The sequence below is a fragment of the Flavihumibacter fluminis genome (genome assembly GCF_021491375.1).
GTDB lineage: Bacteria > Bacteroidota > Bacteroidia > Chitinophagales > Chitinophagaceae > Flavihumibacter > Flavihumibacter fluminis.
This window is the reverse complement of the sequence record NZ_JAKEVY010000004.1, coordinates 115,343-173,013: the sequence shown is the minus strand read 5'-3', so window position 1 is coordinate 173,013 and position 57,671 is coordinate 115,343. Positions and strand designations below refer to the sequence as shown.

The window sequence follows — 57,671 nt, the reverse complement described above, 5'->3', positions numbered from 1 at the left end:
GGATCGCTGGTTGTATCAGCAAGCTGTTGAATATCTTCATAGGCCTTTAGTATCAGCGAATCCAGGTTCAGCAGCCGGCTGAGATCGTTGATGTCGGCCAGTTCAACTGTGACTTTATTACTGTTTTTTAATTCGATAGTAAAATTCCTGCGAAAGGTAAAATCCGATGGAATTCCAAGTTGGTTCATGCCTGTAGTTTGGGCAATAGAAGGCATACTGCCTGCGGCCAGCAGGACTGCCAGAATACTTTTTTTCATCAGCTTAATTTGAAATGGGAATGGTTATGGTAAATCCTTTTTCCTGTTTGGCAACAGGAACAGTGCTTCTTTTCTTCTGTTTATTGATGCTATAGGGACGATCCGGATCCCTTAATTCGTTGAGATGATAAATTTTTTTTGGTGTTGCAGAAATAATGGGCTGTACACCGGTTTCATCAATAAGTGGTTCCGATGCTGAAGCTATAGCCGGAATACTCACTGTATCGGGTTTTGGGGCCAATACCTGTGTGGGAACCTGATTGTTTTTTTTGTTTTGCTTATGGCTGACAACCGGGGATGGTGTTACGCTTTTTTCTGCCTGACGCACAACTTCCATCTTATTGTTCTCTAATGGAGTAGCGCTGGCGGTTTCGTTTTTAGGAAAACTGCTGGTAGCCCGGGTGTAGGGGAGGCTTTTTACTGGAGCCGGTTGAAAGAACCGGTAAGAAAAATAAAGGAGCAGGAGCGCCGCCGCCCCCCAAAGGGGATACTTTATTGCTGATCTGCGCCAGATTGAAACCGGGGCGCGATTTTGTTCTGCTCTAAGACGCTCCAGTTGCTGCCAGGCGTTCTCCCTGTCGAGAGCGGGATAAGCAGGATGTGTCGTAAGACCATCCAGTTGTTCCCGTAGTTGATTATATGGTTTTGTACCGGACATAATTGATTCCTGCTTTTTGTATGTTCCGTTGAAGTAATTGTCTTGCTTTACTCAATTGTGATTTGGAAGTGCCTACAGAAATCTGCAATAAATCGGCTATTTCCGGGTGATCCAGCCCTTCTATCACGAACAGGTTAAAAACAGTGCGGTAACCTGCCGGTAATAAAAGAATCTGGTCAAGAAGACTTTCCGCATCCAGTTTTTCCAGCACCCCGATTCCGTCTTCCGGAATTTCATGAACCGGTTCGCTGATTAAAACGAGGCAGTTCTTTTTTCTGAGGTGCATCAGGCATTCGTTAATCATGATCCTTCGTGCCCAGTTAATAAATCCGTGATCATGTGCTTCTTTAAAATGGACCAGGTTGCTAAACACTTTAAACATGCCTGAAATCATCAGGTCTTCGGCATCCTCCCTGCTTTTGACATACCGCAGACAGAGGAATAACATCCTGTCCGCAAGCGCTTCAAACAAAGCTTTTTCCGCTGCTCTGTCCCCTTTTTTTACCTGTATCAAGATTGAACCAAAATCCATTTGCCGAGTGTAGGTTAGCAATAGAAATGCAGCCGGACCTCCAAGGGTTGCCCGGCTGCTAAAATAATTTTAATACAGAGATGGATTAATTCCTTTTTTGCAAAGCCTGTGCTATAGCTTCCAATTGCTCATTAAAGGCACTCATTTGCTGAAGGAACAAACCGGTACTGTCCTGCCCGGCCATACCGCCGTAGCGATTGTTCTTCCGAAAGATTGACTGTATCTCTTTCCACCGGGTTTCTTCTTCCTCAGTAAGCATTTCTGCGATTTCTTTCAGTTTTAACAGATTAGCTTCTGCATCTGAGGTAAGCGTCTGCGATTCTCCCTCATAATGCGAACGGATCAGGTCTCTTATTTCCTGCTCGTTCATAAGGGGGACTACCCTTCCTGCCAGCTTGTTCATATTGCGATACGATCCCTGCAGTTTGAATGGAGGTTCTGTGCGGTAGGCATCTTTCATTGCTGCACTTGCAATGTATTGCTGATTGACCTGTATAACGATGTCGCGTATGCGAAGTATATGCTTCAGCACTTTCATTGCATCTTCCAATTCCTGCTGACTGTGATTACCCTCCAATTCAGGTAAGGATTCCGATCCGGTTTCGAGGTATTGGATCAGTTTGTAGAGGTCCGTAAAACTTTTATTAGTGATTTTCTGCAGGTAACTGTTTTCAGCTACGGAGTTTTCGATCAGGCTAAGTTTAAACAGCGCATCAGCATTGCCGATTACATCCCCCAGGTTATAAACATCGGCCCTGTTGGCCAGCATATCCGGTATTTTGAATTGTTCACCGCTTTCTGTATAAGGGTTGCCCGCCATTACTACACAGAATCGTTTGCCACGGAGGTCGTAGGTTTTACTTTCTTCTTCAAAAATGCCATCCATTTTTCGTTGTCCATCGGCCAGTGAAATGAATTTCTGCAGGAATTCCGCACTGCAATGCTGGATATCGTCAATATAAAGCATTACGTTGTCTGCCATTTCAAAGGCCAGGTTGATTTTTTTAAGTTCTTCCCGGGCGCCTGATGTGGTAGCTTCCAATGGATCAATGGAGCTGATCTTGTGTCCAATGGTAGGTCCATTGATTTTCACGAAATGTAGTCCCATCGTTTTTGCGAGGTATTCCATCAACGTGGTTTTACCATACCCCGGAGGTGATACCAGCAAAAGCATGCCCATCCTTGCGGTTCTTTTATCATCCCCAGCAGCCCCGATTTGTTTGGCCAGGTTTGCCCCGATTAAAGGAAAATAAACTTCATTGATCAAGCGGTTACGAATAAACGAACTTAATACTTTAGGTTCCAGCTCGGAAATCTTCAGCTGGTTGCGATAGGTTTTGATCAGCTGTCCTTTTTCCTGGTTGAAAGCAGTGAAAGCGGGTACTACGGTACGGTTGTATTGCTGAAGTTTTTCTATAAAACTGTGAAAATGCAAGGAATATCGTCCATCCCGTATCACAGTATGTGTGCCTTTAAGTGTATCCAGCGCCGTTGTATCGGCACCGGTTTTTTGCTTAAAAGGATGCTGGCTGAATAGCAGCAAAGCAACCGCTTCGGTCAGGTACCAGTTATTTGTTTCACCCGGAATGGTATGAAGATAGGCCTGTAGCCAGCTTTGAATCAATTGGAATCGTTCCAGATTGGTAAATTCCAGGTTTTCGGTTTCCTGGTGAAATGCCTCCAGTCTTTTGTTTTGCTGGAGGTGCTCCTTAAAGGATTTTGTCAGCTGGTAGGCCTGCTGGCTTATGGTGAAATCTTTGTTTACTGAAAACTCCTGGTATAAATAGACTGCCATCTCTGCGGCGGTTTCCGCATTGATTGCCGGTTCAGCCTTCAGAATAGTGCCGACGATTTCTTTCTCAGCAAATTCAAACTGCCTGCTCCGGGGGAAACTTTTTTCAATAGAATAGGTGGCAGTTATCAGTTGCCGGAGTCGTTTCTGTACCGGTTCATCCAGCTCCATCCAGAACAATTGGGCATAGGCTCGCAGCTTCGGTGAATATTGAAGGATGCCCAATTCTTCCTGTAACTTTTTCAGTGCCTGGTAAATTGTTAAGGCATCTGAATTATGGACCCCTTTTATATAACCTGCTGCGAAATCACGTTCCGTTTTTTCATTGATATAAGCAGCAGCATCCCAATCCTGCGCACTTTGTTTACTCGCCAGGAAAGCCTCATAGGCAAGAAACTCGGCGCGATATACTTCCTGATTTTCTGAAACAATCTCTTGGTCCCAGATAGACTGATAGGTATAGAGTTTTTCCTCCCGGATCTCCTTGTAAAAACTGGTTCCAAGTAAATGATAATAGAGTCGTTCATTTCTTCGGACAATATTCAGATCCAGTACCTGCTTGTTTACAATGAACTTGTGATTGCCGAGTGATAATATATTGTTGCCACCCTCAAAGAGTTCAGTTTTATCTCGAAGCTGACGAAGTGCATTTTCCTGGGTCAGCTTGATCAGGTTCAGTAAATTTTCGGCCTTGGCTACATCGCCTAAAGTCTTTAATTCCTCAGCCAGGTTACGGACCTTATCAATCATGAGGTCTGATGCAAAAAATGCATAGATGTTTTCTTTCTTGTCGAGCGATTGAACCTTGTTTTCAATATTCTTCAGGACCCGCAATCCGATTTGTTCCAAGCTGCCGGTTCGTTTATTGATTTGCGTTAGCAGGATTTCCTTTTTGCCGCTGAATGCCTTGCTGATCTCATCTCTTTTATCCGCGATCTTCAGCACGAATTCCTCAAAATCGGCGAATTTGCTTTCCAGTTCTTCAACCTGAATGCTGATTTTCGTAAAGTACTCATCGGTTTTTTCAGGCGTATCGGAGAGGTCCAGAAAATTCACCATGCTTTGTTCCAGCAAGGTGAGCTGTGCATGGAATTCACCCGTAAGTTCCCGGGTCTTGAGGTTGGAAACAGTTCGGGTTAACGCGGCCTTCACTTCATTCAAGGAAGAGAATATAACAGCGATTTTTTCAATAATCCGCGTGGTTTGTGTGCTGTCTTCAATCTTAAGGCTGTTCAGGATATCAATCACCATTTCCAGTTGTTTGGCGATTTCCTGAATGGCTTCTGAAACAGGTTGCGCATCCACTACTTTTTGAATGCGTTCAACTGCCTGCTTCTGTTCAGCTACTTTCCGTTCGTAGGGTATCAGTGCTTCTTCCTTCAGCAGAAACCGTACTGTATCCTCTGAAAGCGACTGGTTATAGGTCTGCAAAACCTCCCTTAATTGCTGTACGCCTTCTGTATCAACATATTTAACGTTAAGCAGATCGATTACGGTGCCCTGCATGCTACGGGTATCCGCCAGTAAACGTACCAGCTGATCCAGTGTTTGAATGGAGGCATTTTTGATATCGATCACCTGTTGCTCCACTTTTTTCTTCATGGAGACTAGCACTTCACGTGCATGCTTACGTTGCGACTGTACTTTTGCAAATTCATCTATAGCCGTATTGGCGATAGACTGGATCTGCGCCAGTGGTTGAGCCAGGTTGCCTGCCACATCCTCTTTGATCCAGAAATAAGCATCCAGGATATCCGATGATTTTTTCAGTATATCTTCATACAGTCCTTCGTAACTGTCTTCCTTTTGAATCAACTGCAATACTTCCTGGCATTCACTCATGGCAGCTACAATGTCCTTATTGCCAATTTTGTAGAGGTAATTATTGATCAGTGATGCATTTTCCTGAAGTGTATTGGTGTAGGGTGTTTGCCAGATCTGTACCTGGTGGTGACGGATTGCTTCATTTTCAGACCTGAAATAAACGAGTGTACCATCATTAAAAATCGTATACCCATTGCATATAATCGGTGTTTCCACCTGCCTGGAAATAATATTATAGGACATCAGTACATAAATGTTGGATGTCCGCTGGTAAAAACAATACAGAAAATCTTCGCCGTTGGGAGATGCCGTACTTTGTATGAATTCAAGATCCGTGATGCCGTTTTCAAATAGTTTGTATTCCCCGCTCTGAAGGTAATATCCATTCGAAAAAATAATGCCCTGGTTCTCGGGCAATACAATACCAGCTTCTACTAAACTGGGTATGGAGGTAACCTCCTTCGTCCTAACATTAAAAATATAGGCCCGGAAATCTTCCTGGTAGGGTTTGATCTTGATGGCGATCAGGTTGCCCAGGTCGGCATAATAATAGAAGGCGTCATCCAGTTGCTGATCCCGGTTGTTGACAGGGTCTGAAAATATTCCCTTCCCGGTATCTGTATTGTTTTCAATCTTGAAAGTGATATCACCATTCAATGCTTCAATAAACACTTTATCCTGAATGGAAATATGCGGATGTATGCCCAGTCTCCGGTTGCTCAGATCAGTCTGGATCCACTGGAAGTCATGTTGTGCTGCTTTTCTGACCTCGTGAATACTCCGGTCGTCCTGGTAGATCAACTGTTCATTTCGGATCAGCCATTTGAATGCTTTTCGGTCATCCGGATTTTTGCTGGTCTGAAATACCATGTAGAGATAATTCTGCTTACGGTTGAATCCTGCAAATATGGAGTCACGATAGTATTTATATAGGTTGGTATAATCAGTTATGAATGCGGAATCTTCCAATATACTCAACGGCTGCGGTTCAAAATGATCGCCGGTGAAAGTATAGATGCTGAATACATCCGATAATTTGATATCCTCTCTTAACCCAAAGTGAACATTATAGGCAAAGAGGGTAGTATTCCCAATGGCTGTAATGCCCCGGGCTACTCCATTGTTCTCGGTACTTATCCGTTGGTTGGCGATCAATTGAAATCCGGAAGAATTGAAAATCTCTTTTCTTGCCTGGTTTAATTGTGCCAGTCTGCCGGACAACTCCAGACGCTGTTCCTGCAAACGGTTCCGGATAATTTCATATGTGCCTGCATCCAGCACATCCTGTCGGTTCGTGTCCATTCCTGCTTTTACCTCCATCAATCAATCATTCACTTTCGGTTAGAGCTTTTTGTTAGAGATGCCCAGGCTGCTCGCCAGGTTCGCCAGGTTTAATAACATTGGCCGATCGGCATCTGAACTCTGTTGCTGCATTTTCAGAATGAGGCTGGATATGGTGAGGTTCTTGATATCATTCGTTGAGATATTGTATTTGTCAGCGAATTCACGTATACGTTCCAGCAAATCACCACTGTTGCTGCCATCGCCGATCAGTGCCTTTTTTATATCCGTAGCGTGTTCGCTTTCATTGATCAGTCGGTCAAATCCTTTGGCATTGGAAATCTGGTTGACAATATTCTGGAAGAACATGGTTTCTCCACCGACAATATCGATTTTCGCGGTACGCAGGGCTTCCGCCAATACATCGGCCTGCGCATCTGCGATATCTTTCTGGATATGAATTTGCGCCAACGCGATGTCTTTTTCTTTCTGTAGCAGCAATTTGAATTCTTCGTGATCCTTACCAACCGCATCCAGTTTTTTCATTGCTTCTGCTTTCTCCTGGATTCCTGCTGCTTCTGCAAGCGCTTTTTCTCTGGTTACTTCCGCCTGAGTTAATCCTTCCTTGCGTTTGGCTTCTGCAATTTTTTCAATCACCGTTGCATCCACCGTGCCCTGGCGTTCTGCCGCTTCAGCTTTGGCAATCATTACTTCTGCTTCTGATAAGCCAAGAGTTGCTTCTTCTCTTGCCTGGGCATCAGCCAAAATTTTCCTGGCTTCTGCCTGTTTAACAGCCGCTTCTTTTTTAGCCTCAGCATCGATGATCAATTGTCTGGCTTTTTCCTCGGCCGCTTTCTTATCTGCTTCGGCGGCTTTTACAGTGAAGATGAGTTTTTCTTCGGCTTCACGACTCGCTTCTGTAATACCTACTGTCTTGGCACGCTCTACTTCGCGGAAGGCTTCCAGATCTTTAATGCCCTGTTGTTCTTCCACTACGCCCTTTTCCAGGCGAACCCGCTCCTTAATTACATCCTGTATATTCTTACGTTCAACTTCCACCGTTTTCTCTTTCTCGATTTGAGCCAGTGTTACGATCTTTTCTCTTTCGGTTGCTTCGAGCGCACGATCTTTTTCTACCCGTTCGGTTTCTACCGCATCGGTTCTCAATTTGTTTTTCTCTGCTATGATAATCTGGCGCAGTTTGTTCTGTTCCTGTATGGCGAGCGACTCTTCCGTTTTGATTTTCACCGATTCCGCTTTCAGTCGCTCTTCTTCCCTAACTTTCATGATCTCCGCATTTTCTCGTGCTTTTATATTATCAATTTCGCGGCGCTGCTTTTCTTCCTTTTCAGCCATTTGGCGTTCCAACTCAAGAATTGCTTCCCGTGCTTCCACGTTTTGTTTCTTAATTACTTTTTCTTCTTCCCGCTTGATGAGGTTTGCTTTGATGTTTTGTTCTGCGGTTAATTCTGTAATCTTTTTAATACCCTGGGAGTCGAGGATATTCTGGGGACTCAAAAAAGAGATTTCTGTTTGTTCCAGGTAATCAATCGCGCAGTCGTCCAGGATATACCCATTCAGATCCGTACCAATGATATTCAGGATTTCCGTTCTGAACTCACGACGTGCTTCATAGAGTTCGATAAAATCGAATTTCTTTCCCACAGTTTTCAGTGCCTCTGAAAATTTGGCTTCAAATAAATTCCGGAGGGTATCCACATCACTGGCTCTTTCTGTGCCAATGATCTGGGCAACATTGAGTACGTCGTCCACATTTTTGTTTACGCGAACAAAGAAGGCCACTTTGATATCAGCCCGTATATTATCCTTACAGATCAGGCCATCATTTTCCATCCGGTCGATCTGCAGTTTTTTAACGGAGATATCCATGATCTCCATTTTATGTAAAATGGGAATCACATACATTCCTTTGTTGAATGCAACTTTGCCACCGCCCACGCCGGTACGCACAATGGCTTTACCCTGCGGTATTTTTTTGTAAAAAGTGGCAAATGCAAATAATACGATGAAAATCAGAAAAACAATACCGCCGATCAGCAGTAGGCTAATGCCGCCAAGTGCTCCCATAGTTGATTAAAGGTTTACAGGTTATATGTTTGGTTGGTAATATACTAGCAGAATCCAGTTTATACAATATTGGACAGATTTATTTCCGGAATAACGAGATAATATTTTTTATCTGCTGATTCATCGGCTATCATGACCTGGGCATCATAGGGTAGGGGTTCACCTGTTTTGCTTTTTACATTGATGCGGATGATATCCGACTGAACTTTGAGTTCTGCAGCGCCAATGGTTTCTCCGGAAATAGTAGAACGCATTATGGCATTTCGTCCGATAAGATCCACAGCTTCTTCGCCATTGTATCCCATAGCAGCGTATACTTTTACCAGCGGTTTGGTTGCATAACGGGTGATGAAATAAGTGACCAGGAAAACCGGTAGCAGGATAAAAACTGATTTCCATCCCCATGCCGCCAGGCCAAGTGTTACGGAAGACACCAGCGTGATAATCCAGGCAATGAACTTAAAAGTAGAATACACTACCATAAATGGCACTTTGCCTATATTGATATATTCCAGGGCTTTGTCGAAAAAGGATTTGTCGCCAGCGGAATCGCTGAGATCCGATTCAGTGTCTGTATCTACATCTGCTCCATGTACATTCAGGTCTGCCTCTGCTCCCCCGTCTCCAAAGAAATCACCGGCAATAAAAGTAAAGAGCCAGTAGATAGCTGTTATGCCGGTTAATACCGTCATTATTGCATTACTCAGAGGATGAAACAGCAGATCAAAAAAATCAGACATAGCTTAAGCAGGGTTTTGGTTTATTCCTAGTTTTTCCTTGATGGCTTGTAAGTCTTTTTCAATGGAAAACGAATCGTCTTTTACCAAGTCGTTCAATTCATCTTTTAAGTTGCTTTTGTTACCGGCAATTTCTCCGTATGCTTTTGCCAGGGCCTCCTGGTCTTCCACTTTATTTTTCATTCGTTCAAGCATAGCAATGGTTCCGTTGGTATCCAGTTGGGCCAGCTGTTTATTTACCTGTTCTGTTGCCTTGCTTACTTTTACTCTTGCCTTTAAGGTCCTCAATTCTTTTTCCCATTTCTCCATATTCTCCTTAAGAATCTCTGTGTTGCGCAACATCTCCCGGGACGACTGCTGCAACGATACTACCTGATTGCCCAGTTCCTCAGATTCTGCCCAAAATTTTCTTCGGAGTGATAAGGCTTCCCTTGCCAACTCTTCTGCTTTACCCATATCTACCTGGCCAACCTGCGCCTTCTGCATGATTAAAATAGCTTTTTCTGCATAATTCAACGATTCTTTCTGACAATGGAGTTGGTCATTTTCAGTTCGGATTGCAAGTGCTTTTACTTTCGCATATGCTTCGGTGGCATCCGCCAGTTCCTTGCGAAGTTCTCTCAATCCCTGTTCTGTCATTTTAACCGGGTCTTCCATTTTTTCAACCGCGGCATGTATTTCAGCCTGTCCGATCCGGAAAAGTCGTTTAAAAATGTTCATGTTTACTGTTTTGAATATGATTAAATCAGTTGTTGCTATCGCTTTGAAAAATCAATGATTTGGTCTGCGTATTCACTGAGGAGGAGTCCCAGTGAATTGATCGCTCCTTCAAACTCATTAAAATTTATATGCTCCAGTTGCATGGTATACCGAAACAGCACTTTATTACCTTCTTCATTAATAACAAATGCACCATGTATGGTATCCCTGTTTTTCTGCAGTAGTTGTTTAAACATATCACATTGATCCTGCTGGAAGGAAAACAGAAACTGTTCCATGATCAGGATCGGAGGTGCAATGCCGATGATCAGGTTGTGAATACCGTCTGCGGGATTATCAATCTTCAGGATGCCCTGTTGCTCGTTTCGATACAGAATCCTGCAGTCCAACTGCCGGGTAAAGGCTTCAATTTGTTCTATATAATGATTTGCCATACTCAGAAGGTTCCTAACAAATCTAATAAAAAAAATGAAAAATGCAAAAAAAATTAGCACATAGATAAAAAGAATATCACTTATCTTTGGATGAATGACGAGGATCGGAGCCAATATTAAAAAGATTCGAACTGCCAAAGGATTAAGCCAGTTGGCTTTTGCTGAATTATTTGAACTCACTCGGGGAAATATCTCTTCCTATGAAGAGAACAGAGCGGAACCCCGGCTTGAAACTGCTCTTCGAATTGCCAATTATTTTTGCATACCGCTGGAGGCATTTATTACCCGAACGCTGACGATCAACGAAATTCTGCAATTCAATGGTGATAAACTGCTGGAAGAGGAACAGCGACTGCTTCAGATGCAACTACGACAGGTTCCTTTTCTTAGTGAAACCATCTTTCTGAAGGCCTCCTACCGCGAAATAAAGTTTACAGACCTGGAAATGTTCCCCAAACTGACCCTTCCGGAGATGAATTATCACTCCCTGCTGGCGGTTTCTTATCAGTCCAATATGGCGCATCATAGTTCTTATTCACTTTATCAACCCAGGGATGTACTGGTTTTTGAGGCTGTTTCAGAAGAAAATATCCATCTGTGTATTGGGAAACAGGGACTTTTCCTTACTGACCTGGAGCTGATCCTGGGCAATTTTGAATGGCAGGATGAACTGCTGTTATTAGTGCTGAATGAGTTAAGGAAATTACCAGTGAAGCCTGGCCCAGAGGCCGGATTTTGGAAGCTGGTGGCCGTTTACCAGCATCTGACATAAAAAAAGCGATCGCTGCTAGAACGATCGCTTTTTTGTGCGGGCGATAGGAGTCGAACCTACATGCCTCGCGGCGCCAGATCCTAAGTCTGGTGCGTCTGCCAGTTTCGCCACGCCCGCATTCTCACGTCTCACGTCTCACGTCTCACGTCTCACGTCTCACGTCTCACGTCTCACGTCTCACGTCTCACTCCCCGAAGGGGCTGCAAATGTAGTGGTTTTCACCAATAAAAGAAAACATCCTTCTTTTCTTTAAATTCGTAGTGTTTATTATATTGATAAGGAGCAAGTAATGTATGGAAACAGTAGCGGTGATACCGAAATATAATCTTACCGAAGAGCAGGAAAAGAAATTGATCTTGAGGGAATACCGGGCTTTGCTCCGATGCCTTAAACCAAAACTCAAACCCGGCGATAAGGAACTGGTGCGTATAGCTTTTGAAATGGCTGCCGATGCACATAAAACCATGCGGCGCAAAAGCGGGGAGCCCTATATTCTGCACCCCCTTGCCGTAGCCAGGATCTGCGTGGAAGAAATAGGACTGGGGGTCCGTTCTACCATCTGTTCCCTGTTGCATGATACGGTTGAAGATACCGATATCACACTTGATGACATTGAACGGCAATTTGGGTCCGAGATCGCCCGCATTGTAGACGGCCTTACCAAAATCGCCAATGTAATCGATGTGAACGCCTCTCAACAGGCAGAAAATTTTAAAAAAATCCTGCTTACCCTTACCGATGATCCACGTGTAATTCTCATCAAACTATCCGATCGCCTGCACAACATGCGCACCCTGGAGAGTATGAAGCGGGAAAAACAACTCAAAATCGCATCGGAAACTGTTTATGTCTATTCTCCGCTTGCACATCGTATGGGGCTCTATACCATCAAAACCGAGATGGAAGACCTTGCGATGAAATATATGGAGCCCGATGTGTACAAAGAAATTGCCCGTAAACTTGCGGAAACCAAAAGAGAACGCACCCGCTATATCAATGAATTCATCCGCCCCCTTCGGGAGAATATTGAAAAGACCGGCTTCAATTTTGAAATTCATGGTCGTCCCAAAAGCATCCATAGCATCTGGAATAAGATGAAGAAAAAAGGGGTCAGCTTTGAGGAAGTATATGATCTCTTTGCGATCCGTGTCATTCTGGATTCACCCACAGAACGTGAAAAAGAAGATTGCTGGAAAGTCTACTCAATGATCACGGATGAATACACTCCTTCTCCCGAACGGCTTCGCGACTGGCTCAGCAATCCTAAAAGCAACGGATATGAAGCCCTTCATACAACAGTAATGGGCCCGCAAGGGAAATGGGTGGAGGTTCAGATCCGTACCAAACGCATGAACGAAATCGCTGAGAAGGGACTTGCCGCGCATTGGAAATACAAGGAAGGGGCGGCAGATGAAAGCCGTTTTGATAAATGGTTTCATCAGATCCGCGAAGTGCTTCAAACACCCGATAATGATTCGGTCGATTTTTTGCAGGATTTCAAAACCAGTTTTCTGGCCGAAGAAATCTATGTGTATACACCCAAAGGCGATGTGAAAATGCTGCCAGTAGGTTCAACAGCACTGGATTTCGCCTTCTCTATACATTCGGCTGTGGGTGCCCGTTGTATCGGTGCCAAAGTAAATCATAAACTGGTTCCGCTCAGTCATAAACTCAGAAGCGGTGATCAGATCGAAATCATTACCTCCAATAAACAGAAGCCATCGGAAGATTGGCTCAATTTTGTAGTAACTGCCAAAGCAAAGACCAAGATCAAGGATGCCCTGAAGGAGGAGAAGAGAAAAATTGCAGAGGATGGTAAATACATTGTGCAACGTAAGCTGGAGGGAATGGGTGCCGGATATTCCACCCACAATACGGAGATACTAGCTGAGTTTTACAAACAACCTTCACTGCTTGATTTTTTCTACCAGGTGGCTACCCGTGGTATTGATCTGAAAGAATTATCAGAATTCAATGTGCTGGGTGATAAACTGGAAGCACCCAAACCTGTAAAGCCGGTAGAAGAAAAAAATGAGCATCCCACCATTAGTGATTTCTCCAAAAAAGATACAGAACTGATCATCTTCGGAGAAAGCAGCGATAAGATTATGTACAACCTGGCGAATTGCTGCAAGCCGATTCCAGGTGATGATGTATTTGGTTTTGTAACCACCGGAAAAGGACTTACTATTCATCGCACCAATTGTCCGAATGCGTCCAAACTGCTTGCGAATTATGGTCACAGGGTAGTGAAAACCAAATGGGCAAAAAATAAGGAGATATCGTTCCTGACCGGACTCAATATTATTGGACTCGATGATGTGGGGGTGGTGAACAAGATCACCAATCTTATTTCAGGTGAAATGAAAATCAATATCAGTGCTCTTTCCATTGAAGCTAAAGAGGGCATCTTCAGGGGTGCTATCAAAGTATTCGTTCATGATAAGGAAGAACTCGATGAGTTGGTCGCCCGTCTCAAAGGGCTCAGTGGTATTCACAGCGTTGATCGGTTCGATGCAGAACTAAGCTGATTTTTTAGTTCACGATAAGATGGTCTCAAATTGTTTGGGGTCTTGATAAGCACAATCTTTTCAAGGCCCTTTTTTCGTGATGAGTGGTAAGGTTTCACTGCAACGCATCCGGTTTTAAATCAGTCAGTGTCCCCGTTATCGTCTTAACAATTTATTAATTGTTGAGGCATTGTAAACACCAAATCAAAATGAATTCATGAGAAGATTTTTCGGGACCTGGCTGCCTGTCCTGCTGGGACTGGTATTGCCACTGCTGGCGGCTGCACAGCAGACTGTGAAAGGCAGGATTACAGATCCTGCAGGAAACCCATTGCAGGGCGCTACCGTCCAGGTGAGAGGCGCACAACAATCCACCCAATCAGATGAAAACGGAAATTTTACCATCTCGGTGCCTGCAGGCTCCAACCGGTTGGAAGTATCCTTTGTTGGATTTCAAACCCAGGTAGTTTCCATCCGTTCAGGAGAACTGCTTATTCAATTGAAAGAGGATGACTCCAATTTGAATGAAGTAGTAGTAACCGGATTGGCATCAACCATCAAGAAATCAAATGCTGCCAACTCGGTGGCCAGAATCAGTGCCAAAGAGTTGACTGGTTCCACTCGTCCGCCTACCCTGGACGGTGCAATCAGTGGAAAGATTCCCGGCGCACAAATCACAGCTAACTCTGGTGCACCCGGAGGTGGCGTGAGTATACGCTTAAGAGGTGTATCTACCGTTGCCGGTTCTTCCCAACCACTATTCGTAATAGATGGTGTTATTGTTAACAACGATCAGTTTGCAACGGGAACGGGTACCCGCGCATTTACCGGTGCCACCAGCCTGGATGCCGGTACACAGGACCAGGCCCCCAACAGGATTGCAGATATCAATCCGGCTGATATTGAAAGTGTGGAAGTACTGAAAGGGCCTTCCGCTTCTGCAATTTATGGTTCAAGAGCGGGTGCAGGAGTGATCGTAATTACCACCAAAAGAGGTAAGACCGGTAAAGCACGTATTACCATTAACCAGGATGCAGGTTTTACCAAAGCCAGTAAATTCCTGGGATCATCCAACTGGTCGAGAGAAAAAATCCAGACCTATGGCGGCGCTTACAATATTTCGGAAGAGGATGCACTTGATCTCTTTGATGCTGCCAATGGCCGTACCTGGGATTATGAAAAAATGATCTGGGGTCATACCGGCAAGATCAACAACACCAGCCTGAATGTGTCGGGTGGAAACGATCGTACCCGTTACTATATCGCAGGGTCTTATCAGCGGGAAACCGGTATTCAGAAGAAAACCGGCTATACCCGGAAATCTTTCCGTATGAACCTGGATCACAAGCTGACTGACCGGATTGATTTTAAAGTGAGCAGTAATTTCATCAACTCCTATGCGAGCAGAAGTTTTACAGGAAATGACAACAACGGCGTTTCATTAACGTACCACCTGCCCTATATTCCGAATTTCCTGGACATCGCTCGTCGCCCGGATGGATCCTATCCTCTGATTCCGGGCCGTGCTCAAAACCCGATGGAAATTGTTGATCGTGCGGAGAATATTGAAAAAACCAATCGTTTTCTCAATTCAGGTGAGATGAATATCAAGCTGCTTTCCAGGGGTAAATCAACCCTAAAGTTAGGCATACGCGGTGGTGTTGACTTCCTGGTATCCGAGCCAACCGTTTATCTGCCGGAAGATCTGCAACTGATGCGGGAAGCAGCACTTAAAGGCGCCATTCGCCTGACTACAAATAAATCCCGCTATACCTACATGCAGGCGGGCCTCAATTTCAACACTACCGTCGGTAATAACCTGGAACTCACCACGGGTCTTGTATTCCTTCGTGATGATCAGCGGACAGATCAATCCTTTATCCAGGGAGAAGGCCTGCTGCCGGCCCAGCGTAACCCCAGTATTGCCCAGCGGGTTACTTCCGGTAATATCATCAACCGTAGTAGTGTGGTAGCTTTTGATGCAAGCCAGGAATTGAACTGGGACGATAAGATCATTGGCCGGGTTGGCGTAAGAGCGGATAAGTCAACTTTGTCCGGACTCAATTTTGACAAATATTATTATTACCCAAGAGCTGCCGTTGCCGTCAATGTGGCGAATTTCGGTTTCTGGAATTCTAACATCATTACCCAGGTGAAACCACGTGCCGCCTATGGTGAAGCATCCGGATTCCCTTCTTTTGACGCAGTGTATTCCAATTTGGTAGGGGTAAACTATGGGGGAGAACTCGGATCCATACCGCCTACCTTACTGGGTCTGAGTGCGCTTGATCCCGAACGGGCACAGGAAATCGAATTTGGTCTGGATCTCGGATTCCTTCAAAACCGTATTACCCTTGAAGCTACCTGGTACAGTAAGAAAGTGAAAGACTTTTTGTATCCCTATACGCTGGCACCTGGTACCGGTGTAACCTCCATCAAACTGTTCCCGGTTGGAGACCTTGTAAACAAGGGTATAGAGATCGGCCTGAATGCACAGATCATCAAACGTGCCAACTTCGACTGGAGCAGTTCCGTGCAGTTCTGGAATAACCGGACAGAAGTAACCCGTCTCGCGATTCCGCCCTCCTATGTAGCTAGTTCCGGCTTCGGTACCTATGGCAGAAAACGAATAGCACTCGGAACTTCGCCCACGGCGTGGTGGGGTTTGGATACAGCCGGAAATACCGTTCGTTACAAAGATTACCAGCCTGATTTCCAGTTGAGCTGGAATAACAATATTCGCTTTGCGAAGAACTTTGATTTCAACATGCTTTGGCATACCAGTCAGGGTGGTTACAATGCTTCCCTCACCCGCTTGTTGAAAGATGAAGGAGGAACCACCAAAGACTGGAGCACGATTGGTAAATCCGGAGATCCGGTGGGCATCGAACGCCAGGGTTCAGAGATCACCAATTTCGTTTTTGACGCGAGTTATATCCGTCTTCGGGAATTAGGTCTCTATTATACTGTTCCAGCGAAGTTCCTGGAGTCCGGTTTTGGAAAAGTGGTGCAAAGTGTACGACTGGGCTTCTCTGCTCAGAACCTGGTAACCATTACCGATTACTACGGATACGACCCGGAAGTTTCCAACTTCAATACGGGTAACGCCGGTGGTGCGCTAACTGGCGGTGTTGACCTGGCCCCCTTCCCGCTTGCCAAGCGCTATTTCTTTCACCTCAATATCGGATTATAAAATTGATAGTAATGATGAAACGAATCTATAAAAGCCAGTTGCTTGTATTGGCCCTTGCAGCGGTACAATTGAGTTCCTGTACCAAAACGGAATATGTTCCCAACCCCAATGCACCTACCCAGGAATCGGTATTGAGAAATGCCACCCGGCAGCAGATCAGCCAGTTGGGCGTGGGTGTCCAGTCGGTTATGCGTGATGGTGTATTCTCTTTTCGGACCTGGTCGGGTTCCATCGGTCGTGAAGTAGTGTACTTTGCTCAGACGGAAAGCCGCTATTACCGCGAGCTGCAAGGGGAAATTCCACTTGATGCTGCCGGTATTATGTATGGCTGGTATTCCAATTTCAACCAGACCCGTCGCCGGGCTGAAATCATGCTGCAGTCTGCTACCAACACCGCTGCTTTATCAGATGCTGAAAAAGCTGCCGCGAAAGGTTTCGGTAAAACTGTTCAGGCCTATGTTATGCTGAACTGTCTGAACATGATGGGTTCCAATGGAATCCGGACCAGCTTTTCGGATCTGAGTACAGAAGGCGATCTGCTGAAGCCGGGTTGTTTTAAGAACTATACTGAATCACTTACTTATCTGAAAGGCCTGGCAGATGAAGGCCTGGCTGCCCTGGAGCAGGCTGGTACTACGGAGTTTCCTTTCCCAATGGTAGATGGCTGGGGTGATCTTGCAACCATTGGCGGATTCAAGCAATTCAATCGTGCTGTAGCAGCCCGCATTGCCTTATATCATCAGGATTGGAATACCCTGGAAACAACCCTCAATCAGTCGTTTCTTGACCTCAACGGAGACCTGAATGTTGGACCCTCTTTCCTTTACTCTACCATACTGGGTGATGAAACCAATCCCATTTGGCGCAGTATTGAAAACAACAGTACACCGATTCTGGTACAGTCTGATTTTGTGCCTGAAGCAGAGGCGGGCGATAAACGGGTCTTCGGAGCCAGCATGGCAGAAGGTGGAACGGCAAGGGTTCGGCAGCGTACCACTGCTACAGCACCCCCGGATTATCCTCTCATGACGCATGAGGTACAGATGTTTGCTACGAATACTTCACCGGTTAAATTTCTTCGCAATGAAGAATTGATCCTGATGTATGCGGAAGCAAAACTGCAAAAAGACGAACTGGCGGCGGCAGTTGCTGCGCTGGATTATATCCGCACCCAAAATGGTTTGGCTGCATTGGCCACTGCCAAACCGGGTATTATCGGAAACAAGAACGCCCTGATAGATGAACTGCTGCACCAACGCCGGTATTCCCTGTTCATGGAAGGGCATCGTTGGTTTGATATGCGGCGCTACAACAAGCTGAATGCCCTGCCGCTTGATAAACCTTCGCATTCGGTATTTGAAAAATTTCACATACCTCGTGCCGAAGCCGATTGGGATAGTGTAAACCCTTGTCAATAAGCGGGTAAGAGTTTTTGGTTGAACTAATAATTTGGTAGTCGGAAGAATCCCGAAAGGTGGATTTCTTCCGACTTTTTTTATTTCCCGAATCAGGTTTTTTATTTGAGTCTGATCCACCTATTTTTGCTGCCTGATTATAAGCAAGCAGTCAAATTATAAAAATGGTAGATGCAATTTTAGGCCTCCAGTGGGGCGATGAAGGGAAGGGCAAAATCGTTGATTATTTCGCTCCTCAATACGATATCATCGCGCGCTTCCAGGGAGGCCCGAACGCCGGACATACACTCTATGTGGAGGGTAAAAAAGTAGTATTACACCAGATCCCTTCCGGTGTGTTTCATGAAAATACCATCAACCTGATTGGCAATGGTGTGGTGCTGGATCCCGTAACGCTGAAAAGAGAATGTGAAACGGTAAAAAGTTTTGGGGTGGATGTGCGTAAGAATATGTTTATCTCTCATCGCACGCACCTCATCCTGCCTACACATCGCGCATTGGATAAGGCTTCTGAATTGCAAAAAGGAAACGATAAGATCGGCTCTACCTTGAAAGGTATTGGTCCTGCCTATATGGATAAAACCGGTAGAAACGGTTTGCGTGTGGGAGATCTGCTCGATAAAAACTTTACCACTTCCTATATTCGGTTACGGCTGAAACACCAGCGTTTGCTGGATAATTTTAATTTCCAGGAAGATATCACTGCATGGGAGGAAGAATTCTTTGAAGCAATTGAATTCCTGCGCAGCCTGAATGTGGTGAATGGAGAATATTTCATCAACGAACAAATGGCAGCCGGTAAAAAAGTACTGGCAGAAGGCGCTCAGGGCAGTATGCTGGATATTGATTTCGGAACCTTCCCCTTTGTTACATCTTCCAACACTACTACCTCCGGTGTATGTAATGGACTGGGTGTGGCCCCGCAGAAAATCCGTGAAGTGATGGGGGTAACAAAAGCCTATTGTACACGTGTAGGCAGCGGACCTTTCCCAACTGAACTGATGGATGAAACTGGCGAAGAATTGCGCAAACTGGGCAACGAATTTGGTGCCACTACCGGACGTCCCCGCCGTTGCGGATGGATTGACCTGGTAGCCCTGAAATATGCCTGCATGATTAATGGTGTTACCAAAGTAATTATGACCAAGGCAGATGTTTTGGACCAATTCAAGGAACTCCAGGTTTGTACGGCTTATGAAGTGGATGGTAAGGAAACGCCCTATATTCCTTTCCAGATGACCCGTCACCAGATCAAACCTGTGCTGAAGTCATTTGCAGGATGGAACCAGGATACCAGTCAGTTGAAAAATCCGGCGGATTTACCTGTATCCATGAAAGAATATGTCTCCTTCATCAATAAGTTTGTAGGTGCAGACGTTAGTCATATTTCTAACGGACCTGGTCGCGATCAGATTGTTACCTTGTAAATCTGATGAGCGCTAAAAATTATTAGTTGAAAATTTGGCTATTTAACAAGAACGCTGAAAATTTACAATGTAATCCCTTTTGTGCTATGGCTGCTAAATCTGATAAGGAAAAAAAGACTACCCCGAAGGCTTCATCCAGTGATGAGCCGGTAAAGAAAACTTCTTCAAAATCCAAGAAAAAAATGGAAGACGAGGAGGATGAGCTGGAAGATGAGGAGGAAACTCCAAAAGCTTCCAAGAAAGCATCCAAATCGGCGAAATCCAAAAAAGACGAGGATGATGAGGAGGAGGAAGAAGATACGGATGATCTGGAGGATGATGATTGGGAAAAAGTAGAAGAAGAGGACGATTGGGATCCTGATTTTGAGGAATTCGATCTGCCTAAATCAAAAACCAAAAAGAGTACCGGAACCAAGAAGCCTGGTAAAGAAGAGGATGATCTGGGTCTTGATGATGACTTTAAAGACCTTGATCTTTTCAATGACTCCGGTTTCGATGATGAAGAGGACGACTTCTAATGTCAACTGAAATATTGCTGCATGGCAGAACATTCAGGGTCTACACCATTGAACAACTGCCAGCACTGAAATTGCAAATGTTGAACTGGGCCAACCCGTTCAACATTTGTTGCTTTATGGACAATCATGGTTACCAGGAAAGCCTGCACAGCTATGAATGCCTGTTAGCAGCTGGTTCATGGAAAAAATTCTCAGAAAAGGCAGGAACCGCGTTGCCTGCTCTCCGTCTATTTTTGAAAGAGAATTCCGACTGGACTTTCGGCCACCTTGGTTTTGGCATGAAAGCGGAAACCATAAAAAGTTCTACACAACTGCCTGATCCAATCGGATTTGCCGATTGCAGTTTTTTTGTTCCGGATACACTTGTTCTGGTAAGAGAAAATAACTTGTTGATCAGTAGTTATTCCATGGAGGCTGAGCTGGTTTACCGGCAGCTCATGGATAGTCCGCGTCAATTGGATACTCAGGGTCCTTCAGCAACTCTTGAGGCCGTTATGAGCGCTGAAGATTACATCCGGAGAGTGGAAGCTTTAAAAGCGCATATCCATCGGGGTGACTGTTATGAAATCAATTTCTGCCAGGAGTTCCGGGCGAAAAATGCAATCATCGATCCCATTGCTGTTTTTAATAAACTGGTTTCAATTTCACCCAATCCCTATTCTGTTTTCTACAGGTGGGAAAACCGCTATCTGATGTGTGCAAGCCCGGAACGATTCTTTAAAATGGAAGGAGGAAAAATCTGGTCGCAACCCATCAAAGGAACAGCTCCCCGCTATGCTGATCCGGAAAGAGATGCGCGTTCCGCTGAAGAACTTGTAGCCAGTGAAAAAGAACGTTCGGAAAATGTGATGGTGGTTGACCTGGTGAGAAATGATCTGTCCATGATCTGTAAACCAGGAACGGTCGAGGTGGATGAACTTTTTGGAATTTACAGTTTTCCCCAGGTGCATCAAATGATCTCTACCATATCCGGCCAATTGCAGGAGGGTATTGACCTGGTGGACGTGTTGCAGGCAATCTTTCCAATGGGATCCATGACAGGAGCACCCAAAAAGCGAGTCCTTGAATTAATTGAGGAATATGAGCTGGTTCAACGGGGCATATTTTCCGGCGCAGTAGGTTATTGTACGCCGGATGGTAGAGCTGATTTTAATGTGGTTATCCGGAGCCTCATGTATAATCAGGAGGACCGGTATTTATCCTGCCAGGTTGGCTCCGGCATTACCTGGTACGCGGATGCAGCCAGGGAATACGAGGAATGCCTGCTTAAAGTGGCAGCCATCCGTAAAGCATTAGAGCCAATAAGATAATCCGACTTCTGATTTATTTGCCGGGACTGCTCATGACAGCGGTGGAGGAAAGTAGCAACTGGACAGATTCCTGAAGTATGGAATATTTGTGGGCATTGAATAACTCCATTTTATCAGCCGGTAATTTCATTTCATATGCATTGCCTGATGTTGACATAACACGATCAAAGTCGGGATTGTAACGATTGAAATCGGTTATGTCCATCAAAATATGCTTGGCAATAACTACAGATTGATATTTTCCGGCAACTGATTGGGAACGTGCAGAAGCTTCCTCTTCCTGTGTGAGTTTCCTGATGTAAGCGTACAACCCATCACCATAATGGTCGCGGGTTTCTGCTTTTGTTAATGTTGTTAGTCCGCCTTGTCCTTCAAACACATAGTGAGTGCCAATAAATTTCTTTACGTGTTTTCTGGTTTCGGCAGGCAGGTGGTACTGAAGATCCCAGAAATTACGGCTGCCACTGCGGGCAATAGCTTTCTGTACATTGCCCGGACCTGCATTATAGGCAGCAATCACCAACAGCCAGTCGCCATATATTTTATAAAGATCTTTAAGGTATTTGGCTGCAGCGTGTGTGCTTTTTACATAGTTGGTGCGCTCATCAACTGATTTATTCACTTTCAGTCCCAATCGGATGGCTGTACCCCGCATGAACTGCCAGGGACCAACCGCCCCCGCATGGGATACGGCGTTTGATTTCAATTTGGATTCAATTACAGCCAGGTACTTCAATTCCCTTGGTAAGCCATATTGTACCATGATGCCATCAATCATATTGAAATAGGGTAGTGCCCATTCTTTCATGGCATGCAAGGATTTGCCATAGGACTGAACATAATCCTGTACAAAACTCACTGCTCTTGGATTCAGTTTGGGAGAACCGATAATAGTGCCGGTTTCTTCGAAAAGATTTCTGATAGTGGAGGGGGTTTCCATCTCGACCGCCGTTGATGCTACAGCCGGTTGAGCGGATTTATCTATAAGGGTGGTATCTGCATTGTTTTTTTCAGGTACGATCGGTTGATCCGCATTTTGGGCGAATCCACTAGTTTGGGTACCGAAGAACAGGCATCCCGCCAACAGAAATTGTTTCATGTTCCAGACTTTGGTTAACAACTAAAACAGTTTCTCACAGAGATTTTTGGCGCATTTTCAAGGGATGGACAGATACAATTGCTACACCAGTGACGCTGAAACCTGGAGCAAAGATAGCTCCTCGAATCGGTTTGTCATAACCTGGAGGCTAAATGGCATGCCATTACTGTGCCAAAAAATTGGGAGGGAGATAGCTGGAAGGCCTGTCAGATTGGCAAAAACGGTGTAAATATCACCGAGGTACATGGCGATCGGATCGTCTTTTTTCTCGCCGAAACGGAAGGCCGGAGTTGGCGCTGTTGGACCTAAGATTGCATCAAAGTCTTTGAATATCAATTGTGTTTGGTCGAATAAGCGGCGTCTTACCTGTTGGGCTTTGGTAAAGTAAGCATCGTAGTATCCGGCACTCAGTACAAAGCTGCCAAGCAGGATGCGGCGCCTTACTTCGGGACCAAATCCTTCGGATCGGTTTTGTGCATAAAAATCTGCTAAATCCTCCACCGGCTGCTTGTTGCGGTGGCCATACCGAACACCGTCAAAGCGGGAGAGGTTGGAAGAAGCTTCTGCGGTGGTGAGGATATAATAGGTAGGAACAATATAATCCAGTAGTGGGAATTCGACAGCCTCTACCTGGTGACCTGCTGTTTTCAGTGCTTCGAATTTATTGACCAGGGCAGCTTTGATTTCCGGATCCAGAGATGGATGTTCTACTGCATCCCGGAAATAAGCGAATTTGTATGGCTTTTCTGGTGCCTTAAGTTCTTTTGAATAGGCTGGAACCGGAACAGGAGAGCTGGTGCTATCAAATGCATCGGCACCGGCAATGGTTTCAAGTACAAGCGCTGCATCTTCGATGTTTTTCGAAAAAATGCCTACCTGGTCGAATGATGAAGCATAGGCAATCAGGCCATAACGGCTGATCCGGCCATAGCTGGGTTTTAAGCCATAGACACCGGTAAAGTCAGCGGGTTGGCGAACAGAACCTCCTGTATCGGAACCCAGGCTAACCATACAGAGTCCGGCTTGCACAGCAACGGCAGATCCTCCAGAGGAGCCTCCGGGAACCCGGTCATTATCCAGTGCATTAAGCGTTGGACCGAATGCGGAATTCTCATTGGATGATCCCATGGCAAATTCATCGCAATTCAATCGGCCAATGATGATAGCACCTGCCTCCATGAGGCGCTCAATGCAGGTTGCGGAATAGGGGGCTTTAAAACATTCCAGCATTCGGGATGCGGCTGAAACTACATGGCCTTCATAACATAAAACATCTTTTATGCCCACCACAACGCCAAAAAGAGGGGGAAAGGGTTGTTCGATGGGTTTGTTCCGGTCGAGTTGTGCTGCCCGTTCCAGTGCCTCCGCTTCGAATACTTCTATGTAGGCATTCAGATGCTGTTGCTGGCGGATTTGCTGCAAATAAAACTCCACTACTGATAAACAGGTAGTGGAGCCATCGTTTAATTCCTTATGATATTGAGCTATCGATTCAAATACAAACAATGCCACGCTAATTTCTTTGGTTCAACGCTTGCGTAACGGGAATCCAACGCTTATTGCTGGGGAGAAGTAGTTTTATCTTTCTCTTTAATGCCCTGTTCAATTTCTTCCTTCACATTGTTCTTTGCATCGTTGAACTCACGGATACCACGGCCCAGCCCACGCATCAGTTCCGGAATCTTTCTTCCACCAAATAACAGCAATACCACCAGGATGATCAGGATCCACTCACTGCCCCCTGGCATCGAAATCATTAATAATTGATTAGCTACTAACATGCTAAGATTGATTTTGTAGTATGTAAAGATACGGTTTTATACCAGCATTAGATTTGAACATAAAAAAAACCGCCAAAAGGCGGTTTACTATGTTTAAAGCGTATTGCTTATTTAGCAACTGCCATTTTCTTTTCCTTGATACGAGCACTCTTACCACTACGCTCACGCAGAAAATAAAGTTTTGCTCTGCGTACTTTACCTACTTTGTGAACAGCGATAGAATCGATGTTCGGGCTGAACAGGGGGAAAGTTCTTTCAACTCCCACGCCGTCAGAAATCTTACGAACAGTAAAGGTTTGGGTAGTACCCTGGCCCTGACGTTTGATCACATCCCCTTTAAAGCTCTGGATACGCTCCTTATTACCTTCTACAATTTTATAGTTTACAGTCACGTTATCGCCCGCTTTGAATTTAGGAAATTCTCTTTTGGGGGTTAATTGCTCGTGAACAAATGCTACTGCGTTCATGACGTTCTTTTTTTAATCGGACGGCAAAGGTAAGAGAAAGATTGTGAATATTCAAAAGTAAAATAAAAAAATGCTACCTCGCTACATTCACCGCTCTCTTCTCCCGGATTACTGTTACCCGTATCTGACCCGGGAAGGTCATTTCGGTCTGGATTTTCTGGGCAATTTCAAAGCTGAGGCGGTCACTATCGGCATCGGTTACCTTATCGGCTTCCACAATTACCCGTAACTCACGACCCGCCTGGATCGCATAGGCTTTTTCAACACCCTGATAAGCCATCGCCATATTTTCAAGATCCTTGATCCGCTGCAGGTATTGCTGCATGATTTCCCTTCTGGCTCCGGGACGAGCGCCGCTGATGGCGTCACAAGCCTGTACAATGGGAGAAATCACGTATTGCATTTCCATTTCATCGTGGTGGGCTCCGATGGCATTTACAACCGCCGGGTTCTCACCGTATTTTTCAGCCAGTTTAGCTCCCAGCAGGGCGTGGCTCAGTTCAGATTCCTCATCCGGAACTTTACCTATATCGTGCAGAAGTCCGGCTCTTTTTGCCAGTTTAGGATTCATGCCCAGTTCGGAAGCCATGATCGCACAAAGATTTGCCACTTCGCGGCTGTGCATCAGCAGGTTCTGGCCATAAGAAGAACGGAAGCGCATTTTACCTACAATCCGAACCAGTTCTTTGTGCAGGCCGTGGATTCCAAGTTCAATTACGGTACGGTCGCCGATTTCCATTACCTGCTCCTCAATCTGACGGCGGGTTTTTTCCACCACCTCTTCAATACGGGCCGGGTGAATCCGTCCATCTGTTACCAGTCGCTGTAAACTCAGGCGGGCAATTTCCCTGCGCAGTGGGTCAAAGGAAGACAGGATGATGGCTTCCGGGGTGTCATCCACAATCAGGTCTACACCGGTTGCGGCTTCCAGGGCGCGGATATTACGGCCTTCGCGACCGATAATCTGTCCTTTGATCTCATCACTCTCCAGGTTGAAAACCGTGATGGAGTTTTCAATTGCCTGCTCAGCGGCGGTCCGCTGGATTGTCTGGATAATGATCTTACGGGCTTCCTTATTGGCTTTTTGCTTCGCGTCGTCGATGATTTCCTGCTGCACCGCAATAGCTTGTGTTTGGGCTTCCTTCTTAAGGCTTTCTACCAACTGCGCTTTTGCTTCATCTGCTGTGAGTCCGGCAATTTTTTCCAGTCTGCGAATGTGTTCTTCCTGATGCTTTTCCAGTTCGGTGCGCTTGATGTTTACCAGCTCAATCTGGCGGTTAAGATTTTCTTTAATCGCTTCATTTTCCTTAATCTGCTTGTCCAGGTTGGACTCCTTCTGGTTGATGCTTACCTCTTTCTGCTTGGCCCTGTTTTCAAGATCGCTGAGTTTGCGATTCCGATCCAATACTTCTTTGTCGTGTTCTGCTTTTAGTTGAACGAATTTTTCCTTGGCCTCCAGTATTTTTTCCTTTTTCAGGGTCTCGGCCTGTAATTGTGCATCTTTTACAAGTTTCTGTGCCTGGTTTTCTGCATCGAGGATTTTTTGCTGAGTATTTGCTTTAAAAATAAATTTTCCTGCCACTATGCCCACTACTAGTGCAAGTATGGCAACAATCAATAGTATGATGGTTTCGTTCATTGATGGATTGTTTTAATCTTTTTTCAATCGTGTCTTTCGGTCGTCTATCGCTCATAACTGGTTGAATAAGACGCTAATTCGCGAAAATACGAATTCAAAGCATAAAAGGTTGCAGCTTTTCCGATCTGGCCGTAAATTGGATGAAAGAATCCATGATGAAGCGCTTTAAAATGGCACTGGGACTCGTGTTTTGCTGTTCCGCACTCTGGGCCCAGGATCAATCCTTCAATCTCCAGGGGAGTTTCTCCCGAATTCAAAACATACCCCAAAAGCTGTACTTGCAATATGCGTTGGGCGACAAATGGATCAAAGACAGCTGTGAGGTAACCAATGGGAATTATTTTTTTTCCGGGAAACTGAAGGAGCCCACCCTGGCCAGTTTATCTGGTTCATCGCAGGTAATCGGTCTGTTTTTGGAACCAGGTACCATTCGGATTTTACATGCCGATACCATCACGAATCTGAGGGTCTATGGATCCCTGGCACAGCTTGATTACATGGAATTGGAAAAAGCGGCAGCCCCGTACAGGTATCGGCTGGATACCCTGTATGAGCAATTCAGCAAACTGAGGGGGAAACGTGATACTGCCGGAATAGCCCGGATCGAGGCGGAGATCACGGCAGTTGCGAATGAACACCGCGAGCAAGTGTACGGAAAATTTGCCGCGAACAACCCGAATTCCCCGGTGGCACTTTATGCCTTAACTGAATTTGCCGGCATTGAAACGGATCCTGAGAAAGTGGAGCCCCTCTTTTTAAAACTGGCTCCTTCGATTCGTAACTACCCATCTGCTCAGGCACTTCGACAAAAAATAGATTTCGCCAGGGCTACCTCCATCGGTAGAATAGCTCCTGAGTTTACGCTTCCCGATACAATTGGACAACCGGTTTCTCTTTCCTCCCTTCGGGGCAGGTACTTATTGCTCGATTTCTGGGCATCCTGGTGTGGTCCCTGCCGGTATGAAAATCCTAACCTGGTGGCTGCCTATTCCAAATTCAAGGAAAAAGGATTTGATATCCTTGGGATTTCACTTGATCAGCCCAATGGCAGGGCCGCCTGGTTAAAAGCTATTCGGGATGATAAACTGGCCTGGCGCCAGGTTTCGGATCTGAAGTACTGGAATAATGAAGCGGCACTTCTTTATGGGATCAATGCCATCCCGCAGAATTTTCTGCTCGATCCGGAGGGCAGGATCATTGCCCGGAATCTGCGGGGAAAGGAGCTGCTTGAAAAGCTGGGCGAACTCCTTCCGGAATAAAAAAGAAACTCCATTAAGAAAAAGGCTTATCCCTGCTTGATTTTATCCAGAAACTGTTCCATTTGCTCCAGCTTTTCCTCAATAGCGCGGGTATCCAGCTGTGATCGGGTGGAAGAACTTTGCTCAGTGGCATACCATACCAATACCATCGCTATATAGTCCTGCATGTCTTTGGCTGAAAACTGGGTTTTGAACTCCAGTATCTTCTCATTGATGAGCTTTACCGTTGCCCGGACCGCCTCCTCATCCTGCATCCGGATCTTAATCCGGTAGGTGCGGTCACCAATTACAATATTGGCGGGAATCAACTGGTCTGCCATGGCTTATTCATTTAAAAGAGCAATACATTGCTCAATTTCTTTAAGGTATTGATTGATTCTTTTCTCCAACGCTTGTCGATCTGCATCACTCATCGAAGCCGGCCGGGTAGCACGAACTACTTCCAATTGACGTTCCAGTTCTTCAATTCTGGCCTGCTGCAAACGATCTTTTTCCTGCAGGAGTTGAAAGGTCTGTTGCAGCCGATCCTGTTCCTTTTTCGCCTGGGAATACTGCTTTTGCAGCTCTGCCAGTTTATCCTGGATCCGGTTGATATGGTCTAGTAGTGCCTGCATCAGGATTTCCGGATTTCTGCCCCGGTTTCTTTTTCCAGCGATTGAATCAGTTTCTGCATAAGAGCATCAATCTCTTTATCCGTCATGGTTTTTTCCTCATCAAGGAAAGAAAAGTTAATGGCCACTGATTTTTTATCAGCACCCAGTTTGTCGCTTTCAAACAGGTCAAACAACCGGTAACCGGCAAGTTTCGGAAGATTTGTTTTCCGAATGGCTGCTTCAATGGTGCCATAGGCCACGGATCGATTTACCAGCATGGCCAGGTCTCTTTCTACCGCAATTTGGCGGGGCAGTTCCCGGAATACCAGTTTTTTGGAACCAGCGAGCGTCACTACCGTGGCCCAATCAAGATCAACCATAAATACCGGCAGTTTAATGTCAAACTGAATCATTTTGGCTTTGGAAATCTGACCAATTGTACCAATCTTTTCTTTGCCTGCATATACCTCAAATCCGGGCTGTAATCCGGGAAGATTTGTTTCCTGTAATTTGAGTGCATTTAAACCGAGCGATGCAGATAAACGGGCCAGTACTCCTTTCAACGCAAATAAATCCGCTGGTTGTGCTTCAGTTCGCCAGGATCCTTCTGAATATAAACCGCTCAGGTAGATACAGCAATGCATTTGTTCCCTGTAATTGCCAATTCCTGTTGTTGAATAAGTTTTCCCGAATTCAAACAAACGCAACTGGTCATTCTTTCGGTTATGGTTGTACGAAATCACTTCCATTGCTGTTTCCATCATGGAGGGGCGCAGTATATTCAATTCGGCAGAAAGGTTGTTCAGCATTTTGACTGTTCCAGCCAACTGCTCTTCTGTGTAGTAAGCACTGTTAGTGATGGAGTTGGTCAGGATTTCCCTGAAGCCGGAACCTGCCAGGTACTGGGCAATCTTTTCTTTCAGCTTACCATCAACATCATTTTCAACAGAGGGAGTGATCGTGATAGCTTGTGGAATTTCCACGTTATCCAGGCCATCGATTCGTAAAATTTCTTCCACGATATCCGCCGGCAGGGAGATATCCGGTTTATGATAGGGTACTGCCAGTCTTAGTTCATCGATGCTGTCTTTTATTACTTCGAAGCCAAGCGCTTCGAGAATTTTTTTGATAGTATCGGGGTGATAGCTTTTACCGCTGAGTTTTTTCAGGTAGTGGTATTTGATGGCTACCTGTTTTTTTTCTTCCTGGTTCGGGTATACATCCACGATATCGGATGAAATAGTGCCACCTGCCAGTTCTTTAATTAAAAGGGCCGCTCTTTTCAGGGCATAGAGAGTTTGCGAAACATCCACCCCTTTCTCAAAACGGGTAGCAGCATCCGTGCGCAGGCCATGCCGGAAGGAGGTTTTGCGAATTCGGCTGGGATGGAACCAGGCGGATTCAAGGAATACATTTTGGGTTTCGTTGGTAACACCACTTCCCAGACCGCCAAAAACTCCGGCAATACACACCGGGTTGACTGCATCGCAAATCATAATATCTGTTGCATCCAGTTTGCGTTCCTTACCGTCCAGGGTTACAAATGGGGTGTCCTGTTTTACCTGCTGTACGATAATTTTGCCGCCCTGTAAGGCTGAAGCATCAAACGCATGAAGAGGCTGACCGGTTTCATGCAACACGAAATTGGTGATGTCCACTATATTATTGATAGGACGTAATCCGATTGATAAAAGCCGGTTTTTCAGCCACTCAGGTGATTCAGCAACCGTGATACCGGTAATACTTACCCCCGAATAGCGCTGACATCCTTCAGTATCGAGCAATTCTACCTGGATAGGAAGCGATTGGTCCTGGGCTTTAAAACTGTTGACAGAAACCGGACGAAGCTGCAATTCTTTTTTATCGTGATGGGTCAGGTAGGCGCAAACATCCCTGGCTACACCCATATGACTCATGGCATCCATCCGGTTGGGGGTAAGACCTATCTCGTAAATAATATCGGTATAAACCGGGAAATGCTGGCTGGCGGGAGTGCCTGCTTTCAGGTTGTCTGGTAGAACCAGGATGCCGCCATGATCCGGCCCCAATCCAATCTCGTCTTCCGCACAAATCATTCCCTGGCTTTCTTCTCCCCGAATTTTTGCCAGTTTCATTGTAAGGGGATCACCATTAAAAGGATAAATGGTGGTACCCACAGGTGCCACCACAACGGTTTGTCCAACCGCTACGTTGGGAGCTCCACAAACGATGGAAAGTGGATTTTCGGCGCCGATTTCCACTTTGGTCAGAGATAGTTTATCTGCATTGGGGTGACGTTCACAGGCCACCACTTTTCCTATTACAAGTCCCTTTAAACCTCCCCTGATAGATTCATAGGGAGACATACTTTCTACTTCGAGTCCTATTGAAGTAAGAATGCGCGACAACCGTTCGGGGTCAACCGAAACGGGTAGATATTCACTCAGCCAGTTATACGAAATCGTCATGTAGGTAATTATCAATTAAGAACGCAAATATAACAGATTGTGCAGGCATCCTTCAGCACTTCTTCAGCATGTTCCACTGGTCGCCAACTGAAGTTTGGCGGATGCGTGAAACAGTAGTGAAACCGATGCTTTTTGAAAAAAAAGGTGATTTTACTGTTTTTTTCAAATGCGTGAAACAGTTGCCTGCATTGTATTTGAGTTGTTTTATCAAAATGCTGGTTTTGCCACAATGCTCTTCCTGCTTGATTTTTGCGCGATTTCATGAACTTCAAAACCGGTCAAAATCGCCGCAAACGCCATCCTGGTAATTCTAGTATCTGGCCAACGATCCGACCCAAAATCTTTGTTCACAACCGGTGTGAATAAAGAGTGCTATATCAAGGAAAACTTTTTTAAATTGTGTATATACCACCTTTGGGCGTGGATAACCGTCTGATAGCTGTGGATAAACCCCTGCATTACTTTAGCAAAACTAAACGGTTTAAAAAATTTTTTCGAAGTTGGGAGGGGGTCTATATTCGCCGTCCTGATTATGGGTGTTAACACCTGATTCACGATTTCATAATGTTCTGGTAACGTTGCAAAGTTCAAATGGATATCACTAATCTAAATAAGGACCGAAAAAACAGGCGCAAGGGTACCCTTGACCTGAGCACCATGGTGTATGGAAAAGTACCTCCCCAGGCCAAAGATCTTGAGGAAGCCGTACTGGGTGCCATTATGCTGGAGAAAACTGCTTTTGATACCGTTGTGGAAATTCTAAAGCCCGAATGTTTTTATGTGGATTCGCATCAGCGCATTTTTCGGGCCATGCAGGCATTGTCCCAAAAGAGTCAGCCCATCGATATTCTCACAGTGGTGGAAGAGCTCCGTAAGCGGGAGGAACTGGAAATGGTAGGGGGGCCTTATTATGTCACCAAACTCACCAATACTGTTGTTTCTTCTGCCAATATAGATGCTCACTCCCGGATCATTCTTCAGAAATTTATTCAGCGTGAACTCATTCGGATCAGCGGTGAAGTAATTGCGGATGCTTATGAAGATTCTACGGATGTATTCGATCTGCTGGATGCGGCGGAGAGCAAACTCTTCGATATAACCAATAATCACCTTCGGAAAGATTATAATTCCATTGATTCTGTACTTGTTCAGGCGGTTCAGCGAATTGAAGACCTGCGCAATCAGACAGAAGATATTTCAGGTGTCCCTTCTGGTTTCCCCAGCATTGACAAAGTTACTTTTGGCTGGCAGAAAACGGATTTGATCATCCTGGCTGCACGTCCCGCTGTGGGTAAAACTGCATTCGCGCTGAATCTTGCCCGTAATGCAGCCTTGAATCCTACCCGTCCAACTGCGGTGGCGGTATTCAGCCTTGAGATGAGTGCGGGCCAGTTGGTACAACGTATCCTTTCCGCAGAGTCTGAAATCTGGCTGGAGAAAATCAGTCGGGGTAAACTGGAAGAGTATGAAATGAAACAACTCTATGCCAAGGGTATTCAGCGGTTATCAGAGGCCAAAATCTTTATAGATGATACTGCTGCGCTGAATATTTTTGAATTGCGCGCCAAATGCCGCCGTCTGAAGAACAAACACGATCTCGGACTGATTATCATCGACTACCTGCAGTTAATGAGTGGTGCCGGTGGTAATACCAACCGGGAACAAGAGATCTCCCAGATTTCCCGCTCGCTCAAGCAACTGGCGAAAGAACTGGAAGTTCCCATTATTGCTCTTTCCCAGTTGAGCCGTGCGGTGGAAACCCGTAAGGAAGGCAATAAGATGCCGCAGTTGAGTGATCTCCGGGAATCGGGTGCCATCGAACAGGATGCGGATATGGTAATGTTTATTTATCGTCCTGAATATTATGATCTCAATGCGAATGAAAACGGCGAAAGTGTGAAGGGAGAAACCCATGTGCGGATCGCGAAACACCGGAATGGTTCGCTGGAAACGATCAAACTGCGCGCCATGCTGCATATCCAGAAATTTGTGGATGAGGGCATTGAAGGTGGAGATGGCGCTCCTGCTGGTCAGTTACCGAGCGGTTGGAAACCCATTGGTTCTGCCGGTGGAGGTGGTGCGATGGGGCCGGGCCCGGATATGGGAAGCGGCTATCGCCAGATCGGCAGCCGTATGAACGATGTTCCCTTTGATGATGATGAAACACCGTTCTAATGGCGCTTCCCTTTTTTTATCTCAGCACGTATGAAGGGGCTACACAGTTTCAACTGGATGAAGGCAATTCACGGCATGCGATTGCTGTTTTGCGTATGAAGGAAGGCGAAGAACTGCTGCTGACCAACGGGAAAGGATTGATCTTACGGTGCCGTATAACCGAAGCGCATAAAAAAAGAGCGGGTGTTGAGGTACTTCATACTGATCAGGAGACTGATCTGCGTCCCAATGTAACCATTGCAATTTCTCCCGTAAAAAATAATACACGTTTTGAATGGTTCCTGGAGAAAGTAACGGAGATCGGTATTCAAAGAATAATTCCGGTGATTGCACATCGAACCGAAAAACAGCAATTCCGCCGGGAGCGAATGCAGCAAATCCTGATTAGTGCCATGCTGCAGAGCCAACAGGCATGGATACCCGAACTCACCCAGCCGCTACGATATAATGACTTGTTACAACTGGATGGATGCAAACGTAAATGGATTGCGCATTGTCTGGAAACAGAACGAATATCGCTGCGGTCAGCTGCAGTACCCGGAGATAGCCAGCTCCTGTTGATTGGTCCGGAAGGAGATTTTACTCCGGAAGAAATTGAACTGGCAATTCAATCCGGTTTCGTGCCAGTAACATTGGGTAACACCCGGCTCCGAACGGAAACCGCCGGTGTGGTGGGCGCCACCCTGCTTTGTATTTCCTAGTATTACCTCGCCATATCGGAATAATCATCAGCAGTGCCTTTGTCAGCTGGTAATTTGGGTTCCCGAAGGGAAACCGGCGCCAATTTTGTCTTTTTCCTCATCGCCATGTTCAGCATTTCAACTCCCACAGAGAATGCCATTCCGAAATAGATGTAGTTTTTAAGGTGTAGTTCATGGGCAGCTTCACTATCCCATCCCTCGATAACAAGACTAAGGCCGATCATCACCAGGAAGGACAAGGCCAGCATTTTTAAGGTTGGGTGCTTGTGTATGAAACCGGAAATATTGGGGCTAAACCGGAACATCACAAACATGGCGATAATCACCGCCGCAATCATAATTTCTATGTGTTTGGCAGTGCCTCCGGCAGTTAGGATACTGTCAAAAGAAAACACTGCATCGAGTATAACAATTTGTACCATTGCCTGCGCAAACCCAAGTCCGGCTTTTTTTTCAGCTTTCTCTGTGGGATCATCTCCTTCCAGTTTGTGGTGAATTTCCTTTACGGATTTATAGATCAGGAACAGACCACCAAACAGCATTACCAGGCTGGCCAGGTCAAATCCTTTGCTGCCGATTGAAAACAGGTTTTTGCCTTTCTGCCCCAATAACCAGGTTAAACCAAACAACAGGGCACTGCGCATGATGATACCAATGATCATCCAGTACCTTCTCGCTTTTTTCTGGTCTTTTTCCTCGGGCAGGCGGTTCATGATGATACTTACAAAGATCACATTGTCGATTCCGAGTACTACTTCCAAAACAACCAGTATGATAAAACTGATGATGCTTTCGGTGGTTAACAGGTGTTCCATATCGGGGTTAAATACGTATTTAAATTGTTTTACAGATCTGCTTTGCAATAGTTGGGCCTGCATAGATAAATCCAGTCCATACCTGCACCAGGCAGGCACCAGCATTGATTTTCTCCTGTGCATCTGATCCCGTAAAAATGCCACCACTGGCAATTACGGGAATTTCATTCTCAGACTGCTGGCAAATATAACGTACCAATTCAGTGGCCCGCTCTTTTAGGGGGGCACCGCTCAATCCACCCGCGCCGATGTTTTCCAGTTCCTTCAGGTTGGTTTGCAAACCCTCCCTGGATATGGTCGTGTTGCTCACTACTAAACCATCCAACTGGATTTCCCTGGCCAGCTCCACCACATCATCCACCTGCTCGCGCGTTAAATCAGGAGCAATTTTCAGGAAAATGGGTTTGGGGTGGGGCTGTTGTGCATTGATGGTTTGGAGGTGAGATAAAATTTTATGCAAAGCGTCTTTTTCCTGCAGCGCTCTCAATCCAGGGGTGTTGGGAGAACTTACATTCACCACAAAATAATCAACCACATCAAATAATTCCCGGAAACAGATTTCATAATCTTTCCAGGCATCTTCATTCGGGGTGACTTTATTTTTCCCAATATTACCACCCACAATCAGCCGGGGTGATCCTTCTTTAATAAAGGACTGAGCCAATTTCCAGTTCTTCAATCGCTCTGCTACTACTTTTACGCCGTCGTTATTAAATCCCATCCGGTTGATCAGGGCCTTGTCTTTAGGCAGGCGAAAGAGTCGGGGTTTGGGATTTCCTTCCTGTGGTTGCGGGGTAACTGTTCCGATCTCCACAAAACCGAAACCAAGTAATTCCAATTCTCTCAGGTATCTGGCATTTTTATCAAAGCCTGCTGCGAGTCCTACTCCATTTTTGAATTCCAGCCCGAATGCTTTAACCGGTTTGGCCTGCTTAAAAGTAAAGTTCCGCTGTACCAGGCTGCGGACAAACGGTATCCCACAGAAAAATTGCAGGCTGTTCATCGAGAAATAGTGTGCTGTTTCAGCAGGTAACCAGAAAAGCAGGGTGCGTATAAAAGAATACATAAATCAAAAAAAAACCATTGCCGGGGGATTGCAAAAAAATCTTTTCCATCTACGCGGATTCTCCTAAATTTGGTGTAGAAGGTTGTCTATGCAACCAATTTGAAGTTAGAAGTATGAATTCTGAAGTATGAATTGATACTCCTTTCTAATTTACCATTCCTAATTCATGATTCCATGCAAGACGCTTACATCGTAGCTGGCTTTCGAACTGCAGTGACAAAATCCAAACGGGGAGGCTTTCGGTTTTACAGGCCGGATGACCTGGCGGTTGATCTGATCAAGGGGTTGATGGCCAGTGTACCGCAACTGGACCCCAAACGGGTAGATGATCTGATTGTAGGAAATGCAGTACCGGAAGCTGAACAGGGTTTACAAGTGGGCAGAATGATTTCGGTTCGAGCCCTGGGTATTGAAGTGCCGGGTATGACCGTCAACCGCTATTGCGCAAGTGGATTGGAAACCATCGCTATTGCAACGGCAAAGATCCGGTCGGGACAAGCTTCCTGCATTATTGCGGGAGGTACAGAGAGTATGAGTATGGTTCCCACAGCAGGTTGGAAAACAGTTCCTGCGTATAGTGTGGCAACTGAAAATCCTGATTATTACCTGAGTATGGGCTTAACGGCGGAGGCAGTGGCCAAAGAATTTTCCGTGAGCCGCGAAGCGCAGGATGAATTCTCCTATAACAGTCACCGCAAAGCCATTCATGCAATTGAAAACGGCTTTTTCAAACCAGGTATTCTACCCATGAAAGTGGAACAGGTTTACCTGGATGCCAAAGGTAAAAAACAGAAAAAGGAATACGTGGTGGATACGGATGAAGGTCCGCGTGCAGATACCAGCCTGGAAGCACTTGCCAAATTGAAACCTGCTTTCGCTGCAGGTGGAGTTGTTACAGCGGGCAATTCGTCCCAAACCAGCGACGGTGCAGCATTTGTGGTAGTGATGAGTGAATCCATGGTGAAAGAACTGGGGCTGCAGCCATTGGCCAGACTGGTAAGTTGCGCAAGCGCCGGTGTTCATCCCCGCATTATGGGAATCGGTCCGGTTGCTGCTATTCCCAAAGCGGTTCAGCAGGCAGGCTTGTCGCTTTCTCAGGTAGACCTCGTCGAATTAAACGAAGCATTCGCCAGTCAGGCGCTGGCAGTCATCCGAGAAGCCGGTCTGGATCCGGAGAAGGTCAATATCAATGGGGGAGCTATCGCCCTTGGGCATCCATTAGGTTGTACGGGTGCTAAATTAAGTATTCAATTAATTCATGATATGAAGCGACTCAATAAAAAATACGGAATGGTAACGGCCTGTGTAGGTGGAGGGCAGGGAATTGCCGGGATCATTGAAAATTTATAAACAGGTTAGGCTGTTCAGGTAGCTTTTTATTGAAAACGTCGGATTCTATCCGGCGTTTTCGTTTTAAGTAAGGGTAAAATATAGTTTCTTTGTAATAGATGAATTATCTGTAAACCAATATTTATTAAACATATTACCAAGCATGACCAGGGTTTTTATTGTAGATGATCATGAGATGTATCTGGAGGGACTTTCCCTGTTACTGGCAAAACAACCGACCCTACAGGTAGTAGGAACCTGTCAGCTTGCTAACCAGTTGCTGCAGCAGCTTCCGAATTTATCAACAGAGGATATCCTGTTACTGGATGTGAACCTGCCGGATATGGAAGAAGATGTACTGTTGCGTGAGATCAGGAAGATTCGACCCGAGCAGAAAATTTTGTACCTGACACTGATGCGGGGTACGCGGTATGTTCACCGTTTATCCAAATTCCATATCCAGGGTTATATACTGAAAAATGCTTCAATTGAAGAGTTGTTGCTGGCATTGAAAACCGTACAGGAAGGCGGAACTTATTTTAGTAAGGAAGTAGATATTTTGGGTGGAGAAAATTTTCGCAATACCCTGACCATAGAGGATCGTAAAGTGGATGAAATATTATCCAGGCGGGAAATTGAAGTGCTGCGACTGGTATGCAGGGAATTCAGCAACGCTGAAATTGCCCAGCAACTTTTTTTGAGCGTCAGTACCATTGAAACCCATCGTAAAAATCTGATTTCCAAACTGGGGGTGCAGAATACGGTGGGACTTGTAAAATTCGCACTGAGGAATAATCTCATTGATTGATTAGCTACCGGCTCATATTAGCAATTCTGTTATCCGTCTATAGTGGTCTATTACAGGCGCAGCAGCCTGATACCAATGCCATCAAAAATTTGTACGATCTATCGCTTGATTTTGCTGAGGACAGGGTGGCAGAACTCCGGGAGAATGCAGACAAAATCGAAGCTCAATCAGCGAAGGCGGAATTCACTAAAGGACAATTGCTCGCCAAACGACTGAGAGGTCTTGCGGAAGAATATTCCGGGAATTACGAAGCGGCTATTTCACTTTACCTTCAAACATTGAATGATGCAAGGACCGGCAAATGGATTGAATATGAAATTGCTGCATTGAGTGACCTGGCCATTGCCTACAGTGAAGTTAAACAATATGAAAAGGCTAAGGATGTATACAAGCAATCCCTCCAATTGTCGTTGGACAGGGGCGAAGTATCCAGTATTATATCCGGATTAGGTAACCTGGGCGCGATTTACAACCAGTTGGATAAGCCTGATAGTGCCCAACTCTTTCTGGAGGAAGGGCTTCGACTTTCAATGCAATATAACACGAGTCAATCACTGTCCAGTATCTACAATAACCTGGGTAATGTTTTTTTTAAAAAGAAGGATTACCAAAAAGCGCTGAATTATTTCTTAACCAATAAAGCGCTGCACCAGGGAGAAGGGCAGGAGACACTCCTGTGGACGGATTATCTGAACCTGGGAGATGTTTACATTGAGCTTGGACGAATAGATTCTGCCCGATTTTATTGTGAGGAAGCTCTTCGGATAGCAAAGCTGCTGAATTCCAGAAGTAAGGAGGCCAATTCCTATGCACTGCTGGCCAAATTGAACGAGCGACTGGGGCGCTTCCGTGAGGCCTATAACTTCCAACAAAAGTGGTACCAGCTGGATACAGCCATGGTAAACCAGGAAACTGCCGCTTCCATTGCAGAAATGCAGGAACGATTCAATGCCCGCGACCGCGAAAAACAAAACCAGCTTTTGCAGGCTGCAATTGAAAAAGAAAAATTGCAGAACCGAAATCTTCGATCACTCAGCCTTGCCGCATTTTTGATCCTGGTATTGAGTGTCGTTCTGCTCATTGTATACCGTAAATCAAACCGGCAACTGGTAAAAGTTAATACTATCATTAATCGGCAGAAAGAAGCTTTGTCTGAATTGAACCAGGAGAAAAACAACCTGATGAGCATCGTATCGCATGATCTCAGTACACCTTTCTCCAGCATTCATTTGTGGAGCCGGTTGCTGGAAACGGATGAGCACATGAATGAGGAGCAGAAGAAAGCCACACAGAATATCCGGAAAGCAGCAGAAAATGGCGAACAGCTTATTCGGCAGATACTGGAAGTGGAGAGAGCTGGCACTATTCAGGAAAAGCTGGAACTGGAGGAAATTAATCTTACTGCATTTCTTAATCATGTTGTGGACCAGTTTCAACCAATAGCAAATGAGAAGAAGATCCGGCTATTTGGCCCCTCCAGCGAATCCGATGTATTCCTGCTAACGGATCAGCAGCTTCTGCAGCGCATTTTGGAGAATTTGCTCTCAAATGCCATTAAATTCAGCGAACCGGGTCAGCCTGTTAGGGTTTCTGTTGAAACCGGCCCAGCCTTTACTGATATTATAGTGGAAGATCAAGGACCTGGCATCAGTAAGGAGGAGCAGCAGCAGCTGTTTACCCGATATGGTCGCCTTTCTCCGAAACCCACAGCCGGTGAAGCTTCTACCGGCCTTGGTTTGTCCATTGTAAAGCGATTGGCCAATGAACTCAGTGCCACCCTCCAATATATTGGAGAACCGGGTGCAGGAAGCCGGTTTTTGGTCCGGTTTAAAAAATAAAAAAGAAACATTGTTGCAAATTTTCAGAATTCCCTAGTTTTGTTCTCATAACAGAACAAGGTGTTTGCAATTAGAAGAATTTTAGGAATCCTGATATTGGCGGTGGTTGTCAACAGCAGCCAGGCACAATGTATTTTGCGTTTCAGCGGTGTTGTCACTGATTCGGATACCCGCGAACGCTTATCGGGAGCAACTGTACGTATCAAGGATATCCGGCTCGAGGTGAAAACGGATGAGCAGGGACGGTTTCTGTTTGAAGGCCTTTGTCCGGGCAGTTATAATATACTTATTACTCATATTGGATGTCAGCCGGTGGAATCACATATCCACCTGAAAGATGACCTGTCACAGGATTTCGTATTACCGCATACGCACAGTGAACTGGAAGAAGTAGTGGTTGTTGGAGCTACCCACAAACACGGTACGGCAATAGCTGAAGAACTTAAGGGGAGACAACTGGCTGCAACCAGAGGAACCAGCCTGGGTGAATCCCTTCGCAGCATCAGTGGCGTGAATGTGTTGCAGACAGGTGCTACTATTTTTAAGCCGGTGATACATGGACTGCACAGTAATCGGGTTCTGATACTGAACAATGGGATCCGGCAGGAATCACAGCAATGGGGAAGTGAACATGCGCCAGAGGTGGATCCTTATATCGCGAATCGCTTAACGGTGATCAAAGGAGCCAGCAGTATCCGGTATGGAAGTGATGCAATTGGTGGTGTGGTTTTGGTAGAGCCACGATTGTTACCTGCAGCACCAGGCCTGTATGGTGAAATTAATACTGCCTTTTTTTCAAATAACCGGCAGGGAGTTTTATCCGGCATTATCGAAAATAATTCAGCAAAGCATCCGGCATTTGCCTGGCGATTACAGGGTACCCTGAAAAAAGGCGGCAATTCACGTACGCCTGATTACTGGCTGATGAATACCGGTATTGAAGAATATAATTTTTCTGCTGCTGCAGGCTGGCAGCAATCGCATCGGGGAATTGAACTCTTCTATAGCAATTTCAATACCCGGCTTGGTATATTCAGAGGTGCGCATATCGGGAATGTAACCGACCTGGAAACTGCTATTGAACGGGGAGAGCCATCTGAAGAAATCAAATCAGCTCCCTTCACCTATACGATCGACCGTCCATACCAGCAGGTACACCATCACTTGTTTAAACTGAAGGCTCATCATACAACAGGTACAGCAGGAAAATTGAATCTAGTGTTATCAGGGCAGTACAATAACCGGATGGAATTTGATGTAAAGCGATTTGCTTCCAGTTCAGATGCACCTCAGCTGGATCTCAGCATCAGTACGGTCGGAACTGACCTTGTTTGGGATCATAACAACTGGAATAATTTTCGCGGAACCATTGGCGTTAGCGGCTCCTTTCAATTGAACGACAGTTATAAACAACGGGTATTTATTCCGAATTACCGGGCATGGAATGGAGCGGTGTTCTGGATTGAAAAGTGGACAAAAGGGAAATGGATGCTCGAAGGTGGATTGCGGTACGACTGGCGGAAATTATTCGACATAGAAAATAATCGTAATGAACGATTCGCGGATCAGCAATTCAGCAGTGTGAGTGGTTCATTGGGTGGAAGTTACAGATGGAGTCCGGAGTTGACAACCACCCTGAATTTTTCATCGGCCTGGCGTGCACCACAGATCAATGAATTGTACAGTGACGGCCTGCATCATAGTTCAGCCAGAATTGAAACCGGTAATCCCACGCTGGTTCCTGAAAGAGCTAACAGCTGGATGCTGAATATGGATTACCAGCCATTCCGCTGGCGATTTGATATCGGATTTTATTTTAAGGACATTTCCAATTTCATATACCTGGCGCCTGATTATCCCCCGGTGTTAACGATCCGGGGTGCGTTTCCTTCCTTTTCTTTTCGGCAGACCGATGCCCGCTTGCACGGACTGGATGCTACTGTGGGGTATGTGCTTACCGCACACTGGAAAGCGGAAGCAAAGGCGTCTATCTTAAGGGCATGGGATAAAACGGCCGATGACTGGTTGATCCAGATGCCGGCGGACCGGTATGAGCTCGGATTGCAATATGAATTTGGAAATGCCAAACACTGGCAGGATAGTTATGTGAAACTGAGTGGACAGCAGGTGCTGAGGCAAACAAGGGTACCTGTTACAGGAAATATTGAAAAACCACAACCGGATGGGACAATCCGGATGGAATCTGATTATGCACCTCCTCCACCAGCGTATTTTCTACTTAACCTGGAAGCTGGTACAAAGCTGTTCTGGGGAAAGCAACCGATTCAGCTGAGCCTGACAGCTACTAATTTGCTGAACTCGGCTTATCGCGATTACATGAATGCTTTCCGGTATTTCGCCTGGGAAACCGGTCGGAATATTGGCCTGCGTATCATGCTGCCACTGGGCAAACAACATTGAGTTTTTACCACTTAAAATAGATACTATGAAACAAAAATGGGTGAAGTTGTTAAGCGGTTTTGGTCTTCTTGCGCTTACTCTGGCTGGTTGTTCGAAAGACAAAGATGAAGTAAGTAATGAAGAGGAGTTGATAACTACTGTTTCGCTTCGGTTTCAGGAAATTGGAACAGCAAATAGTTTTGTTGCAACTTTTCGCGACACGGATGGTGAAGGAGGAAATCCACCTTCAAATTTTGATGAAATTGTATTGAAACCCAATGCAAACTATTCCTGTTCCGTAGAGCTCTTAAACGAAAGTGTTTCACCTGCAGAAGATATAACAGAAGAGGTGCGGGAAGAGGCAGATGATCATGAACTATATTTCATTCCAGCCGGTGCCAATATCACTATTAATAGGGTTGATCTTGACAGTAAAAGTCTTCCCGTTGGTTTGAGTTCAACCTGGCTTACCGGAGCCGCTTCAACCGGAACTGTTCGTGTTGTTTTAAAACACAAGCCTGGTACTAAAGCAGTTGGTGATCCGGTTACCAAGGGCGAAACTGATATTGACCTGAATTTTACGACGAAGATTCAGTAACCGAGGGAGATGCAGTAGTTTTTCTTTCTCCAATCTGCTGCCTCCACATCGCATAGTAGAGACCTTTATCTTCCAGTAATTGCTGATGGGTACCGGTCTCTGCTATTTCTCCTTTCTCCAGTACATATATTTTATCTGCATGCAGGATCGTACTTAGTCGGTGAGCAATCAATACTGTAATCTGTGAACGCAAGGCGGAAATTTTCCGTATGGTAGAAGTAATCTCTTCTTCTGTCAATGAATCCAGTGCAGAAGTGGCTTCGTCGAAGATCAGTAATTTGGGTTGGCGTAACAGGGAGCGGGCAATGGAGAGCCGCTGTTTTTCACCACCACTTAATTTTAAACCACTTTCACCAATCATGGTGTCCAATCCTTTGTCTGCTTTTTGTAAAAGCGTCTGGCAGCTTGCTTTGTGAAGCGCATCGAGTAATTCCTCGTCTGTGCCATCCGGTTTTACGAACAATAAGTTTTCCCGGATAGTTCCGGCGAACAATTGGGTGTCCTGCGTAACAAAACCGATCTGTTTGCGAAGCTCATCATAGTCAACTTCATTTTCATTAATTTCATTGTAGGAAATGCTGCCTTCCTGCGGTCGGTACAAGCCTACCAGCAATTTCACCAGGGTTGTTTTTCCGGATCCGGATGGTCCAACAAATGCGATGGTTTCTCCTTTACTTACTTCAAAGTTGATGCCCTGTAATGCATGCTGTTGTGCCGTTTTATGTTTGAAATGAACATTGTCGAACCGGAGGCGTTCAATGGCTTCCAAAACTACCGGATGTTCCGGACGAGGTTCCGGTTTTTTCTGCATCAGGTTTTTGAAATTATTCAGTGAGGCTTCTGCTTCCCGGTAACTTAATATGATATTCCCGATATCCTGTAAGGGACCAAAAATGAAAAAGGAAAAGAACTGCATGGTCACCAGTTGTTCAGGATCCATATGCTCCCGGTAGATAAGCCACAGCAGGATAAAAAGGATCGCCTGCCTCAGGGTATTTACAAAAGTCCCCTGAATAAAACTCAGACTGCGAATCCGCTTTACCTTGGTAAGTTCAAGTCCCAATATTTTGTAGGTATTCTTATTCAACCGGTCTACTTCCTGGTTGGTGAGCCCTAGGCTTTTAATTAGTTCAATGTTCCGCAGGGATTCTGTGGTACTGCCCGCCAATGAAGTTGTTTGGCTCACAATATTCCGCTGAATGGTTTTGATTCGTTTACTTAAGGCATTGGTAAGTAGCGTTAGCAGAATGATACCGCCAAAATAGGTGAGGGGTAAAGACCAGTGAATTCGGAAAGCATATATGGAAACAAACAGAATGCCTACAAACACTCCGAAAAGTACGTTGATGAAGTTGGATATGAATTTTTCTGTATCTGTTTCAACCTTCTGCAGAATACTCAGGGTTTCTCCGCTTCGCTGGTCTTCAAACTCGTGGTAGGGGAGCTTCATCGCATGCTGTAATCCATCCGTAAAAACCTTTGCTCCAAACTTTTGCGTTATTACATTGAAGAAATAATCCTGGAAGGCTTTGGCAATCCGGCTAACCATGGCCACACTGATGGATGCCAGCAGCAGCCAGCCGATGGATTGTGCAAATTTGGACCAGCTCTCGTACTTTTTGTAAGTAAATGCGGCTTTTGTAATCTTTCCAAATATAATGGGGTCCAACAGGGAAAAACCAGTGTTGATACCGGCTAATAACAAGGTGAGAAGTACCAGCCATTTATAAGGCTTGAGGTACTGAAGTAGTAATTGCATAAAATAATGGTAGAACACTAAATTAAGACAATCCCTACTTCCAGCCCCAATTATCGCGATCCAGGCTGCGGAACTGGATAGCTTCAGCGATATGTTCCGGTAAAATCAATTCGTGTTGGGACAGGTCGGCAATAGTTCTGGCCATTTTGAGGATGCGGTCGTATGCCCGGGCGGATAATTTGAGCCGCTCCATAGCGGTTTTTAATAACTGGCGTGAGGGGGAGCCAAGAGAACAAGTTTGTTCCAGCTGTCGACTGTTCATTTGGGCATTACAATAGATTCCCTTGATTTCGCTAAACCGCCTGGCCTGAACTTGCCTGGCTTGTATGACTCTTTTCCGGATTTCCTGGGAGGATTCAGTACGGGAGGAGCTGCTCAGGTTCTGAAACGGTACTGGTGTTACTTCAATCTGCAGATCAATCCGGTCCAGCAATGGCCCGGAGATTTTTTGCAGGTATTTCTGAACGGAACCAGGCGGACAACTGCATTCTTTTTCAGGATGGTTGTAGTAGCCGCAGGGGCAAGGGTTCATGGAGGCAACCAGCATAAATGCGGCTGGAAATTCTACGCTTATTCGTGCCCGTGAGATGGTGAGTTTTCGTTCTTCCATGGGTTGGCGCATCACCTCCAGCACAGAACGGTTGAATTCTGGTAATTCATCTAAGAAAAGTACACCGTTGTGTGCCAGGGATATTTCTCCAGGTAACGGGTTGCTGCCACCGCCGGCCATGGCCATATGAGAAATCGTATGATGTGGTTGTCGGAAGGGGCGTTTTTGTACCAGGGCTGTTCCGGTTGTCAATTTGCCAGCTACACTGTGAATACGGGTGGTTTCCAGTGCCTCCTCCAGTGTCAGGGGCGGTAGAATACCAGGTAATCTTCTTGCCAGCATGGTTTTGCCAGCACCAGGCGGACCAATCAATAATAGATTATGCCCGCCTGCCGCCGCGATTTCCATAGCCCGTTTGATATTTTCCTGTCCCTTTACATCCGAAAAATCTCCGGTTTCTAAGCCAGGTGGTTCATTGAACCATTGTTCAATGCCTGAATGATGTGGTTTGGCTCGCATAGGATCCTCAACTAGTTGTATGGCTTCTGTTAAAGAGCGTATGCCCATTACCGGTAGGCTGTCTACCACTGCTGCTTCAGCAGCATTCTGAATAGGAACCACAATGCCGCTGAATTTTTCTTTTCTCGCTGTTAGTGCCATGGGAAGTGCTCCCCGGATTGGCTGCAGGCTGCCGTCCAGGCCAAGTTCCCCACAGAATACCCAATTTTGAAGTGGTTCCAGGTTAATAATCTGTTCAGTAGCAGCGAGTATGCCGATCGCAATTGGCAAATCAAAAGCAGTACCTGTTTTGCGAATATCTGCCGGTGCCATATTGATCACTACCCGGGTTCTGGGCATGAAATAACCGATGGCTTTGATCGCGGTTTCCACGCGTAGCATACTTTCCTTCACAGCATTGTCTGGTAACCCTACCAGGAAGGTTTGTGTTCCGTTGGTAATATTGACCTCAATAGAGATGGTGATGGCTTCTACTCCATTTACTGCTGAACCATATGTTTTCACTAACATATAGCCAAGGTAAAGCAGCGCAGCTGGCAGGTCAACCGTTCTTTAACCCATTTGCATCAGGGATTTGCTCCAGTAATTCCACCACTTTTTCGCGTTTCAGGATGAGGTAACCCAGCCGGTCGTTACTGATGCCTTCTTTGAGCTGGTAACTGAATGTTAACTGATCATCCGTTACTTCTGTTTCAAAATAACGGAAGATAATATTCGGAAAGGCTTTGAGTGCTTCTCCGATTTCATAGAGGTGGGTGGAGAGAATGAATAGGGAGTGGTTTATTTTAATAAGACCTTCAATTACAGTGGATGAACATTTCATGGCATCCTGTACATTGGTGCCTTTAAACAATTCATCAATCAATACCAGCCATTTACGACCGTCATTGATTTTAAGGATCGTGTTTTTGATGCGTTGTACTTCATTGAAAAAATAGCTTTCTCCTTTAACAATATTATCAGTCAGGTTGATATTGCTGAGAATGCCTTCGAATAAAGACAATCGTAAGTGTTTGGCTGGTACGCCCATCCCCAGGTGGGCCAGGTAAACAGCAGCCCCCACCGATTTGATAAACGTGCTTTTTCCAGCCATGTTGGCTCCGGTAAGAAAGAGAAAATTGTGTTGTTGATCGAGGCTGATGGAATAATCAACAGGGTTGGGTAACAATACATGAAATAACTCCTCCGCCTCAATAAAGGGTTGTTCTGATTCTGCAAATTCAGGAAAGTTGAGTTTAAAATGCCGCATGGCTGCGGCCATCCCATACCATCCGTCCAGCTGGCCATAGATCTCCGTTAGTTCGGTAGTTGCGTTCCTGAATTTGTAGCGGATATAATGACCAAAGTAAAGTACTTGTTTGGGGGTTAATTCATCTGCCCGGTTCTTATCAGCCAGTGTTTTCAGGTGTATATCGCTGGTCAGTTTTCCGGCTCTTTCCAGGATCCGCTCCAGATTGGGCGGGACTGCTTTTCCTTCAAAGAGTTGAATGATCTTTTGTATCCCTCTGACAAAATCTCCGAAATGTTGCAGGCTGAAGCGGATGATCGCATAATCGGGACCGTGAAACAATTTGTAGAGTTGTGCGTTCACCCAATTGTTATCTACCGGAATGCTGTCGAGCTGGGTTCCGAAAAACTTTTCCATCACCATCAGGGTTCCATTGGTGATATCCTCCGGCCACTTATCCAGCTCCTGTAGCATTAACTGCAGAATTTGCTGCGTTTGGAGAATTGATTTCAGATCATGAAATGGCTGCTGGAAACGCAGGCGGAGCCATTCCTTTCCTTCTACGGTACGGGTGAAGTTAAGCCGGTGAAAAATAGAATATTCCTCTTCCGGGTGGAATATATTAAGGTCCAGCAGGGAGGTTTTATCTATATCCATGGGCTAACAATTTAGTTAATCCGCTACAATCAGCGATCAAATTCCAGTCGCATTCCTTTTTGTGATTCATCGAACCCCTCTTTTCCATAAACAAGGTGTCCATTCACGAAAGTGTGAGTAACCGAAGATGGGAAAGTTGTTCCTTCCAGCGGGCTCCATCCGCACTTGTAATAAATATTGTCTTTGGAAACCGTGGTCGGCTGGTTCAGGTCTACCAGTACAAGGTCGGCATAATAACCTTCCCGGATATAACCCCGCTGGCGAATCTGGAAGCATTCTGACGGTGCATGGCTCATTTTCTCAACTACTTTTTCCAGCCGGATTGCCCCTTCTTTCACATAATGCAGCATCAGGGGTAGTGAATGCTGAACCAATGGAAGTCCGGCATGTGCATGGAGGTAATCTTCCTGTTTTTCGGCCCAGGTATGTGGTGCATGATCGGTTGCGATAATATCCAGCCGGTCGTCCAGCAGTGCCTTCCAGAGGGCAGTCCGGTTGTTTGGTGCCTTGATGGCCGGATTACATTTGATCTGGTTATCCAGCTGCGCATAATCCTCACTGGTAAAATGAAGGTGATGCACACAAACTTCGGAGGTAATGCGCTTTTCCTTTAACGGTAACATATTACCGAAAAGTGTCAGTTCCTTTTCCGTTGAAATATGCAGAATATGTAACCGGGTATTGAATTTCTTGGCCAGTTGTATAGCATAAAAAGAAGATTCAAAGCAGGCTTCTTCGTTTCGGATAATAGGATGGTCTGCCGCAGTCAGGGTTCTTCCACTGGCTTTGGCAGCTTCGAGGTTTTTGCGGATGATCCGTTCATCTTCACAATGGGTGGCAATCAAAAGTTCAGTACCCTCGAATATATGTTCGAGTGAGAGTGGGTTATCTACCAGCAACCCCCCAGTAGAGGAGCCCATGAAGATCTTTACTCCGCAAACCCTGTCTTTCTTCTCATTGGTACGCAGCACTTCGTCCAGGTTGTCATTGGATGTTCCCATAAAAAAGGAATAGTTAGCCAGGGAACTGGCAGCACCGATCGCATATTTATCTTCCAGTAATTCCTGCGTAAAAACCGGGGGCTGTGTATTAGGCATTTCCATGAAACTGGTTACACCACCCGCTACAGCAGCTTTTGATTCAGTATAAATGGTAGCTTTATGTGTGAGACCCGGTTCACGGAAATGTACCTGGTCGTCAATTACACCGGGTAATAAATGTTTTCCTTCTGCGTTTATTTCGATAGCCCCATTTGTGGCACTGATTTGGCTGTTGATTTTTTCAATCCGTCCCCCCGAAAGCAAAACGTCCGCTGTGCGAATCGTTCCTTCGTTGACAATTTGCGCGTTCTTTATGAGATATTTTTGCATATTAGATGTTCATTCCTGTTTAAAAACCATTGAATGCAAGTTATAAAAAGACTGCTTTACACCGCCTGCTTAAGTTTTCCGGTTGTGGGATTTTCCCAGTCGACACTGTTACCCCAGGGGTATAAACACCAGCCCCTGATGGACCGGCTGGAAATCATGTACCGTGATAGTGCCCTCTCCCTTCAGCATATCAAACCCTACGATCGTAAAGGTTGGGTAAAATTCCTGGAAACTATTCCGGAAGAAGAACTGAGTCGGGTAGATGCGCATAACCGCAGGAGTGCGCTGATGAACAACCTGGAGTGGGTGAGTGGCGACAAATCAGCCTTTCTGAGCAAAAAGCCGATACTGAAGAGTTTTTACCAGTACCCGTCTGATTTTGCGTTAGTGGATGTAAAAGATTTTTTTCTGAGCATTAATCCGGTAGTACAGTTCACGGTAATGAAAGAGTCTGATAATGATGAATCACTGTTTCAGAACACAAAAGGAGCACGTGGCAGAGGTATGATTGCCAACCGGATTGGATTCGACTTTTATGTGACTGATAACCAGGAGAGACCACCTTCCTTTGTGAAGGATTTTGTCGCAGCAAACCGGGCAGTACCAGGAGCCGGTTATTATAAATCCTTTAAAAGTACCGCCTACGATTATTTCGATGCCCGTGGTTCCATCTTTTTTAATGTAACCGATTATATCAATATCCAATTTGGATACGACCGGAATTTTATCGGTAATGGTTACCGAAGCATGTTCCTTAGTGACTTTGGGAATAGTAATCTATTCCTGAAAATCAATACAAGGATCTGGAAACTGAATTACCAGAATCTATTCATGGAACTAAACCCCTCGCACATACGAAGAGGCGATAACCTGCTGGATAAAAAATACGTAACCATGCACCACCTTAGTTGGCAGGCAACCCGCTGGCTGAATATCGGATTTTTTGAAGCGGTAGTATTTGGGCGTCCGAACCGGTATGATTTCAGTTATCTCAATCCTATCATCTTCTATCGTTCCATCGAGCAGCAGAACGGGAGTCCGGATAATGCCAATGTGGGCATGGATTTCAAAGCCAACATTGCCAAACGGGTACAGTTATACGGACAACTCCTATTGGATGAATTCAAGCTGAGTGAAGTTCGGGGAGGCAATGGCTGGTGGGGAAATAAATATGGCCTGCAACTGGGTGGGAAATATGTTGATGTGGCAGGTATAAAGAACCTGGATATCCAGGGTGAATTGAATATTGTTCGTCCTTTTACGTATAGTTTCCGTGATTCGGTTGCGAATTACATGCATTACAATCAGCCCCTGGCGCATCCGCGAGGTGCCAATTTCATAGAAGCGGTAGGTATTGCCCGTTACCAACCTCACCCCAAACTAACGCTTCAGGGAAAGCTGATTGTTTGGAAACAGGGATTGGATTCAGCCGGCATTAATTTTGGGGGCCGGCCTGCGAGCCTGTATACTACAAGGCCTTTTGATTACGGATGGGATATTGGTGAAGGCAGAGCCTCCAGCGGTGTAAATGCATCCCTCTGGGCAGGTTATGAACTGAAAGAAAATCTATTCATTGATGCCAGCCTGATGTTGCGGAACCTCGATGTTCCGGATGATGCCCGATTAACCAGGAATAGTACTATATTCAGTCTCGGTCTGCGTATGAATATGTTCCGCCGGGAATATGATTATTAAATCTTCTACCATACAATTACTCCGGTTCCCCTTTTCCTTTTTTCTGTTACCGGTGTATTTATTTGGAATCAGCCAACCGCTTGATATCAATTGGATAAGAGCGGCGCTGTTGTTCTTTATCCTCCATTTTCTTGTTTACCCCAGCAGCAATGGGTATAACAGTTATATGGACAGAGATCAGTCTCCAATCGGGGGACTTGAGCATCCGCCTCCGCCTGAACGCGAGCTGTGGACGATTACCCTTGTGATGGATCTCATAGCTGTTGGCTTGAGTTTATTGCTTTCGTATCCAGCTGCAATGGCTGTAGCGTTTTATATTCTTGCGTCAAGAGCTTACAGCAGCAGGAAGATCCGCCTGAAAAAATTCGCTTTTTTCGGGTTCCTGGTGGTTATCAGCTGCCAGGGTGGACTTATATTCTGGCTAAGTTATCATGCTTCACATGCAAAGCTCAGCTTGAATGTTCCCATTACAGGGATGTTGGTCAGTACACTCCTATTAGCAGGAGCCTATCCGCTTACCCAAATTTATCAGCACCGGCAGGATGCTATAGATGGGGTAACAACCATCAGTATGCGAATGGGGATCCGGGGAACTTTCCGGCTTTCTGGTTTGTTGTTTATGCTGGCTTTCCTGGTACTGGGCCTTCATTTTGGATTGCAACTGGAGCTGGACAGGTTTTTGTTGTTATTGCTCTTTTTTCTTCCGGTATCCGTATATTTCTTATGGTGGGGGATTCAGGTATGGAAAAATCCGGCTAAAGCTGATTTTCGGCATCTTATGAAAATGAATATTATTTCGGCCATTTGTTCAACAGCCGCGTTTGGATCACTATTAATCTGGAAATGAATTGACAGCAATATTATCCATCGGAACATCCCTTCCTGCGTTTCGGCATGCTCAAACGGAGATTTTGAATTTTATGCAGCGGGTGTATGCATTGGACGCTACAGAAGCGAGAAAACTGAAATTTTTATACCAGCAAAGTGGCATACAGCAGCGTTATTCCTGTATTCCCGACTACAGCAAATCCATGCGGGAATGGAAGTTTTATCCGGCAGAAGAATCATTGGAACCTTTCCCCAACCTGGAACTGCGGATGTCCTGGTATCAGAAACATGCTGCTTCTCTTTCGGTAGATGCCATACGTGATTGTTTACAACACATGCCAGGCGGCAGTACCGGTATCACTCACCTGATTACGGTGAGTTGTACCGGTATGAGTGCGCCGGGCCTCGATCTGCAGGTAATGGAAATGATGGAGCTGCCCAGGCAATTGCATCGGACTTCCATTAACTTCATGGGCTGTTATGCGGCATTACATGCCTTGAAAATGGCCGATAGCATCTGCCGGGCTGATCCTTCCGCCCAGGTGCTGATTGTTTGCACGGAATTATGTACCCTGCATTTTCAGAAAATTCCCACACCGGATAACCTTGCAGCTTCCCTTCTTTTTGGAGATGGTTCAGCTGCTGTATTAGTGGGTTCAGAAAAACAGGGCAAAGCACTTGCATCCATTCGTGGTTTTTATGCGGAAGTTGTGCCAAAAGGGAAACGGGATATGAGCTGGGAATTATCGTCTTCCGGTTTTTTAATGACACTCAGCGGGTATATCCCAGAATTGATATCTACGGATTTCAAGCCGCTGTTGGAAAGGGCCATGCAGGCATATAAGGCGAAGCTTACCGAAGTTCAGAATTGGTGCGTACATCCAGGAGGTAAACGGATTTTACAGGCTGTTCAAAAATCATTGCAATTGGAAGAGAGTAAATTGGAAGCTTCCGCATCAGTATTAAGGGATTACGGAAATATGTCCTCTCCATCGGTATTGTTTGTATTGAAACGATTAGTGGAAGCGGGTAAAAAAGGGGTATCACTGGCGGCTGCTTTTGGTCCGGGACTTACCATGGAAACCTGTCTGCTTGAAATAAACCAGTAAGATGCAGGAACGTATTAATCAGAAAGAACTATTGGATGACCTTACTGTTCCTTTTGAGGAAATACAACTCAACATGCGGGAGTTAGATTTTATCAACCGGTGGCTGGGCGGGCACAAGATAACGGTGGAGGGTATACGAAAATTAGTCCCGAAAACAGCGGTAGCCAATAACCTGATCCTTGAAATCGGTTGTGGGGGCGGTGATAATTTAAAAGCTTTAAAGGATTCAAAAGCCTTACCAAAAGAGGGCGTACGATACATGGGGGTAGATATAAATCCGGCCTGTATAACCTATGCCCGAAACGCTTTTCCACAGGCAGAGTACCTGGAATCGGATTACCGCCTGGTGAATACGTCAGTTCGTCCCGCTATTATTTTTTCATCCCTTTTTTGCCATCATTTTACCAACGAAGAACTGGTAGGCCAACTGAGATGGATGTACGAAAACTCTCAAATCGGCTTTGTTATCAATGATCTGCATCGGCATCCGATTGCCTATTGGAGTATCCGCCTGCTTACCTCATTATTTTCCCAATCGCGACTGGTTCGTCATGATGCACCCTTGTCTGTCAGAAGGGGGTTTAAACGAAAAGACTGGCAGCATTTATTTCAATTGGCCGGTATAACGGAGGTTGAAATCCATTGGCGTTGGGCATTCAGGTGGCTGATCATTGTTAAAAAAAACAGTAATGCAGGATCCAAATCGGTATGATGTAATTGTAGCAGGAGGGGGCCTTGCCGGTTTGTCGGCTGCTATTCAGCTGGCAGACAAAGGGTATAGGGTAGCTCTGATAGAAAAAAGTTATTACCCTTTTCACCGGGTTTGCGGAGAATATATCAGTGAGGAAAGCCGGCCCCTTTTGGAGCGTTTGGGAATACCCATTAGTTCTCTGCAATTGCCCGAAATCCGGCGCCTTCGTGTAACTGCACCGGATGGAACTGCTCTGATTTCCGACCTCGACCCCGGAGGTTTTGGTATTAGTCGCTACCGGCTGGATGCCCTGTTGGCAAGTCAGGCCAAGCTGGCGGGAGCCACCGTAATGGAAGGTGTAAAAGTGCAGGATATCCGGTATAGGAACGGCTGGATGGAAGTGCAGATAAACGGATTGTTGCTGGAGTCGAGGCTTGTACTAGGTTGTTTTGGTAAAAGGTCCTCCCTGGACCTGAAAATGAATCGTTCCTTCGCGCTCGAAAAGCCGGGAAAGCTCAATAATTTTATTGGTATCAAATATCATATTGAATGGGATGATCCGGAAGATTTGATCAGTCTTCACAATTTTAAAGATGGTTATTGTGGTATCAGCCGGATCGAAGATGCTCAGTATTGTTTATGTTATCTGACAACGGCCAATAACCTGGGACTGAGTAATAATTCCATTGAACAAATGGAAAAAACAATCCTGTCGGTCAATCCCTATCTCGACAAGCTATTTCGGGATGCAAAAAAAATAAGGCAGGAACCACTGAGTATTGCCCAGGTATCATTTGCACCAAAATCGCAGGTGGAAAATCATGTGCTGATGGTGGGGGATGCTGCCGGCCTGATTACCCCCCTTTGTGGAAACGGTATGAGTATGGCTTTACATGCCAGTTATCTGGCTGTTCAGGCTGCCTTTCCTTTTCTGGAGGGTACCTGTTCCAGAACTGAAATGGAAACCCTCTATACAAAAAACTGGCGGCGTTCTTTTTCATCCAGGTTACGTACCGGCAGAATGATCCAATCTTTTTTTGGTGACCCCTGGTTATCAAAAGGTCTTATTTTCGCAGGAAACAAATTTCCGGGACTCACAAGGTGGCTGATTGGAAAAACTCACGGAAAAAATTATGTATGAGCAGGATATCCGTAGCTATGAAGCGTACGATCCTATTGGTTGCATTGGCTGTAGGTGTTATCAAAGCTTCGGCTCAGGATTATCACGCTATCAGTGGATCCAATTATGCAGGTGCACTTAGTGTGCATAACAATCCGGCATCTATTGTGAATATTCCTTATCCCTGGGACGTAACGCTGGCAGGTTTACAGGCGAAATACCAGACCAATGTCATTAAAGTGGTGAATTATTCACTTCTGTCTTCTCCAACAGCTTCTGAGTTTTTTATTACAGGTGGTGAATATGCGCGTAAGGGTAACGAACAGCTGAATCTGAACCTGCTTAATACACGTATCGCACTCGGGAAAAAGACTGTAGTCGCGTTTGGTGCCAACCTGAGATCCTTCGCCAATATCCGTACTTCGTCATACAATTTTGTGGATAGTATTGAAACAGCAAATGAGTTATTTGCGCTTAATCCGGGAAATAGCCCGCTGGAGGCCAGCATCCGCACCAGCAATTGGATAGAGTTATATGGTGCAATTGGCAGAACCTTATTTGATGAACCGGGCTTTCGTATCAATGCGGGACTAACGATGAAGGTTAACCGGGGAATAGGAGGTGGTCGGATGCAATTGGATGGCATGTATCGGGAACGTACCATTGTAAATGGGGAACCTCAGTATGCGCTTCGGGAGGGACAGTTTGCCTATGGTTATTCATCCAATATTGATCGCTGGAATTCCAATCGTTCAACCATGGGAAATCTTCGCGAAGTACTAACGGCGACGCGTATGGGATTATCGCTGGATGCCGGACTGGAACTCCTTATCAAGCCGGCAGGTGATCCGGGGTTTATGGAGGATGAGGAGACCTATTATGATTACGACTGGAAAATTGGTGCATCTGTTCTTGACCTTGGGTATGCTTTTTACCGGTATAGTAACAATAGCAGAACCGGAAGAATTCCTGTAACCGGCTTAAACGCAGACCGTCTCGACCAGGCTTTTGTGGAAGGTGTTGCCAATATGGAGGCATTTTCCGATTCGGTAGACGCGGTTTTTGATGCGCGCACCTTATCCGGAGATTTCCGGATCTGGGCTCCAACCCGGCTGGTTTTAAATGTGGATCGGTTTATTAGCAGTGCCTTTTATGTGAATGCTGAATTGAGTATTAATGTTATCAATCTGTTGGGCGATCAACGGCTCTTTGTCAGAAATATGAATGCAATACGGTTGACACCCCGTTGGGAAACCCGTAGGTTGGGTGCTTATCTGCCTTTACTCTATAATGCGCAGAACCAGTTTTGGGTAGGAGCTGCTGTAAAGGTAGGTCCCCTGCTACTGGGGGTGCATAACCTGGGTAATGTATTTGGAAAAACATCCATGGCAAATGGAGGGGGGTATATCACCATAAATATCCGTCCGGGTAAACGCGTAACCGGTGAAAAAAAGGACCGGGGCCTGGATTGCCCTCCCTATTAGTTAAATCTTTCAATAACTATTGAAAGATTAGAAGGATTCGGTAAATTGCCGTATGAAACTGGAAGCAGCAAAAGCGCAATTTATTCAGACCTGGGGTTCTCTTGCCACGCAATGGGGCATAAATAAAACCATGGCCCAGATCCATGCGCTGCTCCTGGTAACACCGGATCCCATAAGCCAGGATGATCTGATGGAAGAGCTAAGTATCAGCAGGGGCAGTGCGAACATGAATATCCGGGAACTGATTGACTGGGGACTGGTGGACCGGGTGATTATTCCTGGCGAGCGTAAGGAGTTTTTTCTGGCAGAAAAGGATATCTGGAAAGTCTTCCGGCAGATTGTAAAGGAGCGAAAAAAACGGGAATTGGAACCGCTTTTAAAAGTGCTGCAGCAGTTACAGGCAGTTGAAGGGGATAAGAAAAACCGGGAAGCAAAAGCATTCACGGATACAATTGAAAACATTCAGAAATTTGTGGGCCAGGCAGATAAATCATTGGACTCCCTGGTTAAAGCGGACGAGAGCTGGTTCTGGGGTAACCTGATCAAACTGATAAAATAACAAACCATGTCGGATCCTAAGAAAACACTGGTGCTGGGCGCTTCTGAAAATCCATCCCGGTACAGTTACCTTGCCATACAGAGTTTGGTTAACCACCATCATCCGGTAGTGGCCATTGGCCGCCGGCCAGGTATGGTAAATGAAATTCCCATCCAAACCAACCTTCCAGAGCTGGAAGAAATTGATACCGTAACACTCTACCTGTCCAAAGAAAACCAGGCGGAATACATTCCTTATATTCTATCACTGAAGCCTAAGCGTATCATCTTCAATCTAGGAGCAGAAAATCCTGAGCTGGCGCGACTTGCAAGGGAAAACCAGATCTATCCGCAGGAGGCCTGCACCCTTGTTTTACTAAGCACTGGTCAGTACTGAGTTAATTTTTACATAACACAAACAAACTGTATACATAAAAGGGTTTTTTGGTAAATTGGGTAAACCCATTTATATGTTATGGAGAAAATTTAACGGCGACACGATCGATCTTCCGATTCGTGAAGCTGTAGAAAGAGCCATCCGGAGAGAAACCGAACAAGGCTATCGGCTTAAGGTTTGCATTGGCACTGATTCCCAGGTAAAAGGATCCGAAACTGAATTTGCCACCGTAATTGTTTTTTTACGGGAAGGTCATGGTGGATTCATGTTCATCCAAAATGAAAAAACCCGCCAGAAGTATTCGATTAAAGAACGAATGCTGGTAGAAGTGGCCCGCAGTATCGAAATTGCCTATGAACTTTGTGGATTGTTCACTGATTACAATGTTGATATGGAAGTGCATGCCGATATCAACACGAACCCGCATTTCAAAAGCAACGATGCGCTGAAAGAAGCCATGGGGTATATTCTGGGGATGGGCTTTGCCTTCAAAGCCAAGCCGGAAGCATTTGCCAGCAGCAGCTGCGCAAATAAAGTAGTGAACTGATTGGCCCTGCTCATTTACCCTGTTGAAAGTGGTGTCTGCACACTGCTAAGGGCATTATCTCCTCTCTCCAAAGCTGCTGTTCGATTCAGCAATCATATCCAGAATTTGTTTTCTGCCTGTTCCTTTAACAGCACTTGTAACTACATGAGCCGGTAAAAACTGCCAGGTTTCCCGCATAGCATCCAGGAAATCGCGTATATTTTTTGAAACTACCCGTTGAATTTCTTTGTCCGATTTGGTAAAAATCAGCGTAAAGGGTACTTCCCATTCCCCCAACTGGTTGACAAATTGCAGGTCAATAGCCTGGGGACTGTGGCGACTATCAATAAGTACGAAGACCATTCCCAGGTTTTCTCTTTTACGCAGGTAATTTTCGATCATTTTCTCCCATTGCCGGCGCTGATTCTGGGAAACTTTGGCAAATCCGTAACCGGGCAAATCAACCAGGTACCAGCGGGTGGTATCTTTTGATCCTTCCGTTGAACTCGAAATAATGTTGAAATGGTTGATCAGCTGGGTTTTTCCCGGAGAACCGGAAGTTTTGGCCAGTTTCTGGTTCCGGCAGATCATATTTATAAGGGAAGATTTTCCCACGTTGGACCGGCCTATAAATGCGTATTCGGGCCGGTCGGGAGCCGGGCATTTTTCCACTTCGGGACTGCTGATCAGGTAAACCGCTTGTTGGATGTGCATGCCG

47 protein-coding genes and 1 tRNA gene (1 of these 48 cut by a window edge) are annotated in these 57,671 nt (G+C 45.5%); 24 read left to right on the top strand and 24 right to left on the bottom strand.

What is annotated here, in order from left to right:
- From L0U88_RS15905 to L0U88_RS15870, 8 genes are all read right to left on the bottom strand, one after another.
- Positions 1-257, bottom strand: the start of a protein-coding gene (locus L0U88_RS15905; protein ID WP_234867076.1) for a hypothetical protein. Its footprint begins 853 nt before the window's first position; 257 of the gene's 1,110 nt are visible here — the first part of the coding sequence; the start codon lies at positions 255-257; the stop codon falls past the left edge of the window.
- 4 nt (positions 258-261) lie between these two features.
- Positions 262-915 carry a hypothetical protein gene (locus L0U88_RS15900; protein ID WP_234867075.1) on the bottom strand — a complete coding sequence of 218 codons (654 nt, stop codon included), beginning with the start codon at positions 913-915 and terminating at the stop codon, positions 262-264.
- Positions 893-1,447, bottom strand: a complete 555-nt coding sequence (locus L0U88_RS15895; protein WP_234867074.1) for an RNA polymerase sigma factor — start codon at positions 1,445-1,447, stop codon at positions 893-895. Before L0U88_RS15895 ends, L0U88_RS15900 begins: the two co-directional genes overlap by 23 nt.
- An 85-nt stretch (positions 1,448-1,532) precedes the next feature.
- Positions 1,533-6,365, bottom strand: coding sequence for a DNA repair ATPase (locus L0U88_RS15890; protein WP_234867073.1), 4,833 nt, complete (start codon positions 6,363-6,365; stop codon positions 1,533-1,535).
- A 39-nt stretch (positions 6,366-6,404) separates the two neighbouring features.
- Complete coding sequence (locus L0U88_RS15885) at positions 6,405-8,432, bottom strand: SPFH domain-containing protein (RefSeq protein WP_234867072.1); 2,028 nt, start codon at positions 8,430-8,432, stop codon at positions 6,405-6,407.
- Between the two features lie 59 nt (positions 8,433-8,491).
- Positions 8,492-9,172 carry an OB-fold-containig protein gene (locus tag L0U88_RS15880; protein WP_234867071.1) on the bottom strand — a complete coding sequence of 227 codons (681 nt, stop codon included), beginning with the start codon at positions 9,170-9,172 and terminating at the stop codon, positions 8,492-8,494.
- A 3-nt stretch (positions 9,173-9,175) separates the two neighbouring features.
- Positions 9,176-9,889 (bottom strand): PspA/IM30 family protein, encoded by a 714-nt coding sequence (locus L0U88_RS15875; protein ID WP_234867070.1) that lies wholly within the window; start codon positions 9,887-9,889, stop codon positions 9,176-9,178.
- A 35-nt stretch (positions 9,890-9,924) separates the two neighbouring features.
- The gene (locus tag L0U88_RS15870; RefSeq protein WP_234867069.1) at positions 9,925-10,323 is read right to left on the bottom strand and encodes a type III secretion system chaperone family protein; all 399 of its coding nucleotides are present in this window, start codon (positions 10,321-10,323) and stop codon (positions 9,925-9,927) included.
- A gap of 94 nt (positions 10,324-10,417) precedes the next feature.
- Here L0U88_RS15870 and L0U88_RS15865 point away from each other — a divergent pair, with 94 nt between their 5' ends.
- Positions 10,418-11,095 (top strand): helix-turn-helix domain-containing protein, encoded by a 678-nt coding sequence (locus L0U88_RS15865; RefSeq protein WP_234867068.1) that lies wholly within the window; start codon positions 10,418-10,420, stop codon positions 11,093-11,095.
- A 35-nt stretch (positions 11,096-11,130) separates the two neighbouring features.
- On the opposite strand, the gene L0U88_RS15860 is transcribed toward L0U88_RS15865, so the two are convergent.
- Positions 11,131-11,212, bottom strand: a tRNA-Leu gene (locus L0U88_RS15860).
- Positions 11,213-11,388: 176 nt separating this feature from the next.
- Here L0U88_RS15860 and L0U88_RS15855 point away from each other — a divergent pair.
- The 6 genes from L0U88_RS15855 (at position 11,389) to L0U88_RS15830 (ending at position 21,468) form a co-directional block, all read left to right on the top strand.
- Positions 11,389-13,626, top strand: coding sequence for a RelA/SpoT family protein (locus L0U88_RS15855; RefSeq protein ID WP_234867067.1), 2,238 nt, complete (start codon positions 11,389-11,391; stop codon positions 13,624-13,626).
- 196 nt (positions 13,627-13,822) lie between these two features.
- Positions 13,823-16,798 (top strand): SusC/RagA family TonB-linked outer membrane protein, encoded by a 2,976-nt coding sequence (locus L0U88_RS15850; RefSeq protein ID WP_234867066.1) that lies wholly within the window; start codon positions 13,823-13,825, stop codon positions 16,796-16,798.
- Positions 16,799-16,809: 11 nt separating this feature from the next.
- Complete coding sequence (locus tag L0U88_RS15845; RefSeq protein ID WP_234867065.1) at positions 16,810-18,216, top strand: RagB/SusD family nutrient uptake outer membrane protein; 1,407 nt, start codon at positions 16,810-16,812, stop codon at positions 18,214-18,216.
- Between the two features lie 161 nt (positions 18,217-18,377).
- Complete coding sequence (locus tag L0U88_RS15840) at positions 18,378-19,640, top strand: adenylosuccinate synthase (RefSeq protein ID WP_234867064.1); 1,263 nt, start codon at positions 18,378-18,380, stop codon at positions 19,638-19,640.
- A gap of 86 nt (positions 19,641-19,726) precedes the next feature.
- Positions 19,727-20,158, top strand: coding sequence for a hypothetical protein (locus L0U88_RS15835; protein ID WP_234867063.1), 432 nt, complete (start codon positions 19,727-19,729; stop codon positions 20,156-20,158).
- Positions 20,158-21,468, top strand: a complete 1,311-nt coding sequence (locus tag L0U88_RS15830; protein WP_234867062.1) for an anthranilate synthase component I family protein — start codon at positions 20,158-20,160, stop codon at positions 21,466-21,468. The genes L0U88_RS15835 and L0U88_RS15830 overlap by 1 nt, the downstream gene beginning before the upstream one ends.
- Positions 21,469-21,481: 13 nt before the next feature.
- On the opposite strand, the gene L0U88_RS15825 is transcribed toward L0U88_RS15830, so the two are convergent.
- The 5 genes from L0U88_RS15825 to rny all read right to left on the bottom strand — a co-directional run bounded on the left by L0U88_RS15825 (position 21,482) and on the right by rny (position 26,454).
- On the bottom strand, positions 21,482-22,567 hold the full coding sequence (locus L0U88_RS15825; RefSeq protein ID WP_234867061.1) for a lytic transglycosylase domain-containing protein: 1,086 nt from the start codon (positions 22,565-22,567) through the stop codon (positions 21,482-21,484).
- A gap of 81 nt (positions 22,568-22,648) precedes the next feature.
- A complete protein-coding gene (gene gatA, locus L0U88_RS15820; RefSeq protein ID WP_234867060.1) occupies positions 22,649-24,079 on the bottom strand; it encodes an Asp-tRNA(Asn)/Glu-tRNA(Gln) amidotransferase subunit GatA in 1,431 nt (476 codons plus the stop codon).
- Between the two features lie 44 nt (positions 24,080-24,123).
- Entirely contained in the window at positions 24,124-24,348 is a 225-nt protein-coding gene (locus L0U88_RS15815; RefSeq protein ID WP_234867059.1) for a Sec-independent protein translocase subunit TatA/TatB, read from the bottom strand.
- Between the two features lie 107 nt (positions 24,349-24,455).
- On the bottom strand, positions 24,456-24,815 hold the full coding sequence (gene rplS, locus L0U88_RS15810; protein ID WP_234867058.1) for a 50S ribosomal protein L19: 360 nt from the start codon (positions 24,813-24,815) through the stop codon (positions 24,456-24,458).
- A gap of 73 nt (positions 24,816-24,888) precedes the next feature.
- Complete coding sequence (rny, locus tag L0U88_RS15805; RefSeq protein ID WP_234867057.1) at positions 24,889-26,454, bottom strand: ribonuclease Y; 1,566 nt, start codon at positions 26,452-26,454, stop codon at positions 24,889-24,891.
- Positions 26,455-26,594: 140 nt separating this feature from the next.
- On the opposite strand from rny, the gene L0U88_RS15800 reads away from it, so the two are divergent.
- Positions 26,595-27,713, top strand: coding sequence for a TlpA disulfide reductase family protein (locus L0U88_RS15800; RefSeq protein ID WP_234867056.1), 1,119 nt, complete (start codon positions 26,595-26,597; stop codon positions 27,711-27,713).
- 26 nt (positions 27,714-27,739) lie between these two features.
- Here L0U88_RS15800 and L0U88_RS15795 read toward each other — a convergent pair whose 3' ends face one another.
- From L0U88_RS15795 to pheT, 3 genes are read right to left on the bottom strand one after another with little or no spacing between them, the layout of a single operon-like run.
- Positions 27,740-28,033, bottom strand: coding sequence for a cell division protein ZapA (locus L0U88_RS15795; RefSeq protein ID WP_234867055.1), 294 nt, complete (start codon positions 28,031-28,033; stop codon positions 27,740-27,742).
- 3 nt (positions 28,034-28,036) lie between these two features.
- Positions 28,037-28,327 carry a hypothetical protein gene (locus L0U88_RS15790; RefSeq protein ID WP_234867054.1) on the bottom strand — a complete coding sequence of 97 codons (291 nt, stop codon included), beginning with the start codon at positions 28,325-28,327 and terminating at the stop codon, positions 28,037-28,039.
- Entirely contained in the window at positions 28,327-30,753 is a 2,427-nt protein-coding gene (gene pheT / locus L0U88_RS15785; protein ID WP_234867053.1) for a phenylalanine--tRNA ligase subunit beta, read from the bottom strand. Before pheT ends, L0U88_RS15790 begins: the two co-directional genes overlap by 1 nt.
- Positions 30,754-31,344: 591 nt before the next feature.
- On the opposite strand from pheT, the gene dnaB reads away from it, so the two are divergent.
- Both dnaB and L0U88_RS15775 read left to right on the top strand, forming a co-directional pair.
- Positions 31,345-32,928, top strand: coding sequence for a replicative DNA helicase (dnaB, locus tag L0U88_RS15780; RefSeq protein WP_234867052.1), 1,584 nt, complete (start codon positions 31,345-31,347; stop codon positions 32,926-32,928).
- Entirely contained in the window at positions 32,928-33,629 is a 702-nt protein-coding gene (locus L0U88_RS15775) for an RsmE family RNA methyltransferase (protein WP_234867051.1), read from the top strand. The genes dnaB and L0U88_RS15775 overlap by 1 nt, the downstream gene beginning before the upstream one ends.
- A 2-nt stretch (positions 33,630-33,631) precedes the next feature.
- On the opposite strand, the gene L0U88_RS15770 is transcribed toward L0U88_RS15775, so the two are convergent.
- Together L0U88_RS15770 and L0U88_RS15765 are read right to left on the bottom strand one after the other, a co-directional pair.
- Positions 33,632-34,444: a TerC family protein gene (locus tag L0U88_RS15770; protein ID WP_234867050.1), complete on the bottom strand. Its 813-nt coding sequence runs from the start codon at positions 34,442-34,444 to the stop codon at positions 33,632-33,634.
- A gap of 19 nt (positions 34,445-34,463) precedes the next feature.
- On the bottom strand, positions 34,464-35,510 hold the full coding sequence (locus L0U88_RS15765; RefSeq protein WP_234867049.1) for a quinone-dependent dihydroorotate dehydrogenase: 1,047 nt from the start codon (positions 35,508-35,510) through the stop codon (positions 34,464-34,466).
- A 174-nt stretch (positions 35,511-35,684) separates the two neighbouring features.
- On the opposite strand from L0U88_RS15765, the gene L0U88_RS15760 reads away from it, so the two are divergent.
- The 5 genes from L0U88_RS15760 to L0U88_RS15740 all read left to right on the top strand — a co-directional run bounded on the left by L0U88_RS15760 (position 35,685) and on the right by L0U88_RS15740 (position 42,483).
- Positions 35,685-36,860, top strand: a complete 1,176-nt coding sequence (locus L0U88_RS15760) for a thiolase family protein (protein ID WP_234867048.1) — start codon at positions 35,685-35,687, stop codon at positions 36,858-36,860.
- 142 nt (positions 36,861-37,002) lie between these two features.
- Positions 37,003-37,647, top strand: coding sequence for a LuxR C-terminal-related transcriptional regulator (locus tag L0U88_RS15755; protein WP_234867047.1), 645 nt, complete (start codon positions 37,003-37,005; stop codon positions 37,645-37,647).
- Positions 37,644-39,485, top strand: coding sequence for a tetratricopeptide repeat protein (locus L0U88_RS15750; RefSeq protein ID WP_234867046.1), 1,842 nt, complete (start codon positions 37,644-37,646; stop codon positions 39,483-39,485). The genes L0U88_RS15755 and L0U88_RS15750 overlap by 4 nt, the downstream gene beginning before the upstream one ends.
- A gap of 60 nt (positions 39,486-39,545) precedes the next feature.
- Positions 39,546-41,906, top strand: coding sequence for a TonB-dependent receptor (locus tag L0U88_RS15745; protein WP_234867045.1), 2,361 nt, complete (start codon positions 39,546-39,548; stop codon positions 41,904-41,906).
- Positions 41,907-41,931: 25 nt separating this feature from the next.
- The gene (locus L0U88_RS15740; RefSeq protein WP_234867044.1) at positions 41,932-42,483 is read left to right on the top strand and encodes a hypothetical protein; all 552 of its coding nucleotides are present in this window, start codon (positions 41,932-41,934) and stop codon (positions 42,481-42,483) included.
- Here L0U88_RS15740 and L0U88_RS15735 read toward each other — a convergent pair.
- From L0U88_RS15735 to L0U88_RS15720, 4 genes are read right to left on the bottom strand one after another with little or no spacing between them, the layout of a single operon-like run.
- Positions 42,464-44,242: an ABC transporter ATP-binding protein gene (locus tag L0U88_RS15735; protein WP_234867043.1), complete on the bottom strand. Its 1,779-nt coding sequence runs from the start codon at positions 44,240-44,242 to the stop codon at positions 42,464-42,466. The genes L0U88_RS15740 and L0U88_RS15735 overlap by 20 nt on opposite strands.
- A 34-nt stretch (positions 44,243-44,276) precedes the next feature.
- Complete coding sequence (locus tag L0U88_RS15730) at positions 44,277-45,821, bottom strand: YifB family Mg chelatase-like AAA ATPase (protein WP_234867042.1); 1,545 nt, start codon at positions 45,819-45,821, stop codon at positions 44,277-44,279.
- A gap of 31 nt (positions 45,822-45,852) precedes the next feature.
- Positions 45,853-47,196: a MutS-related protein gene (locus L0U88_RS15725; RefSeq protein ID WP_234867041.1), complete on the bottom strand. Its 1,344-nt coding sequence runs from the start codon at positions 47,194-47,196 to the stop codon at positions 45,853-45,855.
- Positions 47,197-47,225: 29 nt separating this feature from the next.
- Entirely contained in the window at positions 47,226-48,566 is a 1,341-nt protein-coding gene (locus L0U88_RS15720; protein WP_234867040.1) for a dihydroorotase, read from the bottom strand.
- Between the two features lie 33 nt (positions 48,567-48,599).
- Between L0U88_RS15720 and L0U88_RS15715 the strand changes: the two genes are divergently transcribed.
- From L0U88_RS15715 to L0U88_RS15675, 9 genes are all read left to right on the top strand, one after another.
- Positions 48,600-50,261 (top strand): hypothetical protein, encoded by a 1,662-nt coding sequence (locus tag L0U88_RS15715; RefSeq protein ID WP_234867039.1) that lies wholly within the window; start codon positions 48,600-48,602, stop codon positions 50,259-50,261.
- Entirely contained in the window at positions 50,251-51,108 is an 858-nt protein-coding gene (locus L0U88_RS15710) for a UbiA family prenyltransferase (protein WP_234867038.1), read from the top strand. Before L0U88_RS15715 ends, L0U88_RS15710 begins: the two co-directional genes overlap by 11 nt.
- Position 51,109: 1 nt before the next feature.
- The gene (locus L0U88_RS15705) at positions 51,110-52,198 is read left to right on the top strand and encodes a type III polyketide synthase (RefSeq protein WP_234867037.1); all 1,089 of its coding nucleotides are present in this window, start codon (positions 51,110-51,112) and stop codon (positions 52,196-52,198) included.
- Position 52,199: 1 nt separating this feature from the next.
- Entirely contained in the window at positions 52,200-52,910 is a 711-nt protein-coding gene (locus L0U88_RS15700; RefSeq protein WP_234867036.1) for a methyltransferase domain-containing protein, read from the top strand.
- A complete protein-coding gene (locus L0U88_RS15695) occupies positions 52,888-54,030 on the top strand; it encodes an NAD(P)/FAD-dependent oxidoreductase (RefSeq protein ID WP_234867035.1) in 1,143 nt (380 codons plus the stop codon). Before L0U88_RS15700 ends, L0U88_RS15695 begins: the two co-directional genes overlap by 23 nt.
- Complete coding sequence (locus L0U88_RS15690; protein WP_234867034.1) at positions 54,027-55,493, top strand: DUF5723 family protein; 1,467 nt, start codon at positions 54,027-54,029, stop codon at positions 55,491-55,493. Before L0U88_RS15695 ends, L0U88_RS15690 begins: the two co-directional genes overlap by 4 nt.
- 52 nt (positions 55,494-55,545) lie before the next feature.
- Positions 55,546-56,052: a GbsR/MarR family transcriptional regulator gene (locus tag L0U88_RS15685; protein ID WP_234867033.1), complete on the top strand. Its 507-nt coding sequence runs from the start codon at positions 55,546-55,548 to the stop codon at positions 56,050-56,052.
- 6 nt (positions 56,053-56,058) lie between these two features.
- Complete coding sequence (locus L0U88_RS15680) at positions 56,059-56,427, top strand: CoA-binding protein (protein ID WP_234867032.1); 369 nt, start codon at positions 56,059-56,061, stop codon at positions 56,425-56,427.
- Between the two features lie 73 nt (positions 56,428-56,500).
- Entirely contained in the window at positions 56,501-56,974 is a 474-nt protein-coding gene (locus L0U88_RS15675; protein ID WP_234867031.1) for a ribonuclease H-like YkuK family protein, read from the top strand.
- A 54-nt stretch (positions 56,975-57,028) separates the two neighbouring features.
- Here L0U88_RS15675 and yihA read toward each other — a convergent pair whose 3' ends face one another.
- Positions 57,029-57,667, bottom strand: a complete 639-nt coding sequence (gene yihA / locus L0U88_RS15670; RefSeq protein WP_234867030.1) for a ribosome biogenesis GTP-binding protein YihA/YsxC — start codon at positions 57,665-57,667, stop codon at positions 57,029-57,031.
- Between the last annotated feature and the right edge of the window lie 4 nt (positions 57,668-57,671).

What these genes read in the sequence shown, in the direction of transcription:
- L0U88_RS15730 (WP_234867042.1), bottom strand. Translation starts at nt 45,821, where the DNA reads ATGTTAGTGAAAACATATGGTTCAGCAGTAAATGGAGTAGAAGCCATC.
- L0U88_RS15830 (WP_234867062.1), top strand. Translation starts at nt 20,158, where the DNA reads ATGTCAACTGAAATATTGCTGCATGGCAGAACATTCAGGGTCTACACC.
- L0U88_RS15700 (WP_234867036.1), top strand. Translation starts at nt 52,200, where the DNA reads ATGCAGGAACGTATTAATCAGAAAGAACTATTGGATGACCTTACTGTT.
- L0U88_RS15875 (WP_234867070.1), bottom strand. Translation starts at nt 9,889, where the DNA reads ATGAACATTTTTAAACGACTTTTCCGGATCGGACAGGCTGAAATACAT.
- L0U88_RS15870 (WP_234867069.1), bottom strand. Translation starts at nt 10,323, where the DNA reads ATGGCAAATCATTATATAGAACAAATTGAAGCCTTTACCCGGCAGTTG.
- L0U88_RS15850 (WP_234867066.1), top strand. Translation starts at nt 13,823, where the DNA reads ATGAGAAGATTTTTCGGGACCTGGCTGCCTGTCCTGCTGGGACTGGTA.
- L0U88_RS15840 (WP_234867064.1), top strand. Translation starts at nt 18,378, where the DNA reads ATGGTAGATGCAATTTTAGGCCTCCAGTGGGGCGATGAAGGGAAGGGC.
- L0U88_RS15825 (WP_234867061.1), bottom strand. Translation starts at nt 22,567, where the DNA reads ATGAAACAATTTCTGTTGGCGGGATGCCTGTTCTTCGGTACCCAAACT.
- L0U88_RS15795 (WP_234867055.1), bottom strand. Translation starts at nt 28,033, where the DNA reads ATGGCAGACCAGTTGATTCCCGCCAATATTGTAATTGGTGACCGCACC.
- L0U88_RS15895 (WP_234867074.1), bottom strand. Translation starts at nt 1,447, where the DNA reads ATGGATTTTGGTTCAATCTTGATACAGGTAAAAAAAGGGGACAGAGCA.
- L0U88_RS15855 (WP_234867067.1), top strand. Translation starts at nt 11,389, where the DNA reads ATGGAAACAGTAGCGGTGATACCGAAATATAATCTTACCGAAGAGCAG.
- L0U88_RS15765 (WP_234867049.1), bottom strand. Translation starts at nt 35,510, where the DNA reads ATGTATTCTTTTATACGCACCCTGCTTTTCTGGTTACCTGCTGAAACA.
- L0U88_RS15740 (WP_234867044.1), top strand. Translation starts at nt 41,932, where the DNA reads ATGAAACAAAAATGGGTGAAGTTGTTAAGCGGTTTTGGTCTTCTTGCG.
- L0U88_RS15835 (WP_234867063.1), top strand. Translation starts at nt 19,727, where the DNA reads ATGGCTGCTAAATCTGATAAGGAAAAAAAGACTACCCCGAAGGCTTCA.
- L0U88_RS15680 (WP_234867032.1), top strand. Translation starts at nt 56,059, where the DNA reads ATGTCGGATCCTAAGAAAACACTGGTGCTGGGCGCTTCTGAAAATCCA.
- L0U88_RS15845 (WP_234867065.1), top strand. Translation starts at nt 16,810, where the DNA reads ATGATGAAACGAATCTATAAAAGCCAGTTGCTTGTATTGGCCCTTGCA.
- yihA (WP_234867030.1), bottom strand. Translation starts at nt 57,667, where the DNA reads ATGCACATCCAACAAGCGGTTTACCTGATCAGCAGTCCCGAAGTGGAA.
- L0U88_RS15815 (WP_234867059.1), bottom strand. Translation starts at nt 24,348, where the DNA reads ATGTTAGTAGCTAATCAATTATTAATGATTTCGATGCCAGGGGGCAGT.
- L0U88_RS15770 (WP_234867050.1), bottom strand. Translation starts at nt 34,444, where the DNA reads ATGGAACACCTGTTAACCACCGAAAGCATCATCAGTTTTATCATACTG.
- L0U88_RS15675 (WP_234867031.1), top strand. Translation starts at nt 56,501, where the DNA reads ATGTTATGGAGAAAATTTAACGGCGACACGATCGATCTTCCGATTCGT.
- L0U88_RS15715 (WP_234867039.1), top strand. Translation starts at nt 48,600, where the DNA reads ATGCAAGTTATAAAAAGACTGCTTTACACCGCCTGCTTAAGTTTTCCG.
- L0U88_RS15720 (WP_234867040.1), bottom strand. Translation starts at nt 48,566, where the DNA reads ATGCAAAAATATCTCATAAAGAACGCGCAAATTGTCAACGAAGGAACG.
- L0U88_RS15865 (WP_234867068.1), top strand. Translation starts at nt 10,418, where the DNA reads ATGACGAGGATCGGAGCCAATATTAAAAAGATTCGAACTGCCAAAGGA.
- L0U88_RS15775 (WP_234867051.1), top strand. Translation starts at nt 32,928, where the DNA reads ATGGCGCTTCCCTTTTTTTATCTCAGCACGTATGAAGGGGCTACACAG.
- pheT (WP_234867053.1), bottom strand. Translation starts at nt 30,753, where the DNA reads ATGACGATTTCGTATAACTGGCTGAGTGAATATCTACCCGTTTCGGTT.
- L0U88_RS15695 (WP_234867035.1), top strand. Translation starts at nt 52,888, where the DNA reads ATGCAGGATCCAAATCGGTATGATGTAATTGTAGCAGGAGGGGGCCTT.
- L0U88_RS15755 (WP_234867047.1), top strand. Translation starts at nt 37,003, where the DNA reads ATGACCAGGGTTTTTATTGTAGATGATCATGAGATGTATCTGGAGGGA.
- L0U88_RS15725 (WP_234867041.1), bottom strand. Translation starts at nt 47,196, where the DNA reads ATGGATATAGATAAAACCTCCCTGCTGGACCTTAATATATTCCACCCG.
- L0U88_RS15735 (WP_234867043.1), bottom strand. Translation starts at nt 44,242, where the DNA reads ATGCAATTACTACTTCAGTACCTCAAGCCTTATAAATGGCTGGTACTT.
- L0U88_RS15880 (WP_234867071.1), bottom strand. Translation starts at nt 9,172, where the DNA reads ATGTCTGATTTTTTTGATCTGCTGTTTCATCCTCTGAGTAATGCAATA.
- L0U88_RS15690 (WP_234867034.1), top strand. Translation starts at nt 54,027, where the DNA reads ATGAGCAGGATATCCGTAGCTATGAAGCGTACGATCCTATTGGTTGCA.
- L0U88_RS15885 (WP_234867072.1), bottom strand. Translation starts at nt 8,432, where the DNA reads ATGGGAGCACTTGGCGGCATTAGCCTACTGCTGATCGGCGGTATTGTT.
- L0U88_RS15710 (WP_234867038.1), top strand. Translation starts at nt 50,251, where the DNA reads ATGATTATTAAATCTTCTACCATACAATTACTCCGGTTCCCCTTTTCC.
- rplS (WP_234867058.1), bottom strand. Translation starts at nt 24,815, where the DNA reads ATGAACGCAGTAGCATTTGTTCACGAGCAATTAACCCCCAAAAGAGAA.
- rny (WP_234867057.1), bottom strand. Translation starts at nt 26,454, where the DNA reads ATGAACGAAACCATCATACTATTGATTGTTGCCATACTTGCACTAGTA.
- L0U88_RS15890 (WP_234867073.1), bottom strand. Translation starts at nt 6,365, where the DNA reads ATGGACACGAACCGACAGGATGTGCTGGATGCAGGCACATATGAAATT.
- L0U88_RS15900 (WP_234867075.1), bottom strand. Translation starts at nt 915, where the DNA reads ATGTCCGGTACAAAACCATATAATCAACTACGGGAACAACTGGATGGT.
- L0U88_RS15790 (WP_234867054.1), bottom strand. Translation starts at nt 28,327, where the DNA reads ATGCAGGCACTACTAGACCATATCAACCGGATCCAGGATAAACTGGCA.
- L0U88_RS15685 (WP_234867033.1), top strand. Translation starts at nt 55,546, where the DNA reads ATGAAACTGGAAGCAGCAAAAGCGCAATTTATTCAGACCTGGGGTTCT.
- dnaB (WP_234867052.1), top strand. Translation starts at nt 31,345, where the DNA reads ATGGATATCACTAATCTAAATAAGGACCGAAAAAACAGGCGCAAGGGT.
- L0U88_RS15760 (WP_234867048.1), top strand. Translation starts at nt 35,685, where the DNA reads ATGCAAGACGCTTACATCGTAGCTGGCTTTCGAACTGCAGTGACAAAA.
- L0U88_RS15800 (WP_234867056.1), top strand. Translation starts at nt 26,595, where the DNA reads ATGAAAGAATCCATGATGAAGCGCTTTAAAATGGCACTGGGACTCGTG.